The sequence below is a fragment of the Xylanibacter rarus genome, from assembly GCF_001275135.1.
In the GTDB taxonomy this organism is placed as follows: domain Bacteria; phylum Bacteroidota; class Bacteroidia; order Bacteroidales; family Bacteroidaceae; genus Prevotella; species Prevotella rara.
Map to the genome: position 1 here is coordinate 1 of NZ_LFQU01000017.1, position 57,671 is coordinate 57,671.

Consider the following 57,671-nt stretch of genomic DNA (forward strand, 5'->3'; position numbering starts at 1 on the left):
AGTGAAAAGTTAAAAGTGAAAAACGAAAAATCCAAATGTATTGTGGTTTCTACTTGTAAGCAATACGTTTGCAATTGGATTTTTCACTCTTCACTCTTAGTTCTTCACTTAAATATGCTCCTAGCTCACCTTAGTGAGCGATAACTTCTCTAACTACTTTAACTTCCGACTCGAATCCACAAGAGTTTTTCATTTTTAATTTTTCATTGCGCTTTTGCGGCTTAATTTGCCGGTAGCCCGAAGGGCTTAACTTTGGTAACCGTGGGTCATTACTCACGGATTAAAGTCCTGGTAATGCGAGCACCCGAAGTGGTGCTATTCTTGTTTTTATGTTACTTACTTGTTTGCTTTTGTGTCCGTTATTTGCTCCGATATAGCACCACTTCGGGTGCTCATAGTTTGTTTTGTTACAGGCCGTGGGTGATACACCCACGGTTACTTAAGTGTAGCCCTTCGGGCTATAAGTTAGCATCAACCTTTAGCCGGCATAATACCTTGTTGGTTATTATCGTACGTACTACGCTAACATTTGGATTTTTCATTCTTCACTCTTCGTTCTTCACTTAAACACGCACTACGTTAGCATATGACTTTAACTTCTCTAACTACTTTAACTTCCGACTCGAATCCACAAGACTATTGTCTTAACTCCTTAAGTCCTTAACTACTTTAACTACTTAAAACGAATCTACTGATTCGGATTCTTCACATACCCCTGATATTTCGGAGTCAGGCCGGCCATAATCTCCTTATAGCTTATGTCCATGCGCTTGCTTATGTCTTCGGCACCCTGTCCTTCGGGGTATATCGGCTTATGGATAGTCAGCGTCAGCGGATGCCATTTCACCCAGAACCATTTGTTTGTCCTTGGCAGCACGTCGAAAGAGCCGTTGATGGTCAGCGGCACTATGGGCAGCTGAAGCTCGTCGGCAAGCATGAAGGCGCCACGCTTAAACGTACCCATATGCCCTGTAAACGTGCGCGAGCCTTCGGGGAACACCACCACGCTCATTCCGTCCTTCAGCGTGTGGCGTGCCTTGTCGTATGTCTCCTTTACCTTGCTCGGGCCGCGCTTGTCTACAAATATCTGGTGAGACATCTCGCAGGCAAAGCCAACGAGAGGAATCTTGCGCAGCTGGTGCTTCATCATCCATTTGAAGTTGCGTCCCAGATGACCGAATATCAGAAATATGTCGAACGAGCCCTGATGGTTGCTCACAAACACATACGACTCGTTGTGCTTCAGGTTCTCGCGTCCCACAACCTTTACCGGCAGAAACAGCACCTTAAGTATGGCTGCTGCCCACAGCTTAGGCGGATAGTAGCCCCAGAAGTGGCCGTTGCCAAGCACGCAGCCCACGCTCGTGGTGAGCGACGTAAGTATGGTGAGCACGAGTATTATCGGCAGCGCGATGCATATTTGATATATTCGGTAGATGTATCTCATTGTTAGTTGTTTTTATCGTTTTTTCGTTAGAATAATATTTGCGGTTAACCTGTCTGTGATGCCTGCTGCATCTGTGGCAGCCTAGTCTGCCTCGGTGAGCGTTGTCGTGTCTGATAAGCCGGGGCGCTCTTTCCCCTTGCTCTTCTTCTGATATAGCGCGGCTTGCGCTTTATGTCTGTATCGTCTTGCGTCCGTACAGGCCGTTCGGCGTTGTTGCGGTTATGGTGTTGCAGCAGGGCAGCGGCCCTGCTGAATGTCCCTTCCTGCTGTCAGTCTTTAATCTTGGGATACTTGCGTGTCCATCCGTCCCAGCGCAGACGCATCACACCGAAGAAAGCCTCGCCGAATATGCCGCCGCTCATCTTCGACACGCCTTCACGTCTGTTGACGAATATCACGGGCACTTCCTTAATCTTGAAGCCTATCTTGTATGCTGTAAACTTCATCTCTATCTGGAAGCCGTAGCCCTTGAAGCGTATCTTGTCCAGCTCTATGGTCTCGAGCACGCGGCGCTTGTAGCACTTAAATCCCGCAGTGGTGTCGTGCACCTTGAAGCCCGTCACCATGCGCACATACTTAGATGCAAAATAGCTCATCAGCACTCGTCCTATAGGCCAGTTAACCACGTTCACTCCGCTCACGTAGCGCGAGCCTATGGCAACGTCGTAGCCCTCGTCGTGGCATGCCGAATAGAGGCGCGGCAGGTCGTTGGGGTCGTGACTGAAGTCGGCGTCCATCTCGAATATATAGTCATATCCGTGTTCCAGGGCCCATTTAAAGCCCGTTATGTATGCCGTGCCGAGGCCCAGCTTGCCGCTGCGCTCAATGATAAACAGACGGTCGGCAAACTCGCTCTCCATCAGTCGGTGAACTATAGCCGCGGTGCCGTCGGGCGAGCCGTCGTCTATCACGAGAATATTAAAACATTTTTCAAGCGAGAACACCGCCCTTATAATCTTCTCGATGTTCTCTTTCTCGTTATACGTAGGTATAATGACTATGCTGTCGCTTTTGTTCATGTCCTGAATGTCTTTTGTTTATGCGTGCTATATATGTCTTGTCTCCCTCCGGCTGGTGTCGTCATGGAGCCTTCAACGTTGTTGTCTTCTTCTTCTGATAAAGCAACTCTCAGTAGTGCCCGTGCGTCCTGTCTCCCCGGTCAGTCCTGTCTGCCGCTTATCTTATTGCAAAGATAATGCAAACCGGGAGCAGAATCATCAAGTCTTGCTTGAATGTAATGCCAAGATGCCGCTTATCTTATGCAAAGATAATGCAAATCGAGAGCAGAATCATCAAGCTTGCTTGAATGTTATGCCGAGATGCCGCTTATCTTATGCAAAGATAATGCAAACCGAGAGCAGAATCATCAAGTCTTGCTTGAATGTTATGCCGAGATGCAGCTTATCTTATGCAAAGATAATGCAAATTGGCATAACTACAAAATAAAAATTTGCCAACGGAGCCATTATTTTTCGTCCTTGCCTTTTAAAATGACGTTTTTCAGTCAATTTGCTTTATTACATCACGTCTTGCGTAACATTATTTATGACTTTTTTATCAATCGCAATACCATGAACCATAGCCGCCCCGTAGTCCGCAACATTGACATGAGCGTTATTTCTTATCCCCAATAGCCCGATTAATATTTGTCAGCTCCCCAATCCGGTCGCCTTTTCACGTCCATACATTCGCGTCATAAAAACAATTTCGAAAAATCGTAAGTATTTGCGTTGTTTTATGTTTTAAATTGAAAGATTGTGTCTTTGTATATGGCTGCTTGTTAAGCAAATCCAATGTATTTACTTTTAAAATGTAAACGGCTGAGTTTCGCCTCGTAACTCGGCCACTTTTGCATCAAAAGTCATAGGTTTTTTATGCGTAAGTCATAGGTTTGTTTTGGGGATATAATAAGGTGGATATAAAACGCAGGAAAGTATTTGTTGTTATTGTTGTTTTAGATAAGTTTTGTCATGAAACGGTATAATCCCCAATCGGCCTTCAGACCGCACATAGCTTTATCAATTTTGTTTATTCATGCTTTCTGCCCGCCTTTTGGTTCTATTGGCGCAGGCTAATTATGAAACGTAGTTCGGTCTAACCCAATTATGAATTATGAAACGAAGTTCGGCGTAGCCAATTATAAATTATAAAAGTGCCTGTAAATAATCCAATAAAAAGCCGCTCAATATAAAGCAAAATACATACCGAATCTTAATAACAGATTTTGTATTATGGCATTTTTGATTCAAAAATTTTTTTTTGAACGATGTGGTATTTACAAAATATTTTTATATCTTTGTTCTTCGTGTGCGCCGCTTGTAATCCGGCTGATGTTACTTCTGATAGTGCAGCTGATGGTGGCGTTATTAATGAACTTAGTGTTGATTATATTTAATAAAAAATATTATGGCAAAGAAACAGACTAAACAGAAAAGCATAGAAGAAAACCTTTGGGAATCGGCTAACAAATTACGTGGCTCGGTAGAGCCGTCCGAATACAAGCATGTTGTTCTGAGCTTGATATTCTTGAAGTATGCTTACGACCGTTTCATGCAACGCAAGAACGAACTTATTGCCGACGGCAAGGGCGCGTTTGTCGACCAGCCTGTTTTTTATAATGCCAAGAACGTTTTTTATTTGAACGAGATAAGCCGCTGGGACTACATCATGGAGAATGCCAAGCAAAACGACATTGCCATAAAGATAGACAAGGCACTGGCTACCGTGGAGAAAGACAACCCCACTCTGCGCGGTGCTCTGCCCAGCAATTATTATTCAGGGTTGGGGCTCGACCGCAACAAGCTGGCTGCGCTGCTCGACGTGATAAATGACATTGACACTCTGAAAGACCCTGAAAACGACCTGATAGGCCGTGTATATGAATATTTCCTTGCCAAGTTTGCTATTGCCGAAGGTAAGGGTAAGGGCGAGTATTATACGCCGAAGACCATTGTAAACCTTATTGCCGAAATGATAGAGCCTTATCGCGGCAAGATTTACGACCCCTGCTGCGGTTCTGGCGGCATGTTTGTGCAGAGCATGAAGTTTATCGAGGCTCACCACGGCAACAAAAAGGATATTTCTGTCTACGGTCAGGAATATACCAACACCACATACAAGCTGGCAAAGATGAATCTTGCCATACGTGGCATAGCCAACAATCTTGGCGAGCAGGCTGCCGATACGTTCCATAACGACCAGCACAAAGATCTGAAAGCTGATTTCATTATGGCAAATCCCCCTTTCAATCAGAAGTCGTGGCGTGCCGAAAACGAGCTTGTTGACGACCCGCGCTGGAAAGGATATGAAGTTCCGCCCACCGGCAATGCCAACTATGGATGGATACTCAACATCGTTTCAAAGATGTCTGCAAACGGCATGGCCGGCTTCCTGCTGGCTAACGGTGCGTTGAGTGGCGACGGTACGGAGCTTGCCATACGCCGTCAGCTGTTGAAGAATCATCTGGTCGAAGCCATTGTTATTCTTCCGCGCAATATGTTTTATTCTACCGACATAAGCGTAACTCTCTGGATATTGGCCGGCAACCGTAAGGCACGCACAGTGGAGCAGAACGGCAAGACGGTGAAATACCGTAATCGCGAGAATGAAGTGCTGTTTATAGACCTGCGCCAGTGGGGTGAGCCGTTCGAGAAGAAATACATACAGTTCTCAAAAGAACAGATAGCACAGATAGCCGAAAACTTCCATAACTGGCAACGCGAAGGTTATGAGCAGACTTATAAGGATGTGCCTGAATATTGCTATTCGGCAACGCTCGAGGAGATTGAGGCTAAAGGTTGGTCGCTCGTACCGAGCAAATACATTGAGTTCAAGAGCCGTGACGAAGGCGTAGACTTCGATACAAAGATGAAAGAGCTGCAAACTGAAATGAAAGATTTGCTGAAACAGGAGGAGGAAAGCAGAAAGGAGTTGTTGAACCTGTTTAGGGAGTTGGGCTATGGACTTGAATGATAAGATTGTAATCTACCAAACGGCTGATGGACAAACGTCCATTGACGTGAAATTGGAAAACGATACTGTATGGCTTTCAGCTAACCAGATGGCCATTCTGTTTGACAGGGATGAAAAGACCATAAGAAAACATATCAATAATGTCTTTTCCGAAGGTGAACTTGAAAAAGAGAACAACACGCATTTTTTGCGTGTTGATGGGGTGAAACAGCCTGTTGCCTTTTATTCTTTGGATGTCATCATTTCCGTGGGCTATCGTGTGAAAAGCCAGCGTGGCACGCAGTTTCGTATTTGGGCAAACAAAGTACTGAAAGAATATTTAATTAAAGGCTATGCCGTCAATAAAGCCCTGACAGAACAACACTATACGGAGCTGAAGCAGCTTGTTAATGTATTGGGCAGAACGGTCAAGGCACAAGAGGCACTGACTTCTGATGATGCGCTCAATCTGGTGGAAGTGGTTGCCGATTATGCTTATGCCCTTGATACTTTGGACAAGTACGATTACCAGCAACTGGCTGTGGAGCAGACCACTAACGAAGCCAAGTTTCGTGCTACATACGAAGGAGCCATGAAGGCAATAGAAGAACTGAAGGAGAAATTCGGCGGCAGCCAGTGGTTCGCCAATGAGAAAGACGATTCGTTCAAGAGTTCCATCGGGCAGATATATCAGACTTTCGGCGGGCAAGACCTTTATCCGTCAGTAGAAGAAAAAGCCGCCATGTTGCTTTATCTCGTTACAAAGAATCATTCGTTCAGCGACGGCAACAAACGTATAGCCGCAACTCTCTTCTTATGGTTTATGGCAGGTAACGGCATTCTCTATAATCCTGACGGTACGAAGCGCATAGCCGACAACACTCTTGTTGCCCTTACGCTGATGATAGCCGAAAGTCGCACAGAGGAAAAGGACGTGATGGTAAAAGTAGTTGTAAACCTGATAAACAAGAACAATTATGAGTAAGACAAACTACAAACGCTTGGGCGATTATATCCGCGAAGTGGATGTGAGGAATCGAAACTTGAAGGTAACGAAGCTATTAGGTGTCAGTATCTCTAAAGAGTTTATGCCATCCATAGCAAATACCATAGGAACGGATATGTCTTCTTATAAGGTTGTAGAGCCTCGGCAATTTGCATACGGTCCGGTTACATCACGTAACGGAGATAAGGTTTCTATTGCATTATATAAGGATGGTGAAAAAGCGATAGTTTCACAAGCCTATACAATATTTGAGGTTACGAATAAGCTGGAACTTCTCCCTGAATATCTGATGATGTGGTTCCGTCGTCCTGAGTTTGACCGCTATGCACGTTTCAAGTCACATGGCAGTGCGCGTGAGATTTTCAGTTGGGAAGAAATGTGTGATGTTGAATTACCAATCCCGCCGATTGACCAACAACAAAAAATAGTTGCAGAATACAATGCAATTCAGCAACGTATAAAGCTCAATGAACAGCTAATCGTAAAATTGGAAGAAACAGCCCAAGCCATTTACCGCAAAATGTTTGTTGATGGAATAGACAAAAATAATTTGCCTGAAGGGTGGAGAATGGGAACACTTAAAGAAATAGCGGAAATTATGATGGGGCAATCTCCAAATGGAGAGAGTTATAATGAGAATGGAGCTGGAGAAATTTTCTACCAAGGCAGAACAGACTTCAGATATAGATATCCTATTGTTCGAATATATACAACAAATCCAACAAGGATGGCAAAATGTGGTGATATTTTATTAAGCGTTCGTGCACCAGTTGGAGATATTAATGTAGCTCCACATAATTGTTGTATCGGACGTGGCTTATCTGCACTTAGAAATAAAAAGAATTATAATTCTTTTTATTTTATCTGTTAAAAAACAAGAAAAATGATTTTAACATTTCAAATGATGATGGTACAATATTTGGAAGTATCACAAGAAATGATTTATGTGAATTGAATATCGTAATTCCACAAGATGATTTTGTACAAGAATTTAATAATAAAAGCAAAATATTAGACAGACAAATAAAATATTTTGACAAAGAAATTTTCATATTAACTAAATTACAATCTTTGCTATTGGCGAAGATGGGGCAATAAAATATTTAAAATATGACGACTTTACGAAAATGCTTGTCTCCAAATGTTTTGGAAATGATAAGTAATATAATTGGTGATACAGAAAATGGATTAACAGGAAGCGAAATTCATCGTTTTTTGTTACAAGCAAATATTGAAGATACGAGCGACCCCAATATAATGCTTGCTAAAAGAAAAAACTTATTTAATTCATTAGCTAAGGAGCAAAATAAAAATAAATGTTCAAATCAGATATTGATTTTTATTCAATTAGTTCTTGCACCTTCAAGATATGTTGACAGTCCTGATGAGTTTGAAAGGATGAGAACTGCAATAAATCAACAATTGGCATTTGCTGGTTATGAATTACAAGAAAATGGAAAGTATAAAGAGATACCCCCAGCAAGTACATTATCAGATATTGAAATTAGAGTTGAGAATTTAAAGATAGAATTAGAAAAAAGAACTGCACATCGTGAGATTTTTTAAATATTGCAAAACAGAACTATTGCAGAATAATTATTTTCATGCTGTATTGGAAGCTAATAAAGGTTTATTCCAAAGAATAAGGGATTTGTCGGCAATTCAAAAAGATGGTATAAATCTTATAGAAGAAGTATTTAGCAAAAATCCGATTCTGATAATCAATAACTATCAAACCAGTTCAGAACAAAATGAGCATAATGGTTTTTGCAATCTTTTAAAAGGTTTATGCTCTATGTTTAGAAATCCAACGGCTCATGAGCCCAAAGTAGATTGGAACATTTCAGAACAAGATGCACTTGATATTTTAGGTATCATTTCATATTGCCACAGACGATTGGATAATGCTCAACGAATAAGATAACATTATGTCACACTTCAACGAACACACCCTTGAAATGTCCATTATGGAGCTGTTTCAGCAAGAGGGCTACATATATACCAACGGTGAAGATATAAGCAAAGAGGCGAGCGATGTTATTCTTCGTGAAGACCTGTGCGTATATCTGCGGAGCCGCTATGCGAAAGACGGGATAACGGAACTTGAGGTGGAAAGCGTGATAGCAAAACTTACGGCAGCAAACGGATTTTTGCTGTACGACAAGAATGTAAACACCTACCGCCTTATGACAGAGGGCTTTTCGTTGAAGCGTGAAGACAAGACACAGCCGGACCTGTTTATCGAGCCAATAGACTTTGAGAACGAAGGCAAAAACACGTTCCGAATAGTGAACCAGCTCGAAATACAAGGCGACGTAAAGCGTATTCCTGACGGCATAGTCTATGTAAACGGTCTGCCGGTGGTTGTGCTCGAATTTAAAAGCGCCGTTAAGGAAGACACAACTATAATGGACGCTTACAGGCAACTGACCGTAAGATACCGCCGCGACATACCAGAACTGTTCAAATATAACGCCTTCGTAGTAATAAGCGACGGCGTGAACAACAAATACGGCTCGCTGTTTACGCCTTACGAATTCTTTTATTCATGGCGTAAGGTGAACAGCGGAGACAAGCCCGACGACGGCATAAACTCGCTGATGACAATGGTGAAAGGCATGTTCGGCAAGAAACGCCTGCTGAGCATACTGAAAGACTTTGTTTACATGCCCGATTCGTCGAAGACGGAGAGCAAGATAATATGCCGTTATCCGCAGTTCTTTGCTACGCATAAGCTGTTTGGCAATATCCTTAAACACTCGCGCCTGCATGAAGGCGGCGACGGAAAGGGCGGTACATACTTCGGCGCGACAGGCTGTGGAAAGAGTTTTACGATGCTCTTTCTAACCCGTATGCTTATGCGCAGCAAGGCTTTTGCCAGTCCAACCATAGTGCTTATCACCGACCGCACCGACCTTGACGTACAACTCTCTGAACAGTTTGCCAAGGCAAAGACATTTATCGGCGACGACTGTGTGGTTGAAGTGGAGAGCCGCGCCAAGTTGCGTGAGTATCTTGCAGGACGGACAAGCGGCGGAGTGTTTCTTACAACAATTCATAAGTTTACCGAAGACACCAAGCTGCTGTCAGACAGGGCAAACATTATTTGCATATCTGATGAAGCGCACCGTTCGCAGACAAATCTGCAACAGAATATAAAACAGACTGAACGCGGATTGAAGAGAAGCTACGGCTTTGCCAAATATCTGCACGACTCGCTGCCAAAAGCCACATACGTAGGCTTTACAGGTACGCCGATAGACGCTACTATCGACGTGTTCGGAAAAGTTGTCGATGCCTATACCATGACAGAATCGGTGGCAGACGACATAACAAGACGAATCGTATATGAAGGACGCGCAGCAAAAGTATTGCTCGACAATGCAAAGCTGAATGAGATAGAAGAATACTACAAGCAATGTGCAGAGGAAGGCAGCAACGAGCATCAGATAGAGGAAAGCAAGAAAGCCGTAACCAAGATGGAAAGCATACTTGGCGATTCAGACCGCTTGCAGGCGGTTGCAGAAGACTTCATCGCGCACTATGAGAAACGTGTTGAAGAAGGCAGCACCGTAGTTGGTAAGGCAATGTTTGTATGCTCTAACCGTACAATAGCGTATAATCTTTATAAGAAAATCGCAGCCCTAAGACCTGAATGGGTGAAGCTGCCGGAAGAAGAAAAGAAAGACTATGCCATGGCAGCCGAACCTGTAGCCCTATACGGCAATAAGGAACGGCCGATAGAGCGGATGAAGCTTATAATGACACGCACCAAAGACGATGAGCCCGACTTGTATAATCTGTTGGGAACGGACGACGACAGAAGAAGTTTTGCGGAAGCATTCAAGAATCCGAAATCTAACTTCAAGATAGCCATCGTGGTAGATATGTGGATTACGGGTTTCGACGTACCTTGTCTTGACACAATGTATATTGACAAACCGCTGCAACAGCATACGCTAATACAGACAATTTCACGCGTAAACAGAGTATATCCGGGAAAGGACAAGGGACTGATTGTTGACTATATCGGAATAAAGAACAATATGAATACAGCCTTGAAGCATTACGCTCAAGGCGAAACAGACTCTGATTCGGTTGAAAGTCTTGAAAAGTCAATTGTCATGGTAAAAGACGAGCTTGACATAATAAGGCGTATGTTCAACGGCTTTGACTATTCGAAATTCACAAGCGGAAGCCCGTTGGAACAGTTGGAATGTCTTAACCGTGGAGCTGAATTCATGCAACGCACCAAAGAACAGGAAAATCTGTTTATGGGGCATACAAAGAAACTGAAATCCGCTTTCAACTTATGCAGCAACAGCGAGGAAATAACTTTCTCTGACAGGGAAGACATACATTATTTTACCGGCGTGCGTGCTGTAATATACAAACTGACAAAGGGCGAGGCTCCTGACGCCTCACAAATGAACAGACGTGTCAGGGCGATGATAGAAGAGGCTATTCAGTCGGAAGGCGTTGAAGAAATAATCCGCATAGGCAATGATAAGGAGAATCTTGATGTGCTGAGCGAAGAATATATGGAAAGGCTGGCAAAGATGCAAATGCCCAACACAAAAGTGAAACTTATGGAAAGGCTGTTGCGCATGGTTATTACCGAATTTAAGAAAGTAAACAAGATGCAGGGCGTAGACTTTTCAAAAAGGCTTAACGATCTTGTTGATAAATATAATGACAGACGCGACAGTGCTGTATTTGCCGATGAAGTGGTGACGGAAGTTGCCAACCAGATGGCTATGCTCCTGAAAGAGATTAACAAGGAAAAATCTTCGTATAAAGGTCTCGGCATAAGTTATGAAGAAAAGGCCTTTTATGACATACTGAAAGCAATAGCCAAACAGTTCGGATTTGAGTATCCTGAAGATAAATTGCTGGTGCTTGCTGCCGAAATAAAAAAGATTGTGGATGATAAGTCTAAATATACAGACTGGGCAACTCGTGACGATATCAAAGCCGAACTGAAAATGGATCTTATCGTAGTGTTGGCTGAACATGGTTATCCGCCTGTAACAAACGATGAAGTATTCAAAGAAATTCTTGAGCAGGCCGAGAATTTCAAGAAGAATAATTGATTATTGGAATAGAACTCATATCAGTTTCAGAAATAAAGGAATATTAGATTAAGAATAGTCATTAGCAGTATATGACAATAAATAATTTGCTGAACGTCAAGTCTCGTGATGAACTGCGCGAATGGTTGATGCAGAATCATGATAAGGAGCCGGAATGTTGGGTAGTGGTGAAACGTGGAAGACCTGTTGACGACGGCACGTTCTGGTATATAGATGCTGTAGAGGAGGCTATGTGCTTCGGATGGATAGACAGCACGACAAAGAAGCTGGCAGACAGGGTGACGGCACAGAGACTGTGCCCGAGAAAGCCGCGCAGCAACTGGTCGGAACTGAACAAGGAAAGATGTCGCAGGATGGAACGGCTCGGACTGATGACTGATGCCGGCAGAGCCGTGTTGCCGGATATGACGGACAAGGGCTTTGTGATAGACGATGATCTAATGAAAGAATTGAAGTCGGACCCTGTGGTGTGGCAGAATTTCTGCCGCCTGCCCGAGCTGTATAAGCGTGTGCGCATTGACACCATCCAGATAAAGAAACGTCAGCCCGAGCTGTTCAGAAAGCGGCTTGACAAATTTATAGAAAACACCCGAAAAGGCGTTCTTTATGGCGAGTGGAACGATAACGGCAGACTGCTGATGTAATCAGGACACTGTCCAAAATTTTGTGCAGTGTCTTTTTAATCATGTTTATCAACGTAAATTAATTCCGTTAATGGGTTGCCTATTATGAACTTCCGCAACTTCATAATTCCAAATTAATACGAAAATGAGCAGAATTTCTTTTTTATTACTGATTCTTTTTAATAACATTAATCAGTAAATGTCAATTCTCCTTGCAGATTAATATTACGAATATCTATGTCGATTCCAGACAAGGCTCTCCTAATTTTTTCATCTTTTATCGACCTTGGTATAGCTAATGCTAGAAATTGACTGGCTCTAGAACACGCCACATATATCATTCGTTGACTTTCTGTCATGACTTCAATTCCATTATCTGGAAAATCGTTTAACGAAATACTTTGTCCTCTGCTATCAGATGATAGGAACAAAAGCACCGCATCAAAGGTAGCTCCCTTTACTGCATGTATCGTATCTATGCTCTTGTGGTATTCACTATTTTTGTCGTTCGATTGATGATATTGTTCTACTGGTACATTAGCCATTTCTTTCATTTTATATCCTTTTTGTCTTTGATATGGAACAAAAACAGGCTTTTCTTTAAGCTTCCAATATTCTTTCAATAATGTGCAGGTCTGTTCTGACCATTCTTTGAAACTCAATGAAAATGAAGGGATTTGTTTTATGAAACCAAATATCTTAGTATTCCAGTCCAAATTATGTTCAATTTCGTGCATAAACTCACGCCTTTTATCAGGGTTATCACCAATCATAAGTTCGGCTAATACAAGTCTTACTTTTCTGAAAGCAGAATTCATATCATCTGAAGCAAAAGCAAAGACGGCGTCTATTATTAAATAAGGCAGCGGTTTCTCTGTCTTCCAGTATTTGAAATTTACGTCATTAACACCAGATAGTTCCTTACATTTATCTATTCCACGTGCCAATATAATTCTTTTGGACAAATCATTATCATCACAAACGTGGTAGAAATTCCGAATAATCTCCCTAACATTTCCATCATCATACTTATAGACAATTATTGGTATTCCTTTATCTTCCACTTTATGCGAAGTAATAGCAGGCACGGTAGTTGATTTAAGTTTGCTATACAAATCTATTATACGTTGATTAGAACGCCAGCATTCGGATAATGGCAATACGTTCCATTCTTCTTCTGACATCATGTTCTGCAGTAATTCAGGCCTGGCATTATTGAATCCATATATGGACTGGCAAATGTCACCAACAAATTCAAGATTCTGCAAACCTGCTCTCTTTAACAGTTTGAAGAATTCAAAATGCAATTCGGAATTATCTTGTGCTTCATCTACTATGATATATGGGAAACGCGTTACAAGTGCTTTGCCTATATTCTGATGATGTTGCAATATATCACATGCTATCCACAGCGCATCGCTGCTTGTTATAAAGCCTTTTTCTAAACGATATTTAAATGCCTCCTTACAATAGGCTATTTCATTTTTATTCGTTACAATATCGTGATTCCATTTAAATGAAGTTTTTTCTCTAGTTATCAAAGACGGATTTTTTTTATAAAATATCTTACAATAGGGTCGTAGTGCCATAATTAGATGTTGTTGCCATATACCATTTATCAAAACTTTTCTGTAATAGATTCGTTCTAATATTTCTTTTTCATTCACTACTATTGGTTTCTTTTTACACGCATCACATAGATACCAAAACGGAAGTACTACATACTGCATAATAAAACTATCAATAGTCAAAACTTCATTGGGAAATGTCAATTTTTCATTATGCATTTCTTGGTATTTATGCTTTAACTCATCACAAGCTTTATTGGTAAATGACATACAGACAAACCCTGTATGTCTTCCATAATGCTTTTCACAAAAATGTGATACAGTCAAAAGCTTTTTAACAATGCTTGTTGTCTTGCCACTACCAGGACAGGCCGTGAGTATAGTATAACCACGTGCATCAATATATGCCTGTCGTTGATGTGTTATATAGTAATTCATACTCATGGTATTAAATGATTTATTGCTTCTTGAATATAAGTTGGCAAAGTGAATTTTATATCACTACCTTCTTCTTTCTTATCTAATAGAAACGAATTAAGAGTTTGAGCAAACTCAGCTTTATCTGGTAGACATTTCCACATAAGCAGTGCAACATTCTGCTGCTCATCTTCGTTCATATCTCTATCTCCAAGTCCTGACATGTAAAAATCTACCTTGTCCATACCGTTTGGATTCATTTGCTGAATCAATTCGTAGAGCCAAGTCTCTTTAGTCATTTCTTTATTAGCAAAAACATTTGCTTTACATATTTGATATTCGAGTGTCTTCTTTCCAGAGCATATCTTAATACCAGGTTGACGATTGGACATGGCTGTCATATTGTTAATGCGACCATTCACTCTACCTGTATTAATTCCTTCTCTAAGAAGATGAAGTTTTGCATAATTGTTTTTCACCAATTCATTCAGATTATATTCTTTATCCTTTGACGCTGTAAATTGATCCTCGTCTGTTATAAATGCCGATTTCATAGGTAAACGCTTTGTTGAGTCAGAAGAGTTAAACAACATTAGAAACTGATAAAAAGCTGTTCCGTCTGTATCTACTATTTCAATTTGATTCGCAATCAATGACTTATTTATCAGCTTAGAGAAAGTTTCAACTAATTGGCACTCTGATATACCCTCTATAAACAAACAGCCAGACGAAAATAACAATTGTGATCGAGTTACATCGAAATACCGGGATATCATTTTTCTATAGTATACAACTTCTTCTTCCTGCAATAATCTGCCACTAGCAGCATCACGGACAATCTTTTCTGAGTGTCGTTCTTTGAAACAATTTCCGACAAGGAAAGTGGTATTATCCTTCAACAAGATTATATTCTCCAATGGTATCCTTGATGTCAAAGTCGGAGAATGAGTCGTGATAAATGTTTGACTATTTTCATTTGTATCTGCATCTTTAAGAAAGTTATATAAATTCACCTGTAATTGTGGGTGTAGATGGGCTTCTGGTTCTTCTATAAGCAATGCGTATATACTAACATTATCTTCAATATGACAATCCTTAATGTCACTTAATACAGATGCTATATAAATTATGTTATTATACCCAAGACTATTTTGAGACAGTACAAATCCTTTCTTGTCAGCAGCAGAATATGGTAAGAAAGGTTTGATAATATTAACGATATATTCAATTCTGCTCTGTTCTATGTGCAGTTCTACATTTTGAAGGCTTGAGCTGTTTATCTGGTTCAGGTTATCGTTTATGCCAGTTTGTGTTTCTATTACTTCTGGTCTCAGCAAAAGTTGCTCGTTTGCATTATCTACTATACCTTTTACGTCATTTTCTGAACCTGCCCTATCAATTTTTCTTTTAATAACTCTTCCTAACAGGTTGTTACGTGAACTCAAAAGGTCACGTGTACTGTCACGTAATGCACCTAGATAATAAGGATGAAAATAATGAAACGTATTCCAGTCTGCACGAAGACCATTCTCCTCTTTACCTGTTATATATGAGGAATAGATTCTTCCATTCTCATTCATCTCAAAACTTACATGAATCCTGGCAACTGTAGTGCCATTGTTTTGGGAAACCAAATACTGATAGAATGTACCTTCTTGTTGTGTCGATAATTCTTCAAATAGATAATATATATCTATTCTCGTAGAGTTTATTAACGTTTTAGTCCCATCTGGATTTTCTGTAATTTCAACATGAAAATCCTCTTTTGTTATTTCTATGTCTCGGTTCGGCTCTCCCCACGTATAAAACAACCTGATGGCGTCCATCAAAGAAGTCTTTAATTGTCCGTTGGCTCCTATAATTACATTTAGTTTCTTATCGAATTTCACTAATAGTTCTTTGATACCTCGGAAGTTCTTTATATAAATCTTACTTAGATACATAAGGTTATATTATTTGATTATTCAATTATTCAATAACTCAAGCACATTATGAATCTCAGAATATGCCTTCAAATCTTCAGGTGATTCTTGGCATAATTGGCACAACTTTTCTGAATTTACCATTGCCCGTTCCAAATCGCCATTCTCTGTCAAGTATTTATAGAGATTAGTTCGTATGAAATATCTTTTGGTCTTTTCATACCCCGGCATATATTTCTGTAACTCTGGAAGCAGTTGGTCGTAACTTTCATATCGCCGGTAAACCACACCGGGCAGAAAGTGAAGTAAGAACCAAAATTCCGTGCAAGGATTCGTTTCTACAAACATCACTTTACCGGCATACTTCTTTGCGCTATACTTTTTCTTTGCCCGTTGATACAATTGCATTTCAGAGGGAAACTGAAATAACCTATCCATATCAAACAGGCATACGATGTAATCATATTGTTTGTTCAAATACGATTCAACCAGTTTCAGTATATGCTTGATGTCGCTATGCTGTGGAAAGTCAGGTGCGACCTTGAAAGGATAACGACACGCCACCCTCAATGAATCAAAATAGAACCACTCGGTTTCTCCTTCGCCTATGATGGCGATACTTTTCGTCACTGTTCGCCTCATATCATTAGTCGTTTAGGTTGATGTATTGACTGCCAAGGAACGGAAGCTTAACTAATTTACCCTGTTTGTAAGCATTATACGGGGAAAGATTCTTGTGCAGGCCTAAAGATGAAAGACGTACTATTTTAGTCTCACCATATTCGTCTTTATCAGTAAACCATATTGTGTCACGGCGAATGAAATCCTCGTTGAGAAGATTGATGTCGTGTGTCGTCAACAACATTTGGGATGTTCCTTCGCTGTTTGCTAAAAAGACTTTTATAAAATAAGCCAGCAGTTCGTAATGGATGCTTGTTTCTACTTCGTCAATTGATACAAACCGATTAGTCTTCAACAAGAAGTTCAGAATTACTGCCATTCCCAAAAATCTCATTGTACCATTGGATTCGTATTCTTCAGACAAATCGTATAGTTTGTCGCCAACCTTATGCTTGAAAGTCAATTCAGCATTTGTGATTTTCCCTTTTCTAAGCATTTCAGCTTTTGCCTCATTATCAATAGGGGCATTCTGAATCAGTTGCTCCAATTCCGGAGTAATCAGTTCTTCCTCTTCGTGCAATACAACATCTTCTATGTTGAAATCAGATGCTTTCAGGAAGTTTAATATGAACTTCTTTAAATCTCCTGTTTCATCTTTATCCAATCGTGATTTTATATATCCCGAAAGCAGCATACCAGGAGCCAATACATCTTTTACCTGTTTGGCAAAGTAATCGTACACATCGTTCAACTTGGTGCGTTCCACATTACTTTTGCCAAATGCGGCAAGCACACTGCAATTATTGATAGTGTTGCCGGAAATCACATCCTGACTCTTCCGTGGCATTTTCAGGTTTACGCCGAAATCTATTGTTGTGGAATCTGTTGTTGCATCATAACTGCGGCTATATAACTTGGTAGGACGAACAGAGTCGTAAACAATCAATGTTTCGGAATAGATATATTTTGCGTCCAATTCAAAAGTAAGGATATACTTCGATTTATTGATATAGAATACCATAGACATCTTCGTCCTTTCATTTCTTGACGTGTCATCCAGCATAAAAGGAACAACCCCTGTCTTCTCATTCCGGTCTTTTGGCATCCTAAGAACAAGCATTTTGAAAAATTCTACAGCATTCAGGATATTAGTCTTGCCGGAAGCGTTAGCACCATAGATGATACCCAATTTCAGCAACCTTACACCATCCTTCACTTCATATGAATATTCGTCAGACATAAAAGTGTCTGACGAGGGTTCAAAACTTATCTTTTGTGGAGACTTTATTGAGAAAAAATTTTCAATGGTGAATTCTGCTATCATACTTGTTGAATTTATCTGTTACATAATGCAAAGATAGGAATAAAGTTTATATATAAAAAATATAATGCGTGTTTTCGTAGAAAAATTACAAAATTTGAATTCAAATTAAAATTTTAGGTATTTTATAATAGTAAGAAAAACATAATCATTATAAAGAGACGTCAGCCCGAGCTGTTCAGAAAACGGCTTGACAAATTTATAGAAAACACCCGAAATGGCGTCATGTATGGTGAATGGAACGATAACGGCAGACTGCTGATGTAATCAGCTAACGTTTACCTGTTTGAGCGTCAAAAAAAGTTCTGCAAAAGGCATCCGCAATACAGAAAAAATCTATAACTTTGTCATCGTTGGTTATTGTTTATATAAAAGCATTGATTCCGGCTTCTTGGTGTTCTTTCTGGCAGACAATGACTTTAAAAAGTAAAAAGCGCCAGGGAGAATAAGGCCTATTGCAACTTGATTGGGATGAAGAATATAAAGGTTCCCTAATGTACTGAAGTATGGAAGAAAATAATATAATTATCTATACCGCAGCTGATGGGCTATTATGAATTTTTTAAGATATGAGTTATGAAAAAAATATTTCTACTTTTATATTTGTGTGTTATTCTCAGTAATATCGCCATATCACAGAACATAATGGATGTGAAACAATATTCATTTAGGTCATTAACTTATAATGATACACGTTCTTTCAGGATTGCTTTACCAGCTTCGGTTTATCCAAATGTAAAGTATAATGTGCTGTTTGTCCTGGATGCAGATTATACCTTTGATGTGATCGCTTCGACAGCCGTTTATTTACAGACCTTTGACTATATTCCTCCAACGGCAGTTGTAGCAATCGACTATTCAACTCCCGGAAATAGAAATGATGTAGGATACGACTTGTCCGGCAACAGTCTTGATTCAAGCGGAGAAATGTTTTATAAATATGTTAATACCGATTTGGCAAAGGAAATAGACAGAATTATTCCAACATCAGGTTTTAATACGTTAGTTGGCCATTCATATACGGCAAGCTATCTGAACTATTATATCGATGCAGGGAATGATAATATGACGTCATATATTCTATTCTCGCCTGAAAAGATGGAACGGATGCCTGGCTTTGAAACCAAGTACAAGACAAAGAGTCCGTGTGTCCGCATAATTACAGCTATGGATGATACTGAAGAAAGACAGACTTTTGGCCGGAATTTGTATGAGAACTTTCAGAAAATGAAATATGACGTTAAGCTTCACAGTATTAAAGCAGACCATATGTCTGTAATTCCGGCAGGGATTATGCAAGCCTTGACAAGCTTGTATGACAAATATTACAATATAGACAGTATATACGCTGCCATAGAACGTTCGGACTGTCCTTTATGGGAGACTTTTACAAGCATAAATGAAAATAACAGAACTCTTTATAAACAAGAATTACCAGTTTCAGGTTCATGCATTTCTGCTTTCTTGTGGACGGCCATTCAAAAAGACGAAAAAGAATCAATAGACAAATTACGCGTTTATTATGAGAAAGCCTTGGAAAATGAAAACTCTGATCCTAATGCATTAGGCGTTATGGGAGATCTGATGAATAAGCTTGGCTTATGGAAAGAGGCAGATTACTACTTGCAACGATGTCTGGACAGATATAAAAAATTGAAACAAGAACATGAAACACTGTATTGGAGAAGAGTGTACTCATTGAATGTTTTACCTAAACTCGGGCAATATAAAAAGGCATGGAAGATATTAGAAGACGGGAAAAAGATATATCCCGATGATAAAGCTATATTCTGTTATTATCAAGGAGTGTTATCAATAACAAACGATTTTCTTATAAAGAAAGGCATAGAACAATTGAAAATTGCACTGAAATATCCCGATGTACTGAAAAATAATTTTGTGAACTCGGATGAAGCAGAAGCTCTTTTGAAAAAAGGAATATCAAAGGAAAAAGGTGTAATGCCATAGATTCTACAATTGGATAAGAAAAATAAGTAAAATTACAAATGAATACGGGTAATCATGCTCCATTAATTCAGAATATTGTCAAGGTTTGACTAGACGTAAGAATCTAAAATCTTGATATATGGTTTTGATTTAAAAAAATAATGCTAACTTTGCAGTTAAGCATGCATTGGCTTGCGGAAAATCTTGAATTTAAGATAAAAATATGATAGAGCAAGTTTTGATAAAGAATTATAAGTCGATAAGAGACTTGTCGCTGCCGTTGAACAGACTTAATGTGCTTATTGGTTCAAACGGTGCGGGCAAAAGCAACTTTATTTCATTCTTTGAACTGATTAAGGCTATCTATGAACAAAGGTTTGGAAGCTATACGTTGTCAAAGGGTGGTATAGATAATTTGTTGTATCATGGAAGAAAGAAATCCGCGTCAATAGAAGGATTGATAGATTTTGATAATACCAATGCTTTCTTTTTTGAGATAAAACCGGCACAGTCGAACAAAGGCTATCTTGAGAATACCGGCGACTATTTTAATTGTTATCAAAGCAAGATAAAAGATTATCCGCAGTGGAACAAAACATTATGGGATTCTGCCGTGGAAGAATCTTCGTTGGCATATAACACTAAATGGAGAGCGGCCTATTTGAGGACATATTTAAAAAGTTTTATGGTGTATCATTTTCATGATACAAGCTTCACTTCTCCTATGCGTGGTGACTGCAACATAAACGACAATGAATGTCTGCGTGATAACGGCTCAAACCTGGCAGCTTATCTGTATTACCTGATGCAGAACGACGAAAAGGCTTTCCGCTTTATCGAGGGTGTCGTACGTTCCGTGGCGCCTTATTTTAAATGCTTTAAGCTTCGCCCTGACGCCAACAATAATAACAAGATACGTCTGGAATGGGAGGAAAAGGATACAGACATGTATCTCGACGGATACAGTTTTTCTGACGGCACGTTGCGTTTCATTGCTTTGGCTACGTTGTTGTTGCAGCCGAAAATGCCAGAGGTTATTATTATTGACGAACCAGAACTCGGACTGCATCCTGCTGCTATCAATAAGTTGGCTGAGATGGTGAAAAGTGCTTCTGTAAAGAGTCAGATAATCTTGTCTACCCAGTCAACAAATCTTGTCAACTGCTTTGATGTTGACGACATTATTGTGGTAGACCGTGCCGGCAGCCAGTCGGTGTTCCGTCATTTGTCAAGTGATGAATTGAAAAAATGGATGGACGATTATAATCTCACTATCAGTGACCTGTGGGAGAAAAACATGATAGGAGGGCAGCTGTGAAACGTTTGTATATCGTTGTGGAAGGGCAGACAGAACAAGAGTTTGTCAACAGTCTTATTGCTCCATATTTGCAGAAATCTGAAATATATTGCGTCACGCCCGTTTTGATACGCACAAGCAGGAGCGGACGTGGAGGCATGGTTAACTATCAGCATCTGTATAATACTATAAAGATGCTGCTTGCGTCATCGCAGACAGACTTTGTTGTTACTACTTTAATCGATTTTTTCAGACTGCCTAATGATATGCCGAATTATGCAGAGTGTACGGCTATTAAGGATAAAACACAATGTGTTGAGGCTTTGGAAAATGCTGTTGATGACTGTGTGTGTGATTCGCGTTTCTTTTCTTACATACAGTTGCATGAGTTCGAGGCTCTTTTGTTTTCAAACAACAAAGGTTTTGAATGTTATTTTTCAGACGAGCATGCAAGTAAAACAGCCTCAATAATTTCTTCTTATGACAATCCTGAGAACATAAACTCTTCTCCTGAAGGTGCGCCGTCAAAACGGCTATTGGCAATAAAACCTGACTACAACAAGGTGCTTGAAGGCAATCTTATTGCGCTGGAAGTAGGAATAGAGGCCATAATAGAAAAATGCCCGCGCTTTGCAGAATGGATGAATAGCATTGTCGAGAAGTGTAAAGATTAGGATGCTTTATTCCTAATAGCCGTTTGTACTAATAATCCCAATAGGTACCTGTTTTTCTTGCTGTTATGGTTATATTAAATTACTTTTACCTATAATGCAAGTATTCGCACGTGGATAAAACTGATAAGATCACAATTTAAAGGCAATCATGCGTTGCTGGGGCAGATGTATAAAATTATAATGACATGAGAATATTTATCGCAATACGATTTACTGAAGCGTTCAAGTCTTCAATATTGGATGCACAGGACGGACTGAAGGAATATGGAGTAAAAGGCAACTATACGCAGCCGGAGAACCTGCATCTTACGTTGGCATTTATAGGCGAAACGGAAAGAGTGGAGGAGATAAAGGCAGCTGTTGATGCCGTTAAGTTTGAGCCGTTTGTAATCAGAACGGGCAAGATGGGATGCTTTAACGGCAGAAGCAGGGTGGTATGGCTCGGCATAGAAGGCGAGGACAAGGTGAAGGCTATAGCGCAGCAGCTGAGACGCAATCTTGACCAACGCGGCATTGACTATGCAAAGGGCAAGTTCAGTCCGCATATCACCCTTGTGCGCCAGCCGTCGGAAATGCCTCTTGACATCGACGTGGAGAGCGAAAGCATGACTGTAAGCAAGATTTATGTAATGAAGTCGGAACGGATCAATGGACGGCTCGTTTATACGGCCTTGTAATTGGTTGATGATAAATCAGCGCAACTGAGCCTGAAGAATAGAGATGGAGTTTTGTAATATTAAAATTACGGACTGATTCATAATTATGATTTGATTGCAGTTATAGGTTGAATTTTGAAAATAGTTAAAGTTATTATGAAACTTAGACGCATAATATTATTTTATTTTGTATGCCTCGTAGGTGTTGTCAGTGCATTTGCCGCAAACGGCCATGAGATAAGATTTATTTATTGTTCTGACCTTCACTACGGAATAAAACGACAGTTTAGAGGAGAGAAGGTTGATGCCTATAAGGTCATTGGCGAGATGGTGAAGTCGTTTTGTCTGCTCAATAAAACAGATTTGCCCTCTGACGGAGGAGTAGGTGAGGGAACAAAGTTTGGCGAGCCGGATTTTGTTGTGTGTACTGGCGATATATCGAACAGAATGCATGATGGGGTGTGGCAGGCATGTAGATCATGGAGGCAGTTTGAAAAAGACTGGATAGAAACCCTCGGATGTCCCATATATCTTGTTCCCGGTAATCATGACATATCAAATGCCATAGGATATCCGAAGAAACTTACACCTGCCAAGGATGAAACAAGTGCTATAGAAATATACAATCATAACATGCCGGAATTTGGCAGTCAGAAAATTTCGTCTTTTGATTATACTGCCAATAAAGTTCATTACACTTTTATAAAAGACAATCTCCGGTTTGCCTTTGTGGGGATATGGCCGGATGGCTTTATGCGTTGTTGGTTAGACAGCATATTTAAAGATGACCCGGCAACATCCACAATACTCTTCGCACATGATCCGGTTGAGGCTGATGCCAAACACTTTACAAATCCTAACTTTCCGTATGACATAAACAGTAAGGATAAATTTGAAAACCTGTTGAGCGATACGTGTTGCGTAAATGCCATTGACATGAGGCCTGTTGGCAACTGGAACAGGCTGGAGAGGTTTTTAAAGTCTCATCCTCAGATAAAGGCATATTTCCACGGAGACTGCAACTATAATGAATTCTATGACTGGAAGGGCACGGAGGGAAGCATATCCTTGCCTGTGTTCAGGGTTGACTCGCCGATGAAGGGAGAGTTGTCGGCAGACGATGAAAGCCTGCTTTCATATCAGGTGGTATGCATAGATACAGAAAGCAGGGTCATAACAGTGAGGGAATGTCTTTGGAACAAGAACGGTAAGACTTCTGTAAATTGGGGCAAGATGAGGAGCATTTCATATTGATGGTGTCAGGTAATGACCTTATGGTCATTTATTTTTGATAAAAGCAGGTTTTAACCTATCATCCGCGTGAAAGATTATTGTTGCAGATATCTGCCGCTTCTGACAAAATCAACAAGCTGCTGTTCGTATTCTGCTTCGCCCTGAATGTAATATTTACGGCTTACACGCTGAAATTTCTCGTATATCTTTTCGGCCTTGCAGCTGTCTGCTTCGTGTATCATGGTGAGGGCGTATTGAACGCGCAGGGCTGAAGGACGGAAGACAGACTGCACTTGCAGGTATTTGCTGATTGACTTGTCCAGCAGCCTGTTGATGTCTTCAGGATAGTGGGGACGTATCAGCGTGAGGTAAATGCGTTCCAAGGTCAGTTCGTTGCGGTAGATAGTAACCATCCGGCTCATGTGCGGCTCGGCGCGCTGCATGATGGCGTTGGCCTTGCCGAAGTCCATGTGCAGCATGGCTAACGACAAGTCGGACGAAAGTGCCATGACGTGTATGGGGTTGCTGAAGTTGATGTCGCGGTCGTCGCACATGTATGTCATGGCCTCAAGCCGTGATGTGTCGTTCTGCATAAGATATCCGATGAGGCGCATGGAGCGCAGAAACACCATCGTGGAAAACTCGTCTTTGTGAAGATTGAGCATGTTGAGACCGTCGTTGGGCAGTCCGGCCAGCTTGTTCGGGATGCCGTTCATGACAATGAGATACAGTCCGGAGATGATGATGCACAACAGAAAGACCGTTGTGACGAGCGAATGATGTGTCGACGGCATGAACATAATGACAGATGCAATCATCGTGAGCAGAAGGTTGGCCAATACGCCGCCAGCATTATATAGGGCTATGCCGAAGGGCGTGTCGCCGTTTTCGGGCGGCAGCATAAGACACTGACCTGCGGCTCCGGCCATGCTGAAGCGTGACAGACGGAAACGGCCGTCGCGACGGCTCAGGACAACGCCCATAATCATAAACGACAGAAACTTCCAGCCGCGCGCCATGGCAGCAAGCATGTGGCCTGCTTCGTGGATGACGATGTGTATGATGAAAGATAAGATGAAGAATATCGCTGCCAGGAGTATCGTGAGAAACACGTCGGCGGCTGATATGTCGGCATGAAGCGCAGGCTTGATGATTTTGCCTATGACGAAACCAACCCCGAAGCCTATGGCTATTCCGCCAATAAATAATGCTGCTATGCGTAATGTCTTGTGGAGAAATGTCTTTTTTATGTTTCCCATGTTTCAGTGTATATTCTTTTGTCTGACTTATTTCGTTCGCGGCTCTGTTGCAAAAGAGCCATTGTTTCAGTGATGCTGACGGCACCGGCATCTCATGATGCTGCAAAGATAGCGTAATAAATTTAAGAAATAAAACAGAAAACGAAACTTTTGTACAGCAGTAACAGAGATGTCATGTAAATAGGTCATTAAGCCACACATCTCTTTTTCAATTTTGTGCATTAACGTTTTCAGCCCGTTTTATTGTTTGCTTTTTCTTGACATAGCCCGCTATATCAAGAAAAATCTTACGAAAATCCGCTTAATGTAAAGTCCAAAATACAGACCGGATTATAATAAGCAATTTGGATGAAAAATAGGGGCTGTGCCTATTTTGCGCACAACCCCTATGAAAACTATTTGTGAAATTGTTATTTAACGACAAACTTCATTGTATTTACGTTACCGTCGATGTAAACTTTAACGATGTAAACACCTGCCGGAACATTGCCGAGGCTGTAACTGCCTGGAGCAACCTCGGTGGCAGCGACTGCCATTCCGCCTGTTGAGAATACTTCGATGTAGTCGTATTCTCCGTTAACAGTAATAGAGCGTCCGTCAGCAGAGATGTTAAAGCCGCCATTCTCAACAGAAACAATGCCACTAGCGTCAACAGAGAAGTCGATAGTGCTCATTTCTGTCTTTCCTGAAGTGTAAGATGCTATCACGCCTGCAGTGTGATTGCCTGCACTAAGGTTTGTGAACGTGTATGTAGTAGCATCTTGTTGAGCAACCTTATTGCCGTCAAGGTAAACCTCATATAAACCGTCTAAAGAAGGAGAACGCAGAGACGGAGATTTATAACCTGTATTTCTGCTTATGTAAGCTGGTGCAGCCAATGCATCTGCGAGTCCGTAGCGTACATCATCAATACGGAATACGCGCTTCTGGTCAGATATGCAGCGTATTGCCACATACTTAGCTTCTTTAGGTATGTCATATGAATATTGCATCCAATAGCTCTGTGCCTCAGTTGCATCCTGTACCTTTACGAAGCTTTCCGGCTGCATGTCGGTTGTTGAATACAGAACCTCAAAGCTTTCAAGGTAGCTATATTCTGCGCTTGTAGCGTAGAATGTGAACTTGAAGTCTTCCTTGAAGTAGAGCTTAGGAGTTATCATCCAGTCGTCATTAGAGTTTCCATAAGAAGCCCATGCAGTCTGACATTTGCTTCCGTTGTATGGTGCAAGATAAGATATATCTGTAGATGAAGGCGTAGTAGCGCTTTGGTTGAAAACCATGTATGCCATAGGCTCAAATATACCCGGCCATTCATATCCCATGAGTCCGCCAGTCTCGCAACCATCGCCGTCGATATACTGCCATCCGATAGCGCCCGGAGAGTTTATTGCGAAGTCTTCATGGCTTTCAAAGTCATCAAAGAACACGTTAGGATAATTCCACATAAATATGCGCTCATTGCCGTTGGCACCCTCCTCAATTATCAGGTTGTAAGGCTTAACTCTATTTTCAGTGATGTTATATGCAAATTCGTAAGAGTCGTCAGTGCTTACATTTATCTTATCAGTATGCGTGTTGAAGCCGTCGAGGACGATGCTCATGTCATAGACGCTCTTCCATACATTCTCTATCACAACGACTCCTGCATCATCGGCTGTGCCTGTGTACAGGTGAATTCCGTCTGAAATAACGACATGTGCGCCGTAAGCCTCATTTTCAGGAGTATCTGTAGTTATACGGAATGTAATATCAGTGTTCATTTTATTTCCGATAGTGTCTGAAACAGACGCTGTTGCAAGATCGCCACCTGTGTATACCGCTTTTACCGCATAAGCGTAAACGCCTTGTTCCATGCTTTGCCAGTCTTTGTCTTCATAACTGCGTGCCTGCTGATTTTCAGAAAGCAGCTTCCAGTTTGCCTCGTTGGCAATGTCTGATGACTTCATTCTGTAGACATTATAGCGTATGCGGCTCTGCGGAGTCTTCATCATTGGAGATTCATCAAGATTAGGCTGAACATCACAGTCTCTTGACTCAAGCTCAACGTAAGTAGCGTTGTTGTCAGCGCTGTTTCTGTATACGAAACGTTTAGTATTGTTTGCAGCAGACTTGAATTCTGTAGAGTCTTCAGGCACTGTGAACGGAGCGGCTATAGGACGAATGAGGAAGTTGTTGTGGAATCTTTCGTCAGCCTGTCCTTCAAGATAAAGATACTCTCCCGTAGTATAATCAGCAGTGAAGCAGTTTACGCCTTCCACGAAAGGATACTTCTCTTTGTCTCCGGCACCGTCAATGCCGACAGTCATGCCAACGTAATTAGAGTTAGATATAGCCAGATAATAGCCGTTGGGGGCGTCTACTGGAGCTGGCAGTGTGTATGAGTTCCACTGTCCGTCTGTAGCCTGTACATAGGTGTTCTGGTAGAGCAACTTGTCGGTTGGCTCTCCGTTTTCGTCAAGATCGAAGATGCTCAGACGTACGCTGTACATACTAGAAGCTGAGTTAACAAAGAATTCTACTCCGTGTATGCTTGAAGGTTCGCGTTTTACAACACCGAACATCGAATTTTCTGTTGCAGTTCCAATTCCAACTGATGTGGTCAGGGTTCCGTCGTCAATGCGCTGCAATACTGCGTCGTTGGCAGGAGCGTTCCATGTTACATTAGCAGAGGTTCCGTCTTCAATGACAGTAACCTTGCCGGCTGGCTTCTGGTTGTCAAGAAGTGTTATTGTACCAAGGTCTGTGTCGCTTTCAACTCCAAAGTTCTTAGTTCCCTCGAGAAGCTTATTCTTTGTTATACTTACAGCGTAGTTATCGTCTTTGAATACGTCAGCAAAGCTGAATGTTCCGTCTGTGGCTGTTTCTGTTTCTTTGTTGTCGTATCCGCTTAGAACAACCTTTGCACCTGCTACCGGTTCGCCTGCAACATCGACAACAATACCGCTGATCTTGTATGTAGGCCGTGCGGTCATTTCGATGTCGCATTGAGTAACATTGTGTTCGGTTACTGATGCCGATGCAGAAGCATTTTCATATCCTAGGGCCTGTACGTCTATGTCGTAGTTTCCTTCGGGGAGATACTCTAGACGGTATTTGCCTTCATTGTCTGTAACAGATTTAAATTCTCCGCCATTAGTGATGACTGTTGCTCCTGCTACGGGTTTGCCGTCACAGGTTATTATACCCTCAACATACCCTTCGTGGTCCTCACTTACCTGTATATTGCCGACACTCAGCTTATAGTTTGCGTAATATGTGCGGTATAAGAAACCGATGTTGTATTCTCCTGTAGCTTTAATCTCAGGAAGATTTGCACGCAGGCTTACAACCTGATCAGATACGATTTCAAACTGGTTGATGCTGTCCTGTGAAGCTATGTCTGTTCCCTGTCCGAATGATACGGCCAGTGTCTCCATTACTTTATTGCTTCCTGGCAGTGCATCGAATGTAACCTTATATCTCTTGCCTGCTTCAAACTTTATGCGCGGTGATATCAGCCAGTCGGCAGCGACAACCTCATCATAATTATATGAACATGTTGCTCCTTTTAATGTGCCGAACATTCCGTCTGACCATGCCCATGTTTCATAATTGCCGTTAGCGTCTATAGTTGTCCATAGTTTGAACTCATCGAGATTGTTAAATTCAAAGGTAATAGGGCTTGTGTATGCCGGTCCGAGGATAACTGTTTCTGATCTTACGCTGTCGCCGGTGGCGTTGTCTGTATGCGGAACTATTGCATAGGTGTATCTGCCCATTTCTGTCAGAGTTTCGTCTGTGAATGATGTTTCTTTTATTGCTGTAGCAACCTTTTCGCCTTCAAGACTGCTGTCCTTAAATCTGATAACATCATAATTCAGAGTATTTACGTCGATGTATGAGCTCAGCTTGCCCTCTGTAGGCGCTGTCCATGACAGCTGTCCATTGTTGCCGTCTGCAATAAGCTTGATGTCGGTAACTCCCAGAGGATCTCCTTTTCCTACATATGAGCCAACGCTGGCTCTGTCTCCGCGGCCAATGCTGTTTCCGGGGACAATTCTGTATGTGTAGTATCCGCGTTCTGTGATGTTGTTGTCGGTCCATGTCTGATGGCCGCCTATTGTCGGGTTGACTATAGAGTCTACTTTCACGCCGTCTCTCAGCACAAGCACATAGCTAAGTTCCTCGAGTGTGCCTCCTCTGCCATATGTCTTTGACGGGTTGTCCCACTCAAGTGTTGCTGTGAGTGCACCATTTTGGCCTCTAGTGATGCTAAGATTTTGCACTTTTGCCGGAGCACTGGCTTCAGCAACTGTAAACGGTACGGATATGCCTTGAAGTGCAGCTTGAGCAGAATCCTGAAACTTAGCAAATGGAGTTACATGAGCTGTCTTAGTGTCAATCATGACAGCATCATAAACCCATGATGATGTAGACCAATTATAAGTGCTGAATCTAAGATAAAGTTTTCCGCTGTCATTATCATAAAACAGACAGTCGCTTGTGTACATGAAAGCACCACCTGGATTATAGTCCAGTGTTCCTATATATTGGCATTCGCATGTATGCTGATTAATCTTATATAAAGAACCCCAGTAGCTTACTCCGTACATTTCTCCGTCATAAGTGGCTGCCATCACGTGCATGTGCTCTTCCATGTCAGATGCCTGCGCAGCAGAATTGATGACATCATAAGTGAATGTTCCTACATTTGTTATTGCTCCGGTTTCAAGGTCAACCTTAACAAGACCGTCTCCGCCGTTGAAACTGTTAAGGCCATACATCGTTCCACTTTGATAATCATACGAAAAGTTGCTGACAGCTTGCCCATTATCTACGCCTCCGTAGTCAGCAATCTGCCTTTGTGTCTTGCTCTCCATGTCGAAAGCCCAAAGTCCGTGCACCTTAATTCCACTATAAGTCTGCTCATACTCAAAATAATAATAGGTGTCGTCAACAATCTGTCCACCGCAGACTTTGTTGTATGTCATTGCTTGAAACAGACTTACATTCTTGATGGTGTCTCCAATTTCGAATGTGTAGATACCTTTACCATAGTCTTCTCTGTCAGACAATGCATAGGCGGTCTTGAAGTCAGAGGCAAAAGCCTGACATAAGACCCCGGATAACACGCAAAGCGATGTCACAAGATAATAATGTAATTTGCTTTTCATGTGTTTAAAATTTAAATTAATACTATATCAGTTAACTGATTTTTTCAATACAAAGATAAATAAAAACATTGTTTGTTGTAACAAAATGTATAAAAAATGGCCGCTGTCAGTTTTTATCTATATACTTTTGAGCGTTATAGCTGAAAAATTGTGATATTTTGCTATCATGAAGTCATCTTAAATTAGTAACTTTGCAAACAGTTAAACGTTAAAAAAATAGAACTATGAAAAGATTATTGCAATTTTTATTCTTTGCTTTCATCTATGTCATGACAGTGGAAGCAGTGCCGGCATATCGTGGTGCGATAAATGCTTTGCAGCCAGACGGAACAACCATCACTTTTTATATAAATGGTGATGAGCATTGGCATCAATGCATAAGCACTGACGGATATCTGCTCAAGCAGGACGAAGACGGAGGATACAGGTATGCAAGCTTGACAGATAAAAATATGCTGACAATTCAGGACTCGCCTTTGGCGCATAATCCAAGTATGCGCTCTCTCGCTGAAATAAGATATGTAGGCAAGCTGAAAAAGGCAACAGAATTGATGAATAATATATCAAGGCCTGACAGAATAAATAAGGCAATGAAGCAGAATGGCAGCAACTCTCGTTTTAAAGTGGGAAATTATCCTACTACAGGAGAGGGGCGTTGTCTTGTACTTTTGGTAGAATTTGCAGATAAGGATTTTTCTCTTGACAAAGACTTTCATGACCGTATGCTCAATGAAAGCGGATTTAGCGACAATGGAGCTACAGGCTCTGCGAGAGACTATTACATTGCACAGTCAAGTGGGGTATTCGTACCACATTTTGATATCGTAGGTCCTATAAAACTATCGCACAATACGGCATATTATGGTAGTGACAGTTTTATGACAACTGATCAAAATGCAGGTCTTATGATAAAAGAGGCATGTCAGTTGGCAGACTCAGAATATGAAATAGACTTTTCGCAATATGATGGTGATGGTGACGGAAAGGTGGACATGGTATATGTTATTTATGCAGGTTATGGACAGCATGCCGGCGGCGGCTCTAATACAATCTGGCCACATAAATATCTTTTGTCTGCATATAACATAAATTTGAATCTAGATGGCAAGACGGTTGACACGTATGCCTGTTCGTCTGAACTTTTCGGCAACAGTGGTGTGCAGTCGTCAGGTATAGGCACAGTTTGTCATGAATTCAGCCATGTGCTGGGGCTTGCGGATCATTATAACACATTAGATGCCACGGATTATAAACTTGGTTCATATGATATAATGGAGTATGGCCCTTATAATAATGACGGCAAGACGCCTCCGTCATATAATGCATTTGAACGTATGACTTTGGGCTGGCTGACTCCTGTAGAGTTGACTGAACCTACCGACAATGTTACGATGGGGCATCTGGCAGAGACAAACTCTGCATATATACTTACGACAAGCAATGAAAATGAATTCTATCTTATGGAGAACCGTCAGCAGCAAGGCTGGGACAGATATATCCCGTCAGGAGGACTTATGATAACGCATGTTGACTATAATGAAAATGTATGGAATAACAATAGCGTTAACGACGACACATCACACCCGAGATTCCATTTAGTTCCTGCAGATAATCATCTTGCGTATAATGCGGTTGCCGGTGGTAATACTGAGGAAAAGGATTTGTATCCTATTTCGTCTAATAACAGTTTTACGGACATTTCAACTCCGGCAGCACAGCCATACACGGGGGAAACTTTAGATAAATGGATTACAGACATAAGTGACGATAACGGGACTATTGTATTTAATTTCATGTCAAATCATCTTAAAACGCCAAAAAATATCAAGGCAGATGTAAATAGCAATGATAGTTTTACGGCATCTTGGGATATGGTTGAACATGCAAGCAGCTATGTGATCAACCTTTATAAGTTGGGATATAAATCAGAACAGAAGGTCGCTTTGCAGGAAGGTTTTTACATGATGACATCAGGAACTTCTGAATCAGCAAATTCTACAGATATAAGTGAAAGTATTGATGATTATGTAACTGAAAAAGGCTGGACAGGAAGTAAGGTTTATCAGGCAGGCGGCTGGTGTCAGATTGGAAATGTTTCAGAAGGCGGTATGCTCACCACACCTGTGTTGAATCTTAAACGATATGATGGTAATTTCGCGGTGGCAGTAACGGTAAAGGCTGCTTCTGGTGAAACGCCTGTTTTCAGCGTCAGCGCAAATGGAATGAGCGGCAAGACAAGAATAAACAGCGTATGCCGTACATACTTGTTCCGTTTCAACAACGGTATTTCAAAAACACCTGTTACTTTTGCCACTAATTTAGGACGTGCCATAATAGATTCTATAACAATTGTAAGAGGTGAAGACGATGGATTGTTTGATGACGCCAAAGTGGTTGAGGTAAGCGGCGAACCTGAAGTAATTGAGGGTGAAGTTGAAGATACAGACTTCCTGCATACTGACACTGTTACAGTTGATGGCGTGAAAGAGCTTTATTATACGTTCAAGGATCTGGAGCAAAAATCATATTACGCGTTTGCTGTAAAAGCTGTAAGCAGTGATGCTGAATCGGCATTCTCTGAAGAAGTGGTTGTTTATACAGACGAGTCATCGGCTATAACGATGCCCGATAATGATAAATATGGTTTAGACAATGCACCTGTAAGTATTTTCACCATTGATGGAAGAAAGGTTGAAAATATGAACGTTCCAGGTATTTATATTATTAAGAAAGGAAATACTGTTAGAAAAATAGCGACATATTAACCCTAAATATTATGAACATGAAGAAGAATGTTATTATTGCATGTACGGCCTTACTGCTTGCAGGCAGTGCGAAGGCACAGATTACTTATTTTAGCACAGGGTTTGATGAAGGCATACCGTCAGCTTTTACTTTGCATGATGTTGACGGACGTACACCGTCAACGGATATGCAAAATCTTGGATTTACTGTTGGAGTTCCATGGATTGCATACGAGGAGGGCAATGATGGCAATATGGTAGCATGTAGCACGTCTTGGTATAAAAACGCAGGAAAATCGGACGATTGGATGGTGACAGGGGCCATAGCAATAGAATCTGAAAAGACAGTGCTTTCATGGCGCTCGAGGGCTAGTGACAAAGATTATCGTGACGGGTATAAAATATACATATCAGAAAAAGGTACTGCAGTTGAAGACTTTGACAAGTCAGCGCCTTTGTTTGAAGTTTCAAAAGAAAGCTACAGCTGGACTGAACATGTTGTAGATCTCTCGGCATATGCAGGAAAAACTGTATATATAGCTTTTGTTAACGACAGTCAGGATAAAAATTGTCTTTATGTCGATGATATCTTTGTTGGTGTGGAGTCTAATGTCGGATTGACGACAAATCTTGGACGTGTGATACAGCAATATGGTGATGTGGCTGTATCAGGACAAGTTTTTGCCACAGGGGAAAAAAGCATAACGTCCTATAAAGTAGGATATAGAATTAACGGTGAAACTTATGAACAGGAGTTTGACGGAACACTGGAGCCCGGCAAAAAGACAGATTTCGTCCTAGACAAGAAATTTAATATCTCGCGTAATCAGACTTCTGAATATGAAGTATGGATAAAGAGCGGCACAGACAGCACTGGCGTAAAAGGGCGTGTGTCTGCATATCCCAGAAAACTTGTGTCAGAAGAGGTTACCGGAACATGGTGTGGTTATTGTGTAAGAGGTATTGTGGCAATGAAAGAGATGAACGAAAAATATCCGGACTCATTCATCGGCATCGCTATTCACTGCAGTAGTGCAGCATGGACAGATGCGATGTCATTTGGTGTTGAAGACTATCATGACTTGCTTTTCTCAAGATGTAATCTTTCTGGGTATCCTCGTTGTGTGTATAACCGAAATACAATGTATTCGATTGATCCGGGAGATATGGAAACATATTATAAGCAGATTATGGATAATTCGACAAATAATTGCGGTATACAGCTTAATGCTTCGTATGATGAGGCTACAAATGGGATTACTGCAAATACGGACATTTATTTTGCAGCAGATATAGATAAAGCTGATTATCGTCTGGCATACGTTCTCGTTGAAAACAACGTACACCGTACCAATGAAGACATTGGTGTTCCGGAAGGAAAACCGACAGGATATGAGCAGAATAATTATTATGCAGATAACGCAATGGGAGAGATGGGCGGATTTGAAAACCTTCCGTCAACGATTCCTGCAGATCAGATGTGGTATAATGATGTGGCAAGAACAATATATCCTGATTATAATGGTGTATCTGGAGTTATACCGGAAACAATAAAAGAAGGAGACCATTTTTCATATTCATGCTCTTTTGAGATACCAAAGAATGTGCTTGAAAAGAAAAACACAGAGCTTATAGTGTTGTTGATAAATAAGAATGGAATAATTGATAACGCCGATAAGGTAGCCATTGATGGACTTACAACCGGTATTTATACAGTAAGGGATGATAACGTCGCAAATGAAGATGATGCGTATTATAATGTTAATGGCATGCGTGTGAATTATCCAGGTAAAGGTATATATATTCACAAGGGTAAGAAAATCTTAAAATAATAATGCCATTGTTATATTTGAATAACTGAGACGTATTTGTTGTAAGGCACTATAGAATATTTGTCCATTTATGCAAAATATTTTATAGTGCCTTTTTTATTATAGTGCCGGATTGTAAATCAGATGTTATATCTTGCGTATGAAATCATCAAGACTTTCTCCGTGCTGTAAGCCGAGTTTTTTTCTTAATCTGTAGCGATTGCTGTTAACACTGTCTGGACTTACAGACAACATACCGGCTATCTGTTTTGCTCTTATGCCAATTCTGACATACGCACATAATCTTAAATCGTTTTCTGTAAGTTCTGCACTTATCTCTTTCAACTTTACAAAGAATCCAGGATGAACAGAGTCAAAATGAAGCTTAAAACGAGACCATTCGTCATCATTTTTAAGACTGTCGCCAATGACACTATTAATTTGCTTGACATACTCCGTTGGTATCAGGTTTTGCTCTGAATATCGTTTTGTTATGTCACTTATCTGTTGTAACACTTCGTTCTTGTTTGCTAAAAGTAATGTTGATGAACTTATTTCGCAGTCTTTTTGTTTTATGTCTCTTTCAAAATTTTGTCGGTTTATACTGTAAATAAGTGATTCTTGCTGTAAGCTGTTTCGTAATTCTCGGTTTTCTATCTTCCTTATTTTATAGCGTTGGTATAAATATACAAATACAGATACGGCGACAAGTATTAAAATAATTATAGATAGAATCATAACGTACATTAATGTACGGTTTAGCTCGGCATCTTTTTCTAGTAGGTTTATTCTGTCGTTGCTTCGCGCGATTGCCTCTCTTGCCTTAGCCTTGGGCAGGTCCTGATTTCGTATCTCTGTTTCTCTTGCTTTATATTCGTTCATGTATTTCTCAAGGTACTTGTATGCTTCATCTTTTTTACCAAGTTTGTCTGATACCTTCCATAGCATTTCATATATTTCGGTTAGAAACTGTTCTCCCTTTAACATTTCTGTAATTTTTTCTTGCTCATGAAGCAATGTCAAGGCCTCAGAGTATTTCTTTTGCGCATATAGAACCTTTATGTGGTTAATATTATATAGCGTGGTAAAAATAAGATTTCCGTAAGCATTCTTTTCCAAAATGCTTAATGCATGGTTATCATATATAGCTGCGCTGTCAATTTGGTTCTTTTCGAGGAAAAGCATGCTTATATTCGTTAATGCTTGAAATGTCATACCCCAGTCTTTTTTGCCACTTTCAACAGATTTTTTATATAGTTGTAACTTTTTTTCTCCTTCAGCAAAGTAAGCTTGAAAAAAATATATTCTGTTAAGAGGAAATTTTACTTTTTCATATTCTTTGCCTGCAAGCATAAGTGGGCTTTTGGCGTTTTCAGGATCGTTAATATCTAAATATAATTGTACAAAAAGTAAATATACATTACCGAGAAAGTAATGATCTTCGTATTTTTGAAAAACAGGTATGGTTGATTTTAGCAGGTTATATGCTTCTAGATATCTTCCGTAGCGTTCATAGTTTCCTGCCAATTGGTAATTAATGCATGCCATGTCGTAGTCATAGTTGATTGAACAAAGCTTTTTTGCTTGCTCTAATAAAGGTATGCATTGTTGGGCCGATGCATTCATCTGTATAGTCCTGGCTTTCCAAAATAAAGCTCGGGCTTTTAATTGTTTGTTCCCTTTTTCCTCTGCAATTTTATATAGTTTGTCAAGGTCTTTTATTTCTATTTTAACACGATTGTTTTCAAAATCCATGCGACATAATTTACTTGCAATGGAGTCAAATTCTTTATCAATAGGCATAAAATTATACTTTTGTCCTTTAGCATAAAGAGGTAATATAAGTAATACAATCAGAAAAATATATTTAACGTAAAATCTTTTCATGTTATTTTAATTTATTTGTCTGAGACGTATAAGATTCATATAAAAATATGTTTTTTATGATGACTGCAAATGTACATAAAATATATGATTTTGTAGCCAAATTAGAAATTAAATAAGATCGTATTAAAAAATGATGCATTATGAATTGTAAGACAAAATGAAAGTATTTAATCATGATTCTAGTTCTTGTGTTAAATACTATGATTTGTTTCTGAAAAAATGAATAACTTTAGTTCACATAAGGTATAGTTTTTATGTTTGATTTTATTTTTTATCACCTTGTTAAAGTTGGCATGCTTCTTAATTCGTTCTTTATTTCCGGTATCTTTTAAGTGTGAATACTTTATCTGTAGTTACAGAGAATGTTATTGACAAAATAATAAATTAATTACAATAAAAGTCTATTTTCTTGCCGTTATGGTTATATTAAATTATTTTTGCCTGTAAATACAAATAACTGTACGTGGAAATGTCATCTGGAGCTGTTCAAAAAATGGCTTGAAAAATTTATTGAAAACACCTGAAAGGGGGTATGTATGATGAATGGTACGGTAACGGCATAAATAATTATCTAAAATTATGAGAACAACAATATTATGTATTTTGCTTTTCTGTGTTTACGCGCTGGACACGAAGGCTCAGACAATAGAACCAGAGGTGAATGAGAATGTTGAACTGATGAGCATATTGGCGCGCATGGCCGTATACCCTGAATATAAGATGGATATGGCAGGGCAATATATAAAAGACATGGATGAATATTTTAAGAGTCAAACGAAGCATCCGGCTGTGCAGTATATGAAAGAACTCAGAAACAAGTACGGCATATCTTTTGATGCCGTGATGTCGATGGCGATACATCTTAATAATCAGAACGGCACGTTCTCGCTGATAGACGAAGAAGTGCCGACGCTTGAAAAGAGATGGGGCAAGGTGGACAAGACGGAGTTTTTGACACAGCTCGGCAACTTTTATAAAGATTCAAGGTTCAACGACTTTTTCAATGCACATAAAGCCCTGTATGAAAAAGGACTTGAGGCTTATCGTGAGAATGTGATAAAGTATCTTGATACAAGTTGGTATTCTGCCTTTTATGGTAAAGAGCCGCAGGAAATATTTTCTGTGATTATTGGCTTTTGTAACGGCGGTGGAAACTATGGAGTTAACAGACACGTAAGAGGCAACAAGAAAGAAGTGTTTGCCGTTGTGGGCTATTATGTTGACAAGGACGACAGGCCTATGTACAGCAAGGACTATCTGCCTACGCTTGTGCATGAGTTTAATCACTCCTTTGTAAATTATCTGCTTGACGAGAAACGATATCCCGGTCATGTGAAAGATATGGAACAGGCGGCAACAGGCATATTTGAGCTGTCTAAATGGGCAATGGCGAAGCAGGCATACGGCAACTGGAAGACAATGATAAACGAATCGCTGGTGCGCGCAGCCGTAATCTGTTATATGTTGGACAATGATTATAAACCGGAAGAAGTGAAACAGGAGTTGTCGGAGCAGATTCAGCGCAACTTCAGATGGATGCCTGAACTGGTGAGTCTGCTGAGAAAATATGAGAAGAAACAGCATAAATATGGCAACTTCGAGAACTTCTATCCGCATGTCATAACCTTCTTCTCGGATGTGGCGAAAAAGGAGAATGAGCAATTCAAGGTGTTAAACTGAAATCGGTAATTATGCCGTACATAGTTTTATCAATTTTGTGCATTAATGTTTTCAGCCCGTTATGTTGTTTCTATTGGCGCAAGGCGCTAAGGGCAAACGAAGTTCAGCGCTAGCTAATTAAAAATTAAAAGTGAAAAACAAGTGCATGTGGTTTCCATTCGCAAGCACTACGTTTGGTATTGTGCCGGCTGATTTGCAATCTGCCGGAATTGAGTATCAGAACCGAAGGTCAGCGCAGCTAATTTTTTAATCCGATTACTTCCTATTTCTTGTAGTAAAACATTGACTAGACTAACGTCGAACTTCGTTTTCAGCGCAGCTAATTATGAAACGCTGTTCGGCGTTAGCAAATTATAAAAGTGTCTGCAAAAAAATGACGAAGAACGATATAAAACAAAAATACAGACCGGATTCTTATAACGATTTGGCTTTAATGTAAACCTAAACTCGGCATAAGAAAAACGTATCAGCGGCATAAATGTACAGGCTGGAATGTTGACTGTAGTTGACAGCCATAAATACCGGCCTGTTTGCCGGTAAAAACTGTGTCGTTTCTGCATCAAAATTGGCCTGTTTTTAGACCGTAAACGATAGGTTAATGATTTGAAACATATACTCGTTGTTTTGCTTACAGTTTTCTTTATGGAGATTCTTTCTCTGATTGTTTCTTAATGAAGAAAGTGCGTTTTCCTTTCAGTTTTTTGCCGTTAATTTCTATGAGGCTTTTTATGCAGGCTTATATGGATGAGAACATTTGTGGCAGTTTTGTTTTATTGCCGTCAGAAAATAAGTACGGATGTTTTTGATGAAGAATAAAAAAATATTATCTTTGCAGTTAGACAAGTAAGGGCAGAAAACCCGTACATGTCATAACGGCGTGCTGAAAGGCTTACGGCATTATGCCGGACAAAAACGGCAGCATGCAGTTGACGAAAAGGGGCGGGGGATGGACAGATGTACTAAGGAGCAGCGGCACAAAAACATGGCCGCCATACATTCGGCAAACACAAAGCCGGAGATGATAGTCAGGAAGTATCTGTTTTCACGCGGATTCAGATACAGGCTGAATCATCCACGCCTGCCGGGACATCCCGACATAGTGCTGCGCAAGTATCGCACGTGCATCTTTGTGAACGGCTGCTTCTGGCATGGACATGAAGGGTGCAAGTATTTCAAGATGCCAAAGAGCAACGTTGACTTCTGGGCAGCCAAGATAAACCGCAACAGGCAGCGCGACAAAAGGGTGCAGCAGGAGCTGGCCGCCATGGGATGGCACTGCATGACGGTGTGGGAGTGTGAGCTGAAGACAGACAGGCGTGAACAGACGCTGACGTCGCTCGAATACACCTTGAACCATATATATCTTGGCGACCGCACCGTGAGATACTCTCTGCCGGAAGACGACTGCGGCATGATGGCTGCAGAGGCCGAGCCTGAATATGGGGCGGCGGATGATGACGACGGGGCGATGATATAACGCATAGAATTAACAGCTAAACCGGAAGCAAGAAAATAAATCTTTACAACTGTATGAGTTAAAAAACTAAATAGCTTACGTTTTAAGTGTAGAATTTGCTAAATTTGCGGCAGAAACAAGTATTGTGTAGATGAAAGATTTTGCGGCTATAGATTTTGAGACGGCCAACGGCGAGCGCAGTTCGGTGTGCAGCGTGGGCGTGGTGGTTGTGCGTGACGGTGAGATTGCCGACACGTTCTATTCGCTTATACAGCCCGAGCCAAACTATTACACCTATTGGTGCAGCAGAGTGCATGGCCTGACGCGCGAAGATACCGAGGAGGCACCGGTGTTCAGCGAGGTGTGGAAGCAGGTGGAGCCGCTCATTGAGGGGCTGCCGCTGGTGGCTCATAACAAAGGCTTTGACGAGGGCTGCCTTAAAGCCGCGTTCAAGGTTTATCAGATGGATTATCCCGACTACTGCTTTTACGATACCCTTGCCGCTGCCCGCAGGGCTTTTCCCTGTGCAGAGAATCATCAGCTGCATACTGTTGCTGCCCTTTGCGGCTACGACCTAACGATGCACCACAATGCCCTTGCTGATGCCGAGGCCTGTGCATGTATTGCAAGAGAGATATTGTGATGCTGCAATGTTGTGGCACATATACTGAGAATGAATAAAAGACGGAGTAAGAAACAAGTCGAGTGTGTAATTGCTAAACAAAGAAGAAAAATGAAACCTATTGTAGCCATAGGAGATGTTCACGGTCTTGAAAAATGGAGAAGCATAGTTGATGAGCACGAAGACTGCACAATCGTGTTTCTGGGTGACTATCTTGATCCGTATGAATACATTACGCGCAGGCAACAGCTGGATAACCTGCGTGACATCATAGAACTTAAGAAGCGGCGCATGGACGACGTGGTGCTGCTTCTTGGCAACCATGACCTGCATTATTTCTGCGACAGGGCCCTGCCCGGCTCGCGCTACGACTTTCAGATAGAGAGGTTTGCCGAGGCTATGTTCAACGCCAACATAGAGCTGTTTCAGTATGCCTATCAGCAGGGCAACCGGATATTTACGCATGCCGGCATACAGCACAGCTGGTTTGTAGACGACTTTAAGGGCGACCTTACTCAGCCTATAGCGCATCAGCTAAATAATCCCGAGTCAATCCAGTTTAACGCCATGTTGCGCCTTGGGCATGCCAGGGGAGGACGCATAGGCAAAATCGGAGGAATATTCTGGGCAGACATAAGCGAACTGACCGATCCGCTGCATGGATATACGCAGATCGTTGGCCACAACCGCGTTGACGACATTACGGAGCGCTGCGGATATAATGACAACAAGATAATCTTCTGCGACTGTCTGCGCAACGGCAAATATTATTATGAGGAATGAGGCTGTAGGCCGTATGAGGCGGTTTTCATGCCTATACAGACAGGCTGTATAGTGTATACAGTATGGGTACAGCCTGAATTTCTCACTTGACATGGATTAAAAACATATAATTCATCGAAAAATTTTTGCTGCTTATGCTGCGGTTTGGCATAAGTGGCATTTATTTTTGCACAAAAATTAAATAACTTCGTATGATACTTTCAAACACATATATAAAAAATGAGTCAGCATTAAGAAAATATTTTTTAGGAAATATAAGACTTAATTGGACTTTTGGTTAGGTGATGTCATGGTGTAATTTCTTGATTTCAGACAATATTGGCAGGATAATGATGCCGTTGAGGCAGTTTCTGTGATTATATCCGTATGTTGCGGAGCTTTGTTATTTGCATAATGATAAGCTTATGCTGAGAAGAAGCGATAGGTTTTGTTTTGGGGTAAGATATTGTTTGCAATCGAAAGAAATGGGTGGGCTGTGGGTTTTTGTTTCTTATGAATAAGCATGTTTGGCGTACACAGGCTGCAGTATTGTCTGCATGGTTGTGGGCACGTGCATGTTGCGGTTTACATTTTTTGTACGTTGCGGCTTATAGCTTGGCGTATAAATAATAAATAGCTGGCTGTTGTTGATGCTGTGTTGCCGGTGTCAGCCGTTATTGTTACGGCTGATGTCGGTTGTGTATTGATATTAGAACCAAAAAATAAATAGACAATTAATTATGACAAAAGACCTATTCGACAAGTATATATGGCTTGTTGATGTAATTTATCGCTCGCGAAAAATAACGTTTGAGGAAATCAATGAGCGGTGGCTCAGGTCGAGCCTGAGCGACGGGCAGGACATACCTTTAAGGACATTCCACAACTGGCGTGCGGCCATAGAACAGATTTTCGACATAAACATTGAATGCAACAGAAAAGGAGGCTACTATTATTACATCGAGAATGTAGACGACCTGGAAAACAACGGGTTGCGAAACTGGCTGCTGAACACCTTTTCGGTTAATAATCTGCTTGTAGACGGGCATAACCTCAACAAGCGCATATTGTTTGAATATATGCCTTCGGACAAAGTGCATCTCGAAAAGATTCTTGAAGCCATGCGCGACGGACATGAGGCACGGCTCGAATATAGGTGTTACTGGTGTGAAGAGACAGGATATTATACTTTTAGACCTTATTGCGTAAAATTGTTCAAGCAGCATTGGTATGCAGTGGGGCTGTGTGTCGAATGCGGTTCGGTACGCACATTTGCGTTAGACCATATAATAGATATGCACATCACCGACAAGGAGTTTGTCTATCCCAAGGACTTTAACCCGGAGAAGTTTTTTGAAGACAGCTTCGGCATAGTTATAAGTGACGACAATCCGGTAAAAATCCGCCTGAAGGTGTATGGAATGCATGCGTCGTATATGCTCTCTCAACCTTTGCATCATTCGCAGCAGGAAGTTGAGACTGCCGAAGGTTACTCGGTGTTTGAGTATTATATGCGCCCTACGTGCGACCTGATACAGGAGATATTGTCGCGCGGCTCGGATGTAGAGGTGGTATCGCCCGAAAGTTTCCGTAAAAAAGTTGCTGAGGTGATACGCAGGATGGCCGGAAGATACGATGATAATTCATAATTTATGATTGGCTACACTGAACCACGTTTCACAATTTTTTCCGCCATGAAATGAGGTGATGAATCTCTGACATGGCGGAAACTTTTTTATTAAGGATGAATAGCTAAGAAACATGGATCGTTTTAATTAAATTGTGAAACGCAGTTCAGTGCAGCCAATTATGAATTGTTCTTTTGCATTCTTCTTTCGATTTGTATTCACGTTTCGTTTTAATGTTGTATCTTTGTCAGCGGATTCGCGATGAATATACAGGAAATATCTGATTTATATGCCAAGTCGCCGCAGGTTGCGGCACTGGTCAGGTTGCTGGAAGACAAGTCTGTTCCGACCGTTTTCCTGCAGGGACTTGTTGCGTCGGCCGCTCCAATGATGTTTGCGTCGGCCGCACGCCGTGTCAGTCCTATGTGTCTTTTTGTTCTTAACGATGCCGAGGAGGCCGGCTATTTTTATCACGACCTTACACAGATAATGGGCAACACAGATGTGCTGTTTTTCCCCTCGTCTTATCGGCGTCAGGTGAAGTACGGACAGCGCGATCCGGCCAGCGAGATATTGCGCACCGAGGTGCTCAGCCGCTTGTCGGCGCCGCTTGAGGGCCATCCTCTTTATGTGGTTACATGTCCAGAGGCGTTGAGCGAGCTTGTTGTGTCGCGCAAGAAACTCGATGAGCGCACATTGCTGCTGCGCACAGGCGACACGCACGACGTTATACAACTGGAAAGAACGCTGCGCGACTTTGGCTTCACAGAGGTTGACTATGTTTACGAGCCGGGCCAGTTTGCCCTGCGCGGAAGCATTCTCGACGTTTTCTCATATAGCAGCGAATATCCTTTCCGTATCGACTTTTTCGGTGATGAAATCGACTCTATACGCACTTTTGAAGTGCAGAGCCAGTTGTCGCGCGACAAGCGCGAGCGCATAGAGATAGTGCCCGAGTTGGCAACGCTGACCGACGAGAAAGTGTCGTTCATGCGCTTTCTGCCTGAAGACACCATCATTGTGGCTAAAGACATTCTGTATGTGCGCGACGTTATAGACCGCACCTATCATGACGGCTTTTCGCAGCAGGCTAAGAAAGAACGTCTCGAGGGACTGACCGAGATGGAGCAGCAGGCCGTGATGAAGGAGCTTAGGGCCGACTCCATGCTGATAAGCGGAGCACGCTTTATGACCGATGCTTCTGGTTTCAGACGTATGGAGATGGGCACAAAGCCGACGGGCACACCGACGGCAACGCTGAAGTTTGACATGACGCCTCAGCCGCTGTTCCATAAGAACTTCGACCTGCTGACAAAGGCTCTTGAAGACTATATGCTGCGCGGATATAAACTTTATATCCTTGCCGACAGCGTCAAGCAGAACGAACGCCTGAAAGACATCTTCACCACGCTGGCAGACGAAGGCAAAGCCGGACGGATAGAGTTCTTGCCTGTTGACAAGACTCTGCATGAAGGATTTGCCGACAACAGTATGCCGGCATGTTTCTTTACCGACCATCAGATATTCGACCGCTTCCACAAATACAGTCTGCGCTCTGACGCCGCACGCAGCGGCAAGATGGCGCTCACCATGAAAGAGTTGCAGGAGATGGAGCCGGGCGACTATATCGTACATGTGGATTTCGGCATCGGGCGCTTTGCCGGACTGGTGCGTGTGCCGGCAGGCAATAGCTATCAGGAGGTGATACGCATCATTTATCAGAACAACGACAAGGTGGACGTGAGCATCCACTCGCTCTACAAGATATCAAAATACAAGCGCCGCGACAGCGAGACTCCGCCACGCCTGAGCACACTCGGCACAGGTGCATGGGACAGGCTGAAGGAGCGCACCAAGAAGAAGATAAAGGACATTGCGCGCGACCTTATAAAGCTATATGCGGCGCGCCGACACGAACAGGGCTATGCCTTCAGTGCCGATTCGTTTATGCAGCATGAGCTTGAAGCCAGTTTTATATATGAGGACACGCCCGACCAGCTGAAGGCCACTAACGATGTTAAGGCCGACATGGAGAGCCGCAGGCCTATGGACAGGCTTGTTTGCGGTGATGTAGGCTTTGGCAAAACCGAGGTGGCAGTGCGTGCTGCATTTAAGGCAGCTTGCGATTCTAAGCAGGTGGCAGTGCTTGTGCCTACAACTGTTTTGGCTTATCAGCACTATCAGACGTTCTCAAAGCGACTGAAGGATTTTCCAGTGCGTGTTGATTATCTGTCGCGCGCACGCAGCGCAAAGAAGACTCGTGAGGTGCTGACTGACCTTGCCGACGGCAAGATTGACATCATTGTCGGCACGCACAAGCTGATAGGCAAGAGCGTGAAGTTTAAAGACCTAGGACTGCTCATAATAGACGAGGAGCAGAAGTTTGGTGTGGCAACAAAGGAGAAACTGCGCAAGATGAAAGTGAACGTAGACACGCTGACCATGTCGGCAACGCCGATACCGCGCACGCTGCAGTTCTCGCTGATGGGTGCGCGCGACATGAGTATAATGCAGACTCCGCCGCCCAACCGCTATCCTATATGCACCGAGCTGCACACCTTTGACAAGGAAGTGATAGCCGATGCAATAAACTTTGAGATGAGCCGCAACGGACAGGTGTATTTCGTTAACGACCGCATAAGTAACCTGCCTGAGCTTGCCGCCATGATACGTAAGTATGTGCCCGACGCGCGTGTGGCCATCGGTCACGGACAGATGAAGCCCGAGGAACTCGAGAAGATCATAATGGACTTCATGAACTATGAATACGACGTGCTGCTGTCTACCACCATCGTTGAGAATGGAATAGACATAAGCAACGCCAACACCATAATTATCAACGATGCTCACCGCTTCGGACTGTCTGACCTTCATCAGATGCGAGGCCGTGTCGGCCGTGGCAACCGCAAGGCATTCTGTTATCTGCTTGCTCCGCCTAAGTCGGTGCTTACGCAGGAGGCCCGTCGCCGGCTTGAGGCTCTCGAGACGTTCTCTGAACTTGGCAGCGGATTTAACCTGTCTATGCAGGACCTCGACATCCGCGGAGCCGGCAATCTGCTTGGAGCCGAGCAGAGCGGATTTATGGAAGACCTTGGGTATGAGACATATCAGAAGATATTGAATCAGGCCGTAACCGAGCTGAAGAACGATGAGTTCAGCGATATGTATGAGGACGAGATGGCCGAGGGCAAGACATTTACGGGCGACGACTTTGTTGAGGACTGCGCCATTGAGAGCGACCTCGAGATGTATCTGCCCGACCAGTATGTGCCTAGCAGCAGCGAGCGTATGCTCCTTTACCGTGAACTTGACAACATTCAGACTGATGCCGACCTCGACGCTTACCGTTCTCGTCTTGTCGACCGTTTCGGTCCTGTGCCTCACGAAGGCGAAGAACTTATGCATGTTGTTCCGCTGCGCCGTATAGGCAAGCGTCTTGGCTGTGAGAAGATCATCTTGCGTCAGGGGCAGATGCGCATGCAGTTTGTGAGCAACCCCATGAGCGCATATTACCGTAGCAACGTGTTCGACACAGTCTTAAACTATATCGGTCATAATCCGCGAACATGCAATCTGAAGGAAGTGGCCGGTAAGCGCATGATGATGGTTACGGGCATTAATACCGTTGGCGAAGCCGTAAAAAAACTGCGTGAGATAGAAAGTTTTAAGTGAAGAACGAAGAGTGAAGAACGAAGAATTCAATAGCTTTGCCGTATAGATTTTATTGGCAATTACTATGCATTTGAATTGACTAACGTCGAACACTGTTTCTTTGTTCTTCACTCTTCGTTCTTCACTTTATTTATTCTGTGTTTCATTGTTCTCAGTGCGCTGTATGATATGCCGGTGGTTAGCATAATTTCGTCGTTGGTTTTGCCTTTGTTAATCATTATCAGCAGGAAAATGTTATACGGAGTCAGCTTTTTGTAGTTATGCTCTATGCTTTCTATGGTTTTAGGGTCTATAGTCCTGTAATATTCAATCACGGCCTCATAGTCGTCCTTTTTCCATGTTATGGTCTTACCTCCTTTTTCCAGTTCATCGTAAAGCGTGCGTCCGTGGCCGAGAATAGTCATTCTCCTTTCTTTCAGACTCTCAATTTTCTTGTTCAGTTTCTCTATTTCCTTTTCGTTCTTGTCTTTCTCCTTGTCGAGTTCGCTTATCTTCTGTCTGTATTGTTCCGTCGTTCTGCTTATGTCCTCAATTTGTCGTTTTGTCGCATTTCTTCTTCTGCGGTTATATGCAAGCATGGATATCATTACAGCCGCAGCCACAACCATTACGGCTGATATGGCAATCACGAGTCTGTTTTGGGCTTGCTCATCAGCCGCCTTTCTTTCGGCATTGTTTTGCAGACTGAGCATGTGTTCTGTCTGCTGCTTAGTCTTTATGCTGTCTTTTGTGGCCAAAGCCCTTTCTTCAAGTTCAGACGCCTCTTTATATTTTCCCTCTTTTTTTTTAAGGTCTGCCATCCATAACAGCACTTCTGCCTTAAGTTCAAGTTCGTTAGTGTTTAGTGCGTCGTTCAGCAGTTGCCATGCCTTCCGGTTCTCTCCTCTTTCAAAATAAATTGAGCCTATGATATAATATGCGTGCGCATTTGGCTTAATTTCCAAAGACTTTTTCGCATAAAGGATAGCTTCGTCATACATGTTTTTGTTGATGAAACTTATACTTATATTTGTCAATATTTCTGCAATATGTTCATTGTTATTCAAATATTTTAAATAAGGAATTATTTTTTTTGAATATACTATGCTGCTGTCAACTTCTTCAATACGATTAAAAGCTAAATTAATCTTATTCATTGATAAGGCGACAAGAATTTTGTTGTTAGCTTTTCGGGCTGTTTGAAGAGCCTTTTTTGCATAGCTTAGTCCGGTTTGATAATTGCCGGTGTCGATATTTATAAAAGATAAGTTGATATATATTTTCGTAATGAAGTTAAGGTCGCCTGTTCCGTTGTTCAAGTGTTCCGCTTTTTTTATTAAGTTTATGCCTTCGCTTTTGTTTCCTCTTTGATAGCATACTATGCCTTTATAATAATATGCCTTGGCCAGCAAACTCTTGTTGTTGTTTTCTTCATAGAACCTTATGCTTTCATTAATCAAGGAGTCTGAATCGGTTTGCTTGTCGAGACAAAAATTTGCTTGCGTCATCAGCAAGTCATAATATGCTTTGTTTTCTTCGTTTAGCCTTTTGACATTTATGTCCGACAGGTTATTCATGGCAAGTTCATATTTCTCCTTTTCAAGCAGTCTTTCTATTTCCGACAGCTTTTCATGTGTGTCGTTGTCGTTACTGCAATTTGTTAATATTAAAACGGATAAAATAAGGCAGAGTATAATTTTTGTCATTGCTTCAGAATTTTGATTAAAGGTATGAAAATAATACCAATCGAGCAAGAAAATGAACGTTTTATCATTGCATCGTGTTACATTTTTAGTTTGGTAAACTCTGTAATATAGGCGCTAACGTGTTGATGCATAATGCTTTATGCTTAAATGAAAAATGTAACACACACGAAAAGATAAGCCGAAAAAGTTTGGATGTAATTTTGGATAACACTAATTTTGGAAGTAGCAAAATTAAAAAAGTATTATGAAAAAAATCATCATGTTATTTATGCTTTTGGCTGTAATGACATCAGCCGGGGCGCAGAACGCATCAAATGCGGAAAAGTTTTTTGACAGGTTATTAGTAGATTTTGAAGTTGGTGGCGGAACTAAGTGTAATGGCGTCACGCTGCTTTCGCCAAGTGTAAATTTAGGTTATAAGCTCCTTCCTCGTATGTCTTTGTTCCTGCACACAGAAACGCTGTATGGGCATTATGACGAACTGAAAAGCTACGCAAGGACACAAGTTTACGGAGGTGGAGCAGGCTATACATTATATGAAGCAGATGCCGTGGCTCTCGAAGTGCGTGGCACGGTGGCAGCAGGACTTAGTTCTGAATGGAAAAATGTTATATACGACGCTGCGCTGATGATGAAGTTAGGACGCGGAAAAATACATATGAACGTCGGTGTGGGATTCCGCCACATCAGTTCGCGCACAGCCGGCGTAGACAATTATAATGGTGCCAACTTCATATTGGGCTTCGGTATTTAGGTCTTTTTTAGATGCTTACAGACGGGTTATTGAAAAAGACGCTGAAAATCGTAACTAAATCACATTGTTTTGCTTAACGTATGCCTGAAAATGTGATATTGTTAATGTGGACTGTAAGCAAAATTATGTGCAAATGTTTTAAATCATTAACCTATCGTTTATGCATCGTAACTCGGCCACTTTTACATCAAAAGTGGCCGAGTTTTTAGTCGTAATCCTATGACTTTTTTTATGCTATCCATAAGGTTATGATAAAACTGAGAATTTATAATTAAATTATATGCATAAGGCGGTTTGTGTTTAAGCTTTTAGCCACAGCTGTCTTATGATAAAAAACTCCCCGTAAGCACCCAACTGTGCTTACGGGGAATAGAATATGATAATAAAGATTTTGTTATTCAGCCGTCTTCTTCATAAACTTTCTTACAGGTCTGTCGGCGTTGTTGCTGCCGTCAGCACGTGTTGAAGGCGAGTAGTCTGGATAAGAGTAGCCATACCAGCTGTCCCAGCCCCATTCGAAGTCACCCCAGTTAGGTGATGACGTCTTGCGCAGCCTGAACTGCATTGGGTCGCCATATTCGCCTATGATAGTTCCGCTGAACCAGCTTTCAGATAGCGAGTAGTCGTATATTGTGAAATAGGTGTCGTCCTCGCGTGAGTAAATTTCGATGTTGCGGTTGTTCACTCTCCATTCTATGTGGCTTGCGAAATAGTCCCACGGGGCATCGCTGTAATAGTCAATCCAGTAGCCTGTGCCCGAAGCATACTCGTAAGGATCCTTGTCGAAGGCCAGGATTGAGTAAGAAGAGTAGTAGGTGTGTCCGTTCCACTCGCTCGTTACGTACATGTCGCCTTCCCAAACGCCCCACAGTGTGTCGGCTATGTATTCGTCGTCGTCGCAGCTTACGAATGTCAATGACATGGCTGCCATCATTATCATAGCAAGGATAGATGTAAACTTTTTCATAATATATCGCTTTAAATTATTAATATTCTGTTTCGCTGTTTTAAATATTCTGTTGCAAATATAATTCATTGTGTCTGCCTGTGCAAGCATAAATCCATATTGTTTTTAGGAATTTCCCTATTTTTATGTTACCAAAAGCCTACTTTCATAGATGAATCGTGCCGTGAGAGACGCGCAGAAGTGAGGGCGCGATAACGGCAGAAGGCTTTATAGTCCGGTGTAGAGCGAGATAGTGGGGAGTAAGTTTTTAAAGCTCCGTTTAATTTAGTATCTTTGCATTCGTGCAGAATAATAAACAGACTGAAGGATGAAAAACAAGAAACACTTGATTATGGCAGCAGCCCTTATGGCTGCCCCGGTGTGCGCACAGGCGCAGGCCGTACACGAAACAATGAAGGTGAACATTGAGCGCGGGCGCATTGATGCCGTTACGGGCATAGTATATTCGCAGATAACATCGGCATCAGACAACCGCACGCTGCAGATGACTTTGCTCGTGCCGTGTACGGACAAGCCAAAACCGGCCATAATATATTATCCCGGCGGCGGATTTCTTTCGGCAGCACACGACAGATATGTAGAGATGCGCATGGCTCTGGCTGAGGCCGGCTTTGTGGTGGCATCAGTAGAGTATCGCACCGTGCCCGACATGTTTCCGGCTTTGCTGGTCGACGGCAAGTCGGCCGTCCGCTATCTTCGTGCCCATGCCCGTCAGTTTGGCATCGACCCTCAGCGCATAGGCGTGATAGGCGATTCGGCAGGAGGCTATCTTGCGCAGATGGTAGGCGTTACGGGCGGCGACAAGGAATATGATCAGGGCGACTATCTCGACCAGAGTTCGGATGTGCAGGCCGCAGCGACAATTTATGGCATAAGCAACCTGATGAACATAGGCGAGGGGTATTCAAAGGAGATACAGGACATACACGCATCGAAGGCCGTTACCGAGGCGTTGCTCGTTCACGGAACGGCGTTTGCCTCTTATCCTGGCGCAAGCATTCTTAGCGATACGGCAAAGGCCATGAAGGCAAGTCCGATGGGGCATATACGCAAGGGACTGCCTCCGTTCCTGATAATGCACGGCACGGCAGACGCGCTGGTGTCGCCTGTGCAGAGCAGGCAGCTGTATGACGCGCTGAAGAAAGCAGACAACGACGTAAGCTATGTAGAGGTTGAAGATGCCGGGCATGGCGACATGTACTGGTTTCAGCAGCCTGTCATCGACCGCGTGGTTAGATGGTTTAAGGAGAAACTTGCAGAAAAATAATATTTTTGTGAATTAAGAAAATCAAAGGGGGCGTTTTTTGAGCGAATCAAAAAACGTCCCCTTTGATTGTTTATGGTGTCTTTGTTAGGATGATAATCAACGAGACAAACGTTCCGGCTGATTTGCGCGGGTGTTGTTGTGTGTAGCGAGAATCTGCCGGAATTAAATATAACAACCAAAATCAGAGCGGCTAATTTTCTGATCTATCGCCAGCTCATAAACAATTTTGTAGTTTCGGCATCATGATGGTCGAAGAACAGACTTTTGCCTGTGTCGAGTGTGGCTATCTCTGCCATTTCCTCGTCTGAAAGTTCAAAGTTGAAGATGTCGAGATTCTGCTTCATGCGCTCTATGTGAACAGACTTCGGTATTATTATCACGCCACGCTGAATCAGCCAGCGCAATGCAATCTGTGCCACGCTCTTGCCGTGACTGTTGCCTGTCTTTGTGAGAGTTTCGTTGCTGAACAGATTGTTGCGGCCTTCCGCAAGCGGACCCCATGACATGATGTGTGTGCCGAACTCCTCCATTATCTTCTGTGCTTCAGTCTGCTGATTGAACACATGCGTCTCAACCTGATTGACCGCAGGCACAATGTCGACGTTGCTGGCCAGGTCGATAAGGTGGTCGGGATAAAAGTTGCTCACGCCTATGGCGTGCAGCTTGCCCTCTCTGTAGGCATCCTCGAGTGCCCTGTAGGCTCCGTAGCGGTCGCAGAATGGCTGATGAAGAAGCATCAGGTCGATGTAGTCGGTCTGCAGCTTGCGCAGACTATCGTCTATCGATGCTTTTGCCTTTTCGTAGCCGTAGTTGGATATCCACACCTTGCTCACGATGAAAATGTCCGACCGGTTAATTCCGCTGCTCTTCACGGCACGTCCCACGCCTTCCTCGTTGTGGTAGGCCTGTGCCGTGTCAATCATCCTGTAGCCTGTTTTCAGTGCGTCGCTCACGCAACGTTCACATTCGTCGGGCGAAACCTGATATACGCCGTAGCCTATCTGTGGCATCTCTATTCCGTTGTTCAGTTTTATTGTCTTCATGTTACCTTCGTTTTTATGTTTAGCAAAATGTTTCTTTCACTTTGCAAAGTTAGCAATAAATAACTGAGTGAAGAGGATATGGATTACGGATAGATTAACCACTTTTACAGACTTTTTTAATCACTCTTTGAGACGTCGGCTGCATAGCCGTTTCAGCTGTGTCTGCCGGCAACGTGAAGGCATGCGCTGCCTATGGCCTTTGCCTCTCGGTTATAGCCACCTTTATCACTCCGTCAAGCCTGTTTTCAAACGTTCGGTAAGCCTCTTCAATTTCGTTTAGCGGATAGCTGTGGGTTATCAGCGGGGTGGTGTCTATGTGGCCTTCGGATATCAGACGCAGAATTTCGTCGCAGTCGCAACCGTCAACGCCGCCTGTCTTGAACGTAAGGTTTTTGCCATACATGTCGGGCAGCGGCAGTGTCTGCGGCTTGTCGTAAAGAGCTACAACGGTAACTATAGCATTGGGACGTGCGCATCGCCATGCCAGTTCGAAAGTGTCGTCGGCTCCTGCCACTTCAATCACTCTGTCGGCGCCGCCGTGACTGCTGTTGGCTCTTACAAAGGCTTCGGCGTCTTCGGGCTTGGTTACGAGTACATCGGGATAATGACTTCGTACAAAACGGATGCGCTCGTCCGACTTCTCGCAGACGATTATGCGCCGTGGCTTATGGAGCATGGCGCACAGCAGGGTGCATATGCCTGTCGGACCGGCACCTATTATCATTACTGTGTCGTCTGATGTAATTTCGGATATGCGTGCTGCCCAGAATCCTGTGGCAAGTATGTCGCCTGTGAAGAGTGCCTGCTCGTCTGTTACGTTGTCGGGTATGCGGTTGAGTCCGTTGTCGGCGTGCGGCACTCTTACATATTCGGCCTGTCCGCCGTCTATTCGGCAACCTAACGCCCAGCCTCCGTCGGGGTCTTCGCAGTTGTTCACGTAGCCGTGCTTGCAGAAGAAACATTCGCCGCAGAACGTTTCAACGTTCACCGTAACGCGGTCGCCCGGCTTAACGTTTCTTACTTCAGCTCCCACCTGTTCAACTATGCCCACCATCTCGTGGCCAACGGTTATGCCGGGCACGGCCCTCGGCACGCTGCCGTGCTTTATGTGCAAGTCGCTCGTGCAGATGCTTCCGAGGGTTACGCGCACAATGGCGTCGCGCGCGTCTTTAATTTGCGGCACGGGCTTTTCTTTAAGTTCAAACCGTCCGCGCTCTATGTATGTGTATGCTAACATCGTTTTGCTTGGTTTTATGGTTATATTAAATATGTTTCGGTATGTAATGAGTTAGGGTAAAACCCTGATTGCCGCATTGCTGGCCACAGGTTATTCCTCTTTAGCATTGAAGAAGGCGTCGAGCACTTCGGCAAATATGTCGCCTGGCGATATGCTGTCAAACAGCTGCATGCATGTGCGCAGCTTCAGTACATCTATTTGTGAGCCCATAAGTCTTCGTATTGTGGTGCGGCCTTTGTGTTTGAGCAGTGCGGCTGATATTTCGCGCAGTCGCGCTCCGAGCAGCGGGTGTGCCAGATATGCGCGTGCTTCGCCGGTGCCGTCGAGTCCGTAATATTCAGAGTTGTAGCTGTGCCCAAGACCTTTCTGCTGCGGAAATATGTACCATATCCAGTGGCTACGCTTGCCTCCGCTGCGTATTTCGCTAAGTGCTGTTGCATATTCAGTTTCCTGTGCATCGACGAATCTTTGCAGATTATATTCATTTTCGTTCATGGTATTATGGTTTATTTGGTTTGTATGTCTTGTTCCTTGTTTTTGGAATGCTATGCGCGGGGTGCCGTCGGCAACGTAAATAGTGCCGCATCTTATGAATCCTTCTTTCTCCAGGATGCTGATCATCGTGGAGTTAAGTTCGTGAGTGTCCACCCTCAGGTTGCCTTTGTCAAGGGCAAACCTTATGGCAAGCAGTGCTATGCCGCCTACGCTACCGTCAGACGCAAGTCGGTGTATCACGTTATAAGGCTCGTCGTCGGGCCATTGACCGTTGTATATCTTGGCATAAGTAGGCTCGGGCGACGGGCGCATGCAGAAGCATGCCACAATGCGGCCGTTTAGGCATATCAGATAGAAACACCCGTCGGCAACATCACTCGCCACGGTCTGTTTCTGCGGATAGCCGTTAGTCCACTGCACGTTGTTGCCGTTGCGGCGCATATATTGCCGCGCCTTGTCGAATATATCGTTTATCTGTGGCCACAGATTTTCAAATTCCTCTTTGCGGCACAGTTTTATCTGCGGTCTTATGTCTTTTGTAACGGCAGAGCCGTCGTGTTTTGCATATTGTTTCATATCAGGCTTTTGGCACATATAGTTTTTTTAATGACATACAAAGATAGTGAAAGGCGAGAGCAAAGTCAAATAAAAGACGCAGTTTTTTGAATTTTGTCTTAGCCGAGCCGCCTCCTATCTTATTTAAAGATAGTGAAAGGCGAGAGCAAAGTCAAATAAAAGACGTAGTTTTTTGAGTTTTGTCATAGCTGCGCCGCCTTATTTTTGGTATGCCTGCCGTCATTTGTAAATATTCCTGTATTACGGAAACAGATATAAAGGTATTTTTGACTTTGTGCAATTACATAAATATTTCAAAAAACTTCTTCAAAGGATGTGGGATATTCAAAACTTTTGTGTAAGTTTGCAGAAGATAAAAATATCATGCCAAAAGTTTACTGATAAACAGTTGTCGCAGCGTTTGGCATAAAGTTTGTAGAAGATTTTATATATAAACCGATAAAAACAAAAGATGAAAACAGTTTATGATTTCACTGTCAAGGACAGAAAAGGAAAAGACGTATCGTTAAAGGAGTATTCCAACGAGGTGCTGCTGATTGTAAACACAGCAACAAAGTGCGGATTCACACCGCAGTATGAGGAGTTGGAGAAACTTTATGAAAAATATCACAGCCAGGGATTTGAGATTCTCGATTTCCCCTGCAACCAGTTCGGACAGCAGGCTCCGGGCACAGACGAGTCTATACATGAGTTCTGCAAGCTGAACTATGGCACAGAGTTCCCCCGCTTTAAGAAACTGAAGGTTAACGGAGAAGACGCAGATCCTCTGTATAAATATCTTACAAGTCAGAAGGGCTTTGCCGGATGGGACATGAGTCATCCTATAGCTCCGATTCTTGACGATATGCTGTCAAAGGCAGATCCAGACTATAAGAGCAAGGCAGACATCAAGTGGAACTTCACAAAGTTCCTTGTTGCCAAGAACGGTGTAGTTGTGGCACGTTTCGAGCCTACAGAGAAGATAGAGAACATAGAGAAGCAGATTGAAGAACTGTTGAAGAAATAAAAACATATACATTCATATTTGTATAAGATGAAATGAAAAGCCAATGATATAGCGCGGTGCAACCTTATGGGGCATGGTGGTGTATTGTTGGCTTTTCTTTGTCTTTTAAAAAAACTATAAATTAATATGGAAAACGCAGAGAGAGTGAGCTGCCTTATCATAGGCAGCGGTCCGGCAGGATATACGGCTGCGATATATGCAGCACGTGCTAACCTGAATCCGGTAGAGTATTGCGGTCTGCAGGTTGGCGGACAGCTGACACAGACTACAGTGATAGAGAATTTCCCCGGCTATCCCGAGGGTGTTGACGGCAATCAGATGATGTTGGATTTGAGGCAGCAGGCAGAGCGCTTCGGTACAGACATGCGCGACGGCGTTATCGTTAAGGCCGACCTGAGCGAGGCTCCTTACAAGCTGACAACAGACGACGGACATGTTATTGCTGCTGACACAGTAATCATTGCCACAGGTGCTTCGGCAAAATATCTCGGACTGGCTGACGAGGAGAAATATAAGGGCGAAGGCGTGTCTGCATGTGCCACATGCGACGGTTTCTTCTATCGCAAGAAGGTTGTTGCCGTTGTTGGCGGCGGCGACACAGCATGCGAGGAGGCTCTTTATCTTGCAAGTCTTGCAAAGAAAGTTTACATGATTGTGCGCAAGCCGTTCCTCCGTGCTTCAGAGGTTATGCAGCGCCGTGTAAAAGAGGCTGAGAACATAGAGATTCTGTTTGAGCACAACACGCTCGGCCTTTATGGTGAGAACGGTGTTGAGGGTGCCCACCTCGTTAAGCGCAAGGGCGAACCCGACGAGGAGAAATACGATCTGCCTATCGACGGCTTCTTCCTTGCTATCGGTCACAAGCCTAACAGCGATGTGTTTAAAGAGTGGCTCGACCTCGACGAGATAGGATATATCAAGACCATAGGCAATACTCCTTGCACCAATGTGCCCGGCGTATTTGCTGCAGGCGACGTTGCCGATCCTCACTATCGTCAGGCAATCACAGCAGCTGCAAGCGGTTGCCGTGCGGCAATAGAGGCTAAGAACTATCTTCAGGAGCATCCGTCTCACTGATAGACGTTTGCTGGCTTGAATTAGAAATAAAGCGGAGTATGAGCGCGTATGTTTTTTCATGGCGTTCATACTCTTTTTTGTATTGTGCCGGATATTAGTAGATAAGTCTTTTCAAAGCTTGTGTTATTCGGTATATGCAGGCTTTATTCTGACAAAATGGCGGTAATCCGAATATAGAAAATAAATCGGCGAGTCCGAAATATCTGGTTTACTCAAAAATAACCACTTGTTTGCAACAGAAAACTCGGCCACTTTTGCATCAAAAGTGGCCGAGTTTTGACTCATAAACAATAGGTTAATGATTTGAAATCTATGGATATGATTTAGCTTATAGTCTTTATTGAAATTGGCAGTATTTTATCTAACTTTTAATAAAAATACGTCTATTACTTTCTGATTTTTTAAGTTTAAATGCAATTAAACTTTTGTTGCCCGTAAAAACAAAATAAGTGGATATGGGTTGAACTCAAAAAAGAGCAGTTGGGCTGACTTATATATTCTGTATTATAAATTGCCGTTTATAAATTCATGCAGCCGAGTTATTTTAACGTGAGTTCGACTAATTTAGAATGGTCGCCCATTAAAAAATCTTTATTTAGTTGCCTCTTAAAACATCATTATCTACTGGTATTCAGTTATTTAAACAATAAAAGTCTTTGACAAATCTGCAAGTTCTCTTACATTTAGGGTAATATACTTGCAGAGTTTATGATTGAAAAGGCGAATAACAGCTCTTCTTTATTCTGCAACCTGTCTGACATGCTGAACCAATCGCACCCACTTTACCGGTTGGCGGACAAAATGGATTGGGGAAAATTTGAAACAGCTTTTCTGCCATTGTATAGTCAGTCCAACGGCCGTCCCGTCAAGCCAATCCGTTTAATGTGTGCTATGCTCATCCTGAAGCACCTTCGTAATCTGTCAGATGACTCTTTGGTAGAATAATGGAGCGAATTATTATCAGTATTTTTGTGGTATGCAGGAGTTCACTCCGTCTGCCCCATGTGCCTCTTCAGAACTTATTCATTTCCGCAAGCGTATCGGTAAAGAGGGAATTGAACTTATTTTTCAGGAAAGCATTCGTGTGAATAACGAGGAGGATGCTGAAGACCAT

38 protein-coding genes and 1 pseudogene (1 of these 39 running past the window's edge) are annotated in these 57,671 nt (G+C 42.3%); 25 read left to right on the plus strand and 14 right to left on the minus strand.

Annotated elements, in window-relative coordinates:
- Positions 1-688: 688 nt before the first annotated feature.
- Positions 689-1,447 (minus strand): lysophospholipid acyltransferase family protein, encoded by a 759-nt coding sequence (locus ACU52_RS09220; RefSeq protein ID WP_053398592.1) that lies wholly within the window; start codon positions 1,445-1,447, stop codon positions 689-691.
- Positions 1,448-1,716: 269 nt separating this feature from the next.
- Entirely contained in the window at positions 1,717-2,466 is a 750-nt protein-coding gene (locus ACU52_RS09225; protein WP_021855654.1) for a polyprenol monophosphomannose synthase, read from the minus strand.
- Positions 2,467-3,853: 1,387 nt separating this feature from the next.
- Between ACU52_RS09225 and ACU52_RS09230 the strand changes: the two genes are divergently transcribed.
- The 7 genes from ACU52_RS09230 to ACU52_RS09255 all read left to right on the plus strand — a co-directional run bounded on the left by ACU52_RS09230 (position 3,854) and on the right by ACU52_RS09255 (position 12,141).
- The gene (locus tag ACU52_RS09230; protein ID WP_053398593.1) at positions 3,854-5,419 is read left to right on the plus strand and encodes a type I restriction-modification system subunit M; all 1,566 of its coding nucleotides are present in this window, start codon (positions 3,854-3,856) and stop codon (positions 5,417-5,419) included.
- On the plus strand, positions 5,406-6,383 hold the full coding sequence (rhuM, locus tag ACU52_RS09235; RefSeq protein WP_053398594.1) for a virulence RhuM family protein/type II toxin-antitoxin system death-on-curing family toxin: 978 nt from the start codon (positions 5,406-5,408) through the stop codon (positions 6,381-6,383). Before ACU52_RS09230 ends, rhuM begins: the two co-directional genes overlap by 14 nt.
- Positions 6,376-7,275 (plus strand): restriction endonuclease subunit S, encoded by a 900-nt coding sequence (locus ACU52_RS14755; RefSeq protein WP_082335232.1) that lies wholly within the window; start codon positions 6,376-6,378, stop codon positions 7,273-7,275. The genes rhuM and ACU52_RS14755 overlap by 8 nt, the downstream gene beginning before the upstream one ends.
- A gap of 239 nt (positions 7,276-7,514) precedes the next feature.
- Complete coding sequence (locus tag ACU52_RS15580; RefSeq protein ID WP_239684901.1) at positions 7,515-7,970, plus strand: hypothetical protein; 456 nt, start codon at positions 7,515-7,517, stop codon at positions 7,968-7,970.
- Positions 7,957-8,328 carry a TIGR02391 family protein gene (locus tag ACU52_RS15585; RefSeq protein ID WP_239684902.1) on the plus strand — a complete coding sequence of 124 codons (372 nt, stop codon included), beginning with the start codon at positions 7,957-7,959 and terminating at the stop codon, positions 8,326-8,328. The genes ACU52_RS15580 and ACU52_RS15585 overlap by 14 nt, the downstream gene beginning before the upstream one ends.
- Before the next feature lie 4 nt (positions 8,329-8,332).
- Positions 8,333-11,497 (plus strand): type I restriction endonuclease subunit R, encoded by a 3,165-nt coding sequence (locus ACU52_RS09250; RefSeq protein WP_053398595.1) that lies wholly within the window; start codon positions 8,333-8,335, stop codon positions 11,495-11,497.
- 71 nt (positions 11,498-11,568) lie between these two features.
- Positions 11,569-12,141 carry a YdeI/OmpD-associated family protein gene (locus ACU52_RS09255; protein ID WP_053398596.1) on the plus strand — a complete coding sequence of 191 codons (573 nt, stop codon included), beginning with the start codon at positions 11,569-11,571 and terminating at the stop codon, positions 12,139-12,141.
- Positions 12,142-12,308: 167 nt separating this feature from the next.
- Here the strand turns inward: ACU52_RS09255 and ACU52_RS09260 are convergent, their stop codons facing one another.
- From ACU52_RS09260 to ACU52_RS09275, 4 genes are read right to left on the minus strand one after another with little or no spacing between them, the layout of a single operon-like run.
- Positions 12,309-14,126, minus strand: a complete 1,818-nt coding sequence (locus ACU52_RS09260) for a UvrD-helicase domain-containing protein (RefSeq protein WP_162207760.1) — start codon at positions 14,124-14,126, stop codon at positions 12,309-12,311.
- 2 nt (positions 14,127-14,128) lie between these two features.
- The gene (locus ACU52_RS09265) at positions 14,129-16,048 is read right to left on the minus strand and encodes an ATP-dependent nuclease (protein WP_053398598.1); all 1,920 of its coding nucleotides are present in this window, start codon (positions 16,046-16,048) and stop codon (positions 14,129-14,131) included.
- A gap of 21 nt (positions 16,049-16,069) precedes the next feature.
- The gene (locus ACU52_RS09270) at positions 16,070-16,669 is read right to left on the minus strand and encodes an RloB family protein (RefSeq protein WP_053398599.1); all 600 of its coding nucleotides are present in this window, start codon (positions 16,667-16,669) and stop codon (positions 16,070-16,072) included.
- 4 nt (positions 16,670-16,673) lie between these two features.
- A complete protein-coding gene (locus ACU52_RS09275; protein WP_053398600.1) occupies positions 16,674-17,972 on the minus strand; it encodes an AAA family ATPase in 1,299 nt (432 codons plus the stop codon).
- 573 nt (positions 17,973-18,545) lie between these two features.
- Here ACU52_RS09275 and ACU52_RS09280 point away from each other — a divergent pair.
- From ACU52_RS09280 to ACU52_RS09300, 5 genes are all read left to right on the plus strand, one after another.
- The gene (locus tag ACU52_RS09280) at positions 18,546-19,937 is read left to right on the plus strand and encodes a hypothetical protein (RefSeq protein WP_053398601.1); all 1,392 of its coding nucleotides are present in this window, start codon (positions 18,546-18,548) and stop codon (positions 19,935-19,937) included.
- 202 nt (positions 19,938-20,139) lie between these two features.
- A complete protein-coding gene (locus ACU52_RS09285) occupies positions 20,140-21,234 on the plus strand; it encodes an AAA family ATPase (protein ID WP_053398602.1) in 1,095 nt (364 codons plus the stop codon).
- Entirely contained in the window at positions 21,231-21,887 is a 657-nt protein-coding gene (locus tag ACU52_RS09290; RefSeq protein ID WP_053398603.1) for a DUF4276 family protein, read from the plus strand. The genes ACU52_RS09285 and ACU52_RS09290 overlap by 4 nt, the downstream gene beginning before the upstream one ends.
- Positions 21,888-22,072: 185 nt before the next feature.
- Positions 22,073-22,564 (plus strand): RNA 2',3'-cyclic phosphodiesterase, encoded by a 492-nt coding sequence (thpR, locus tag ACU52_RS09295; RefSeq protein WP_053398604.1) that lies wholly within the window; start codon positions 22,073-22,075, stop codon positions 22,562-22,564.
- Positions 22,565-22,699: 135 nt separating this feature from the next.
- Positions 22,700-23,797, plus strand: coding sequence for a metallophosphoesterase family protein (locus ACU52_RS09300; RefSeq protein ID WP_053398633.1), 1,098 nt, complete (start codon positions 22,700-22,702; stop codon positions 23,795-23,797).
- A 74-nt stretch (positions 23,798-23,871) separates the two neighbouring features.
- Here the strand turns inward: ACU52_RS09300 and ACU52_RS09305 are convergent, their stop codons facing one another.
- Complete coding sequence (locus ACU52_RS09305) at positions 23,872-25,035, minus strand: M50 family metallopeptidase (protein WP_053398605.1); 1,164 nt, start codon at positions 25,033-25,035, stop codon at positions 23,872-23,874.
- A gap of 410 nt (positions 25,036-25,445) precedes the next feature.
- Positions 25,446-30,188 carry a choice-of-anchor J domain-containing protein gene (locus ACU52_RS09310; RefSeq protein ID WP_082335233.1) on the minus strand — a complete coding sequence of 1,581 codons (4,743 nt, stop codon included), beginning with the start codon at positions 30,186-30,188 and terminating at the stop codon, positions 25,446-25,448.
- 224 nt (positions 30,189-30,412) lie between these two features.
- Here ACU52_RS09310 and ACU52_RS09315 point away from each other — a divergent pair, with 224 nt between their 5' ends.
- On the plus strand, positions 30,413-32,953 hold the full coding sequence (locus ACU52_RS09315) for a M6 family metalloprotease domain-containing protein (RefSeq protein WP_082335234.1): 2,541 nt from the start codon (positions 30,413-30,415) through the stop codon (positions 32,951-32,953).
- A 17-nt stretch (positions 32,954-32,970) separates the two neighbouring features.
- Positions 32,971-34,764, plus strand: a complete 1,794-nt coding sequence (locus tag ACU52_RS09320; protein WP_162207761.1) for a choice-of-anchor J domain-containing protein — start codon at positions 32,971-32,973, stop codon at positions 34,762-34,764.
- A 126-nt stretch (positions 34,765-34,890) separates the two neighbouring features.
- Here the strand turns inward: ACU52_RS09320 and ACU52_RS09325 are convergent, their stop codons facing one another.
- Positions 34,891-36,630 carry a tetratricopeptide repeat protein gene (locus tag ACU52_RS09325; RefSeq protein WP_053398609.1) on the minus strand — a complete coding sequence of 580 codons (1,740 nt, stop codon included), beginning with the start codon at positions 36,628-36,630 and terminating at the stop codon, positions 34,891-34,893.
- A 579-nt stretch (positions 36,631-37,209) separates the two neighbouring features.
- Between ACU52_RS09325 and ACU52_RS09330 the strand changes: the two genes are divergently transcribed.
- From ACU52_RS09330 to mfd, 6 genes are all read left to right on the plus strand, one after another.
- Positions 37,210-38,310 carry a DUF4932 domain-containing protein gene (locus tag ACU52_RS09330; RefSeq protein WP_053398610.1) on the plus strand — a complete coding sequence of 367 codons (1,101 nt, stop codon included), beginning with the start codon at positions 37,210-37,212 and terminating at the stop codon, positions 38,308-38,310.
- A 946-nt stretch (positions 38,311-39,256) separates the two neighbouring features.
- A complete protein-coding gene (locus ACU52_RS09335; RefSeq protein WP_053398611.1) occupies positions 39,257-39,787 on the plus strand; it encodes a very short patch repair endonuclease in 531 nt (176 codons plus the stop codon).
- A gap of 130 nt (positions 39,788-39,917) precedes the next feature.
- On the plus strand, positions 39,918-40,409 hold the full coding sequence (locus ACU52_RS09340; protein WP_053398612.1) for an exonuclease domain-containing protein: 492 nt from the start codon (positions 39,918-39,920) through the stop codon (positions 40,407-40,409).
- 90 nt (positions 40,410-40,499) lie between these two features.
- Complete coding sequence (locus ACU52_RS09345; RefSeq protein ID WP_053398613.1) at positions 40,500-41,171, plus strand: metallophosphoesterase; 672 nt, start codon at positions 40,500-40,502, stop codon at positions 41,169-41,171.
- Positions 41,172-41,890: 719 nt separating this feature from the next.
- Positions 41,891-42,799, plus strand: a complete 909-nt coding sequence (locus ACU52_RS09350; protein WP_053398614.1) for a helix-turn-helix transcriptional regulator — start codon at positions 41,891-41,893, stop codon at positions 42,797-42,799.
- Positions 42,800-43,039: 240 nt separating this feature from the next.
- Positions 43,040-46,450 (plus strand): transcription-repair coupling factor, encoded by a 3,411-nt coding sequence (mfd, locus tag ACU52_RS09355; protein ID WP_053398615.1) that lies wholly within the window; start codon positions 43,040-43,042, stop codon positions 46,448-46,450.
- A gap of 107 nt (positions 46,451-46,557) precedes the next feature.
- On the opposite strand, the gene ACU52_RS09360 is transcribed toward mfd, so the two are convergent.
- Positions 46,558-48,135 carry a tetratricopeptide repeat protein gene (locus ACU52_RS09360; RefSeq protein WP_053398616.1) on the minus strand — a complete coding sequence of 526 codons (1,578 nt, stop codon included), beginning with the start codon at positions 48,133-48,135 and terminating at the stop codon, positions 46,558-46,560.
- A 244-nt stretch (positions 48,136-48,379) separates the two neighbouring features.
- Here ACU52_RS09360 and ACU52_RS09365 point away from each other — a divergent pair, with 244 nt between their 5' ends.
- On the plus strand, positions 48,380-48,889 hold the full coding sequence (locus ACU52_RS09365; RefSeq protein ID WP_053398617.1) for a hypothetical protein: 510 nt from the start codon (positions 48,380-48,382) through the stop codon (positions 48,887-48,889).
- 394 nt (positions 48,890-49,283) lie between these two features.
- On the opposite strand, the gene ACU52_RS09370 is transcribed toward ACU52_RS09365, so the two are convergent.
- Positions 49,284-49,856, minus strand: coding sequence for a hypothetical protein (locus tag ACU52_RS09370; protein WP_053398618.1), 573 nt, complete (start codon positions 49,854-49,856; stop codon positions 49,284-49,286).
- A gap of 307 nt (positions 49,857-50,163) precedes the next feature.
- On the opposite strand from ACU52_RS09370, the gene ACU52_RS09375 reads away from it, so the two are divergent.
- A complete protein-coding gene (locus ACU52_RS09375; RefSeq protein ID WP_021855374.1) occupies positions 50,164-51,123 on the plus strand; it encodes an alpha/beta hydrolase in 960 nt (319 codons plus the stop codon).
- Between the two features lie 203 nt (positions 51,124-51,326).
- On the opposite strand, the gene ACU52_RS09380 is transcribed toward ACU52_RS09375, so the two are convergent.
- The 3 genes from ACU52_RS09380 to ACU52_RS15835 all read right to left on the minus strand — a co-directional run bounded on the left by ACU52_RS09380 (position 51,327) and on the right by ACU52_RS15835 (position 54,474).
- The gene (locus ACU52_RS09380; RefSeq protein WP_053398619.1) at positions 51,327-52,166 is read right to left on the minus strand and encodes an aldo/keto reductase; all 840 of its coding nucleotides are present in this window, start codon (positions 52,164-52,166) and stop codon (positions 51,327-51,329) included.
- A gap of 190 nt (positions 52,167-52,356) precedes the next feature.
- Positions 52,357-53,403 carry an alcohol dehydrogenase gene (locus ACU52_RS09385; RefSeq protein WP_053398620.1) on the minus strand — a complete coding sequence of 349 codons (1,047 nt, stop codon included), beginning with the start codon at positions 53,401-53,403 and terminating at the stop codon, positions 52,357-52,359.
- A 90-nt stretch (positions 53,404-53,493) separates the two neighbouring features.
- A complete protein-coding gene (locus ACU52_RS15835; protein ID WP_316936651.1) occupies positions 53,494-54,474 on the minus strand; it encodes a DUF1810 domain-containing protein in 981 nt (326 codons plus the stop codon).
- Positions 54,475-54,925: 451 nt separating this feature from the next.
- Between ACU52_RS15835 and ACU52_RS09395 the strand changes: the two genes are divergently transcribed.
- From ACU52_RS09395 to ACU52_RS09405, 3 genes and pseudogenes are all read left to right on the plus strand, one after another.
- Positions 54,926-55,480, plus strand: coding sequence for a glutathione peroxidase (locus ACU52_RS09395; protein WP_021855379.1), 555 nt, complete (start codon positions 54,926-54,928; stop codon positions 55,478-55,480).
- A gap of 126 nt (positions 55,481-55,606) precedes the next feature.
- On the plus strand, positions 55,607-56,557 hold the full coding sequence (trxB, locus tag ACU52_RS09400; RefSeq protein WP_053398621.1) for a thioredoxin-disulfide reductase: 951 nt from the start codon (positions 55,607-55,609) through the stop codon (positions 56,555-56,557).
- 708 nt (positions 56,558-57,265) lie between these two features.
- A pseudogene (locus tag ACU52_RS09405) lies at positions 57,266-57,671 on the plus strand (IS5 family transposase); it runs 909 nt beyond the window's last position.

What these genes read in the sequence shown, in the direction of transcription:
- ACU52_RS09275 (WP_053398600.1), bottom strand. Translation starts at nt 17,972, where the DNA reads ATGATAGCAGAATTCACCATTGAAAATTTTTTCTCAATAAAGTCTCCA.
- ACU52_RS09315 (WP_082335234.1), top strand. Translation starts at nt 30,413, where the DNA reads ATGAAAAGATTATTGCAATTTTTATTCTTTGCTTTCATCTATGTCATG.
- ACU52_RS09375 (WP_021855374.1), top strand. Translation starts at nt 50,164, where the DNA reads ATGAAAAACAAGAAACACTTGATTATGGCAGCAGCCCTTATGGCTGCC.
- ACU52_RS09330 (WP_053398610.1), top strand. Translation starts at nt 37,210, where the DNA reads ATGAGAACAACAATATTATGTATTTTGCTTTTCTGTGTTTACGCGCTG.
- ACU52_RS09370 (WP_053398618.1), bottom strand. Translation starts at nt 49,856, where the DNA reads ATGAAAAAGTTTACATCTATCCTTGCTATGATAATGATGGCAGCCATG.
- ACU52_RS09220 (WP_053398592.1), bottom strand. Translation starts at nt 1,447, where the DNA reads ATGAGATACATCTACCGAATATATCAAATATGCATCGCGCTGCCGATA.
- ACU52_RS09350 (WP_053398614.1), top strand. Translation starts at nt 41,891, where the DNA reads ATGACAAAAGACCTATTCGACAAGTATATATGGCTTGTTGATGTAATT.
- ACU52_RS09380 (WP_053398619.1), bottom strand. Translation starts at nt 52,166, where the DNA reads ATGAAGACAATAAAACTGAACAACGGAATAGAGATGCCACAGATAGGC.
- ACU52_RS09300 (WP_053398633.1), top strand. Translation starts at nt 22,700, where the DNA reads ATGAAACTTAGACGCATAATATTATTTTATTTTGTATGCCTCGTAGGT.
- ACU52_RS09250 (WP_053398595.1), top strand. Translation starts at nt 8,333, where the DNA reads ATGTCACACTTCAACGAACACACCCTTGAAATGTCCATTATGGAGCTG.
- mfd (WP_053398615.1), top strand. Translation starts at nt 43,040, where the DNA reads ATGAATATACAGGAAATATCTGATTTATATGCCAAGTCGCCGCAGGTT.
- ACU52_RS09345 (WP_053398613.1), top strand. Translation starts at nt 40,500, where the DNA reads ATGAAACCTATTGTAGCCATAGGAGATGTTCACGGTCTTGAAAAATGG.
- ACU52_RS09305 (WP_053398605.1), bottom strand. Translation starts at nt 25,035, where the DNA reads ATGGGAAACATAAAAAAGACATTTCTCCACAAGACATTACGCATAGCA.
- thpR (WP_053398604.1), top strand. Translation starts at nt 22,073, where the DNA reads ATGAGAATATTTATCGCAATACGATTTACTGAAGCGTTCAAGTCTTCA.
- ACU52_RS09340 (WP_053398612.1), top strand. Translation starts at nt 39,918, where the DNA reads ATGAAAGATTTTGCGGCTATAGATTTTGAGACGGCCAACGGCGAGCGC.
- ACU52_RS09270 (WP_053398599.1), bottom strand. Translation starts at nt 16,669, where the DNA reads ATGAGGCGAACAGTGACGAAAAGTATCGCCATCATAGGCGAAGGAGAA.
- ACU52_RS09255 (WP_053398596.1), top strand. Translation starts at nt 11,569, where the DNA reads ATGACAATAAATAATTTGCTGAACGTCAAGTCTCGTGATGAACTGCGC.
- ACU52_RS09285 (WP_053398602.1), top strand. Translation starts at nt 20,140, where the DNA reads ATGATAGAGCAAGTTTTGATAAAGAATTATAAGTCGATAAGAGACTTG.
- ACU52_RS09335 (WP_053398611.1), top strand. Translation starts at nt 39,257, where the DNA reads ATGGACAGATGTACTAAGGAGCAGCGGCACAAAAACATGGCCGCCATA.
- ACU52_RS15835 (WP_316936651.1), bottom strand. Translation starts at nt 54,474, where the DNA reads ATGAAACAATATGCAAAACACGACGGCTCTGCCGTTACAAAAGACATA.
- ACU52_RS14755 (WP_082335232.1), top strand. Translation starts at nt 6,376, where the DNA reads ATGAGTAAGACAAACTACAAACGCTTGGGCGATTATATCCGCGAAGTG.
- ACU52_RS09395 (WP_021855379.1), top strand. Translation starts at nt 54,926, where the DNA reads ATGAAAACAGTTTATGATTTCACTGTCAAGGACAGAAAAGGAAAAGAC.
- ACU52_RS15580 (WP_239684901.1), top strand. Translation starts at nt 7,515, where the DNA reads ATGACGACTTTACGAAAATGCTTGTCTCCAAATGTTTTGGAAATGATA.
- ACU52_RS09230 (WP_053398593.1), top strand. Translation starts at nt 3,854, where the DNA reads ATGGCAAAGAAACAGACTAAACAGAAAAGCATAGAAGAAAACCTTTGG.
- ACU52_RS09225 (WP_021855654.1), bottom strand. Translation starts at nt 2,466, where the DNA reads ATGAACAAAAGCGACAGCATAGTCATTATACCTACGTATAACGAGAAA.
- ACU52_RS09325 (WP_053398609.1), bottom strand. Translation starts at nt 36,630, where the DNA reads ATGAAAAGATTTTACGTTAAATATATTTTTCTGATTGTATTACTTATA.
- ACU52_RS09385 (WP_053398620.1), bottom strand. Translation starts at nt 53,403, where the DNA reads ATGTTAGCATACACATACATAGAGCGCGGACGGTTTGAACTTAAAGAA.
- ACU52_RS09360 (WP_053398616.1), bottom strand. Translation starts at nt 48,135, where the DNA reads ATGACAAAAATTATACTCTGCCTTATTTTATCCGTTTTAATATTAACA.
- ACU52_RS09260 (WP_162207760.1), bottom strand. Translation starts at nt 14,126, where the DNA reads ATGAATTACTATATAACACATCAACGACAGGCATATATTGATGCACGT.
- ACU52_RS09365 (WP_053398617.1), top strand. Translation starts at nt 48,380, where the DNA reads ATGAAAAAAATCATCATGTTATTTATGCTTTTGGCTGTAATGACATCA.
- ACU52_RS09320 (WP_162207761.1), top strand. Translation starts at nt 32,971, where the DNA reads ATGAAGAAGAATGTTATTATTGCATGTACGGCCTTACTGCTTGCAGGC.
- ACU52_RS09280 (WP_053398601.1), top strand. Translation starts at nt 18,546, where the DNA reads ATGAAAAAAATATTTCTACTTTTATATTTGTGTGTTATTCTCAGTAAT.
- ACU52_RS09310 (WP_082335233.1), bottom strand. Translation starts at nt 30,188, where the DNA reads ATGAAAAGCAAATTACATTATTATCTTGTGACATCGCTTTGCGTGTTA.
- rhuM (WP_053398594.1), top strand. Translation starts at nt 5,406, where the DNA reads ATGGACTTGAATGATAAGATTGTAATCTACCAAACGGCTGATGGACAA.
- ACU52_RS09265 (WP_053398598.1), bottom strand. Translation starts at nt 16,048, where the DNA reads ATGTATCTAAGTAAGATTTATATAAAGAACTTCCGAGGTATCAAAGAA.
- trxB (WP_053398621.1), top strand. Translation starts at nt 55,607, where the DNA reads ATGGAAAACGCAGAGAGAGTGAGCTGCCTTATCATAGGCAGCGGTCCG.